The 57,671-nt window shown below is 38.4% G+C and carries 54 protein-coding genes and 1 pseudogene (2 of these 55 cut by a window edge); 8 read left to right on the plus strand and 47 right to left on the minus strand.

Translation table 11 applies throughout. From position 1 onward, the window contains the following. The 26 genes from ACFQIC_RS09800 to gnd form a co-directional block, all read right to left on the minus strand. Positions 1–288, minus strand: the 5' end (the start) of a protein-coding gene (locus ACFQIC_RS09800) for an ABC transporter substrate-binding protein (RefSeq protein WP_204708079.1). 960 nt of this gene lie to the left of the window's left edge; the window shows 288 of its 1,248 coding nt (coding positions 1–288); the start codon lies at positions 286–288; its stop codon lies beyond the left edge, outside the window. A gap of 82 nt (positions 289–370) precedes the next feature. Next, positions 371–1,078 (minus strand): ABC transporter ATP-binding protein, encoded by a 708-nt coding sequence (locus ACFQIC_RS09805; protein ID WP_204708080.1) that lies wholly within the window; start codon positions 1,076–1,078, stop codon positions 371–373. Beyond that, positions 1,071–1,835 (minus strand): ABC transporter ATP-binding protein, encoded by a 765-nt coding sequence (locus tag ACFQIC_RS09810; protein ID WP_204708081.1) that lies wholly within the window; start codon positions 1,833–1,835, stop codon positions 1,071–1,073. The genes ACFQIC_RS09805 and ACFQIC_RS09810 overlap by 8 nt, the downstream gene beginning before the upstream one ends. Before the next feature lie 3 nt (positions 1,836–1,838). Next, positions 1,839–2,870 carry a branched-chain amino acid ABC transporter permease gene (locus tag ACFQIC_RS09815; protein WP_204708082.1) on the minus strand — a complete coding sequence of 344 codons (1,032 nt, stop codon included), beginning with the start codon at positions 2,868–2,870 and terminating at the stop codon, positions 1,839–1,841. After that, positions 2,870–3,733 (minus strand): branched-chain amino acid ABC transporter permease, encoded by an 864-nt coding sequence (locus tag ACFQIC_RS09820; protein ID WP_204708083.1) that lies wholly within the window; start codon positions 3,731–3,733, stop codon positions 2,870–2,872. Before ACFQIC_RS09820 ends, ACFQIC_RS09815 begins: the two co-directional genes overlap by 1 nt. A 118-nt stretch (positions 3,734–3,851) precedes the next feature. Further along, the gene (locus ACFQIC_RS09825) at positions 3,852–5,525 is read right to left on the minus strand and encodes a long-chain-fatty-acid--CoA ligase (RefSeq protein WP_204708084.1); all 1,674 of its coding nucleotides are present in this window, start codon (positions 5,523–5,525) and stop codon (positions 3,852–3,854) included. Positions 5,526–5,660: 135 nt separating this feature from the next. Further along, the gene (locus ACFQIC_RS09830) at positions 5,661–6,443 is read right to left on the minus strand and encodes an SDR family NAD(P)-dependent oxidoreductase (protein ID WP_204708085.1); all 783 of its coding nucleotides are present in this window, start codon (positions 6,441–6,443) and stop codon (positions 5,661–5,663) included. Positions 6,444–6,492: 49 nt separating this feature from the next. Further along, positions 6,493–6,894, minus strand: coding sequence for an acyl-CoA thioesterase (locus ACFQIC_RS09835; protein WP_204708086.1), 402 nt, complete (start codon positions 6,892–6,894; stop codon positions 6,493–6,495). A gap of 56 nt (positions 6,895–6,950) precedes the next feature. Beyond that, a complete protein-coding gene (locus ACFQIC_RS09840; protein ID WP_204708087.1) occupies positions 6,951–7,517 on the minus strand; it encodes a TetR/AcrR family transcriptional regulator in 567 nt (188 codons plus the stop codon). A gap of 238 nt (positions 7,518–7,755) precedes the next feature. Next, positions 7,756–8,925, minus strand: a complete 1,170-nt coding sequence (locus ACFQIC_RS09845; RefSeq protein ID WP_204708088.1) for a thiolase family protein — start codon at positions 8,923–8,925, stop codon at positions 7,756–7,758. Between the two features lie 34 nt (positions 8,926–8,959). Further along, positions 8,960–9,733 (minus strand): SDR family oxidoreductase, encoded by a 774-nt coding sequence (locus ACFQIC_RS09850; RefSeq protein WP_204708089.1) that lies wholly within the window; start codon positions 9,731–9,733, stop codon positions 8,960–8,962. Positions 9,734–9,748: 15 nt separating this feature from the next. Then, a complete protein-coding gene (locus tag ACFQIC_RS09855) occupies positions 9,749–10,954 on the minus strand; it encodes an acyl-CoA dehydrogenase family protein (protein WP_204708090.1) in 1,206 nt (401 codons plus the stop codon). 51 nt (positions 10,955–11,005) lie between these two features. Next, the gene (locus ACFQIC_RS09860) at positions 11,006–11,407 is read right to left on the minus strand and encodes a MaoC/PaaZ C-terminal domain-containing protein (protein ID WP_204708091.1); all 402 of its coding nucleotides are present in this window, start codon (positions 11,405–11,407) and stop codon (positions 11,006–11,008) included. Next, positions 11,404–11,853: a MaoC family dehydratase N-terminal domain-containing protein gene (locus ACFQIC_RS09865; protein ID WP_204708092.1), complete on the minus strand. Its 450-nt coding sequence runs from the start codon at positions 11,851–11,853 to the stop codon at positions 11,404–11,406. The genes ACFQIC_RS09860 and ACFQIC_RS09865 overlap by 4 nt, the downstream gene beginning before the upstream one ends. Positions 11,854–11,882: 29 nt before the next feature. Continuing rightward, a complete protein-coding gene (gene fabG / locus ACFQIC_RS09870) occupies positions 11,883–12,647 on the minus strand; it encodes a 3-oxoacyl-ACP reductase FabG (RefSeq protein WP_204708093.1) in 765 nt (254 codons plus the stop codon). 29 nt (positions 12,648–12,676) lie between these two features. Beyond that, positions 12,677–13,846 carry an acyl-CoA dehydrogenase family protein gene (locus ACFQIC_RS09875; RefSeq protein WP_204708094.1) on the minus strand — a complete coding sequence of 390 codons (1,170 nt, stop codon included), beginning with the start codon at positions 13,844–13,846 and terminating at the stop codon, positions 12,677–12,679. A gap of 496 nt (positions 13,847–14,342) precedes the next feature. After that, positions 14,343–15,491 (minus strand): galactonate dehydratase, encoded by a 1,149-nt coding sequence (gene dgoD / locus ACFQIC_RS09880; RefSeq protein ID WP_204708095.1) that lies wholly within the window; start codon positions 15,489–15,491, stop codon positions 14,343–14,345. Then, positions 15,488–16,504, minus strand: a complete 1,017-nt coding sequence (locus ACFQIC_RS09885) for a 2-dehydro-3-deoxygalactonokinase (protein ID WP_204708096.1) — start codon at positions 16,502–16,504, stop codon at positions 15,488–15,490. Before ACFQIC_RS09885 ends, dgoD begins: the two co-directional genes overlap by 4 nt. Before the next feature lie 19 nt (positions 16,505–16,523). Then, a complete protein-coding gene (locus tag ACFQIC_RS09890; RefSeq protein WP_204708097.1) occupies positions 16,524–17,162 on the minus strand; it encodes a bifunctional 4-hydroxy-2-oxoglutarate aldolase/2-dehydro-3-deoxy-phosphogluconate aldolase in 639 nt (212 codons plus the stop codon). A gap of 45 nt (positions 17,163–17,207) precedes the next feature. After that, positions 17,208–17,963 carry a 2-dehydro-3-deoxy-D-gluconate 5-dehydrogenase KduD gene (gene kduD, locus ACFQIC_RS09895; protein ID WP_204708098.1) on the minus strand — a complete coding sequence of 252 codons (756 nt, stop codon included), beginning with the start codon at positions 17,961–17,963 and terminating at the stop codon, positions 17,208–17,210. Between the two features lie 50 nt (positions 17,964–18,013). Next, positions 18,014–18,283: an HPr family phosphocarrier protein gene (locus ACFQIC_RS09900; protein ID WP_204708099.1), complete on the minus strand. Its 270-nt coding sequence runs from the start codon at positions 18,281–18,283 to the stop codon at positions 18,014–18,016. A 41-nt stretch (positions 18,284–18,324) separates the two neighbouring features. Further along, a complete protein-coding gene (locus tag ACFQIC_RS09905) occupies positions 18,325–19,662 on the minus strand; it encodes an NAD(P)-dependent oxidoreductase (protein WP_204708100.1) in 1,338 nt (445 codons plus the stop codon). Between the two features lie 196 nt (positions 19,663–19,858). Beyond that, positions 19,859–21,139 (minus strand): TRAP transporter large permease, encoded by a 1,281-nt coding sequence (locus ACFQIC_RS09910; protein WP_204708101.1) that lies wholly within the window; start codon positions 21,137–21,139, stop codon positions 19,859–19,861. Then, on the minus strand, positions 21,136–21,675 hold the full coding sequence (locus ACFQIC_RS09915) for a TRAP transporter small permease (RefSeq protein ID WP_204708102.1): 540 nt from the start codon (positions 21,673–21,675) through the stop codon (positions 21,136–21,138). The genes ACFQIC_RS09910 and ACFQIC_RS09915 overlap by 4 nt, the downstream gene beginning before the upstream one ends. Positions 21,676–21,768: 93 nt before the next feature. Beyond that, entirely contained in the window at positions 21,769–22,830 is a 1,062-nt protein-coding gene (locus ACFQIC_RS09920) for a TRAP transporter substrate-binding protein (RefSeq protein WP_204708103.1), read from the minus strand. A 26-nt stretch (positions 22,831–22,856) separates the two neighbouring features. Beyond that, on the minus strand, positions 22,857–23,753 hold the full coding sequence (gnd, locus tag ACFQIC_RS09925; protein WP_204708104.1) for a phosphogluconate dehydrogenase (NAD(+)-dependent, decarboxylating): 897 nt from the start codon (positions 23,751–23,753) through the stop codon (positions 22,857–22,859). A 186-nt stretch (positions 23,754–23,939) separates the two neighbouring features. On the opposite strand from gnd, the gene ACFQIC_RS09930 reads away from it, so the two are divergent. Together ACFQIC_RS09930 and ACFQIC_RS09935 are read left to right on the plus strand one after the other, a co-directional pair. After that, positions 23,940–24,797, plus strand: coding sequence for a MurR/RpiR family transcriptional regulator (locus ACFQIC_RS09930; protein WP_204708105.1), 858 nt, complete (start codon positions 23,940–23,942; stop codon positions 24,795–24,797). A gap of 363 nt (positions 24,798–25,160) precedes the next feature. Next, on the plus strand, positions 25,161–25,745 hold the full coding sequence (locus ACFQIC_RS09935; protein WP_204708106.1) for a phospholipase D-like domain-containing protein: 585 nt from the start codon (positions 25,161–25,163) through the stop codon (positions 25,743–25,745). A gap of 205 nt (positions 25,746–25,950) precedes the next feature. Here ACFQIC_RS09935 and ACFQIC_RS09940 read toward each other — a convergent pair whose 3' ends face one another. After that, positions 25,951–26,397, minus strand: coding sequence for a hypothetical protein (locus tag ACFQIC_RS09940; RefSeq protein ID WP_204708107.1), 447 nt, complete (start codon positions 26,395–26,397; stop codon positions 25,951–25,953). Positions 26,398–26,622: 225 nt separating this feature from the next. Here ACFQIC_RS09940 and ACFQIC_RS09945 point away from each other — a divergent pair, with 225 nt between their 5' ends. Next, positions 26,623–28,017, plus strand: coding sequence for a hypothetical protein (locus tag ACFQIC_RS09945; RefSeq protein WP_204708108.1), 1,395 nt, complete (start codon positions 26,623–26,625; stop codon positions 28,015–28,017). A 70-nt stretch (positions 28,018–28,087) separates the two neighbouring features. Here ACFQIC_RS09945 and ACFQIC_RS09950 read toward each other — a convergent pair whose 3' ends face one another. Then, positions 28,088–28,984: a vanadium-dependent haloperoxidase gene (locus tag ACFQIC_RS09950; protein ID WP_204708109.1), complete on the minus strand. Its 897-nt coding sequence runs from the start codon at positions 28,982–28,984 to the stop codon at positions 28,088–28,090. Positions 28,985–29,192: 208 nt separating this feature from the next. Here ACFQIC_RS09950 and ACFQIC_RS09955 point away from each other — a divergent pair, with 208 nt between their 5' ends. Together ACFQIC_RS09955 and ACFQIC_RS09960 are read left to right on the plus strand one after the other, a co-directional pair. Continuing rightward, positions 29,193–29,663, plus strand: coding sequence for a nucleoside deaminase (locus ACFQIC_RS09955; RefSeq protein ID WP_204708110.1), 471 nt, complete (start codon positions 29,193–29,195; stop codon positions 29,661–29,663). 291 nt (positions 29,664–29,954) lie between these two features. Next, entirely contained in the window at positions 29,955–31,151 is a 1,197-nt protein-coding gene (locus ACFQIC_RS09960; protein WP_390217068.1) for an MFS transporter, read from the plus strand. A gap of 19 nt (positions 31,152–31,170) precedes the next feature. On the opposite strand, the gene ACFQIC_RS09965 is transcribed toward ACFQIC_RS09960, so the two are convergent. The 13 genes from ACFQIC_RS09965 to ACFQIC_RS10025 all read right to left on the minus strand — a co-directional run bounded on the left by ACFQIC_RS09965 (position 31,171) and on the right by ACFQIC_RS10025 (position 44,030). Beyond that, the gene (locus ACFQIC_RS09965; RefSeq protein ID WP_204708112.1) at positions 31,171–33,360 is read right to left on the minus strand and encodes a malate synthase G; all 2,190 of its coding nucleotides are present in this window, start codon (positions 33,358–33,360) and stop codon (positions 31,171–31,173) included. A 31-nt stretch (positions 33,361–33,391) separates the two neighbouring features. Then, complete coding sequence (locus tag ACFQIC_RS09970) at positions 33,392–33,559, minus strand: XapX domain-containing protein (RefSeq protein WP_204708247.1); 168 nt, start codon at positions 33,557–33,559, stop codon at positions 33,392–33,394. A gap of 40 nt (positions 33,560–33,599) precedes the next feature. Continuing rightward, positions 33,600–34,667 (minus strand): S-methyl-5-thioribose-1-phosphate isomerase, encoded by a 1,068-nt coding sequence (mtnA, locus tag ACFQIC_RS09975; RefSeq protein ID WP_204708113.1) that lies wholly within the window; start codon positions 34,665–34,667, stop codon positions 33,600–33,602. A gap of 81 nt (positions 34,668–34,748) precedes the next feature. Then, entirely contained in the window at positions 34,749–35,357 is a 609-nt protein-coding gene (locus ACFQIC_RS09980; RefSeq protein ID WP_204708114.1) for a class II aldolase/adducin family protein, read from the minus strand. 12 nt (positions 35,358–35,369) lie between these two features. Continuing rightward, on the minus strand, positions 35,370–36,815 hold the full coding sequence (locus tag ACFQIC_RS09985; RefSeq protein WP_204708115.1) for an amidohydrolase family protein: 1,446 nt from the start codon (positions 36,813–36,815) through the stop codon (positions 35,370–35,372). An 11-nt stretch (positions 36,816–36,826) separates the two neighbouring features. Continuing rightward, positions 36,827–37,633, minus strand: a complete 807-nt coding sequence (locus ACFQIC_RS09990) for an MTAP family purine nucleoside phosphorylase (protein WP_204708116.1) — start codon at positions 37,631–37,633, stop codon at positions 36,827–36,829. A 52-nt stretch (positions 37,634–37,685) separates the two neighbouring features. After that, positions 37,686–38,537, minus strand: coding sequence for a nucleoside phosphorylase (locus ACFQIC_RS09995; RefSeq protein ID WP_204708117.1), 852 nt, complete (start codon positions 38,535–38,537; stop codon positions 37,686–37,688). Next, positions 38,521–39,369 carry an energy-coupling factor ABC transporter ATP-binding protein gene (locus tag ACFQIC_RS10000; protein ID WP_204708118.1) on the minus strand — a complete coding sequence of 283 codons (849 nt, stop codon included), beginning with the start codon at positions 39,367–39,369 and terminating at the stop codon, positions 38,521–38,523. The genes ACFQIC_RS09995 and ACFQIC_RS10000 overlap by 17 nt, the downstream gene beginning before the upstream one ends. A gap of 26 nt (positions 39,370–39,395) precedes the next feature. Further along, positions 39,396–40,256: an energy-coupling factor ABC transporter ATP-binding protein gene (locus ACFQIC_RS10005; RefSeq protein WP_204708119.1), complete on the minus strand. Its 861-nt coding sequence runs from the start codon at positions 40,254–40,256 to the stop codon at positions 39,396–39,398. Further along, complete coding sequence (locus ACFQIC_RS10010) at positions 40,246–41,145, minus strand: energy-coupling factor transporter transmembrane component T family protein (protein WP_204708120.1); 900 nt, start codon at positions 41,143–41,145, stop codon at positions 40,246–40,248. Before ACFQIC_RS10010 ends, ACFQIC_RS10005 begins: the two co-directional genes overlap by 11 nt. A gap of 43 nt (positions 41,146–41,188) precedes the next feature. Then, entirely contained in the window at positions 41,189–42,214 is a 1,026-nt protein-coding gene (locus ACFQIC_RS10015; RefSeq protein ID WP_204708121.1) for a LacI family DNA-binding transcriptional regulator, read from the minus strand. Between the two features lie 233 nt (positions 42,215–42,447). Next, complete coding sequence (locus ACFQIC_RS10020) at positions 42,448–43,230, minus strand: fumarylacetoacetate hydrolase family protein (RefSeq protein ID WP_204708122.1); 783 nt, start codon at positions 43,228–43,230, stop codon at positions 42,448–42,450. A 188-nt stretch (positions 43,231–43,418) separates the two neighbouring features. Further along, complete coding sequence (locus ACFQIC_RS10025) at positions 43,419–44,030, minus strand: hypothetical protein (RefSeq protein ID WP_204708123.1); 612 nt, start codon at positions 44,028–44,030, stop codon at positions 43,419–43,421. A 403-nt stretch (positions 44,031–44,433) separates the two neighbouring features. On the opposite strand from ACFQIC_RS10025, the gene ACFQIC_RS10030 reads away from it, so the two are divergent. Further along, on the plus strand, positions 44,434–45,846 hold the full coding sequence (locus ACFQIC_RS10030; protein WP_204708124.1) for a glycoside hydrolase family 18 protein: 1,413 nt from the start codon (positions 44,434–44,436) through the stop codon (positions 45,844–45,846). On the opposite strand, the pseudogene ACFQIC_RS10035 reads toward ACFQIC_RS10030, so the two are convergent. Continuing rightward, positions 45,843–46,504: pseudogene (locus tag ACFQIC_RS10035) on the minus strand (class I SAM-dependent methyltransferase); the annotation flags it as partial. The gene ACFQIC_RS10030 and the pseudogene ACFQIC_RS10035 sit on opposite strands and share 4 nt — an antisense overlap. Positions 46,505–46,816: 312 nt before the next feature. Between ACFQIC_RS10035 and ACFQIC_RS10040 the strand changes: the two are divergent. Together ACFQIC_RS10040 and ACFQIC_RS10045 are read left to right on the plus strand one after the other, a co-directional pair. Beyond that, a complete protein-coding gene (locus ACFQIC_RS10040; RefSeq protein WP_204708125.1) occupies positions 46,817–47,272 on the plus strand; it encodes a YusW family protein in 456 nt (151 codons plus the stop codon). Positions 47,273–47,504: 232 nt separating this feature from the next. Beyond that, positions 47,505–48,662, plus strand: coding sequence for an ROK family transcriptional regulator (locus ACFQIC_RS10045; protein ID WP_204708126.1), 1,158 nt, complete (start codon positions 47,505–47,507; stop codon positions 48,660–48,662). Between the two features lie 1,231 nt (positions 48,663–49,893). On the opposite strand, the gene xylE is transcribed toward ACFQIC_RS10045, so the two are convergent. From xylE to araD, 5 genes are all read right to left on the minus strand, one after another. Next, entirely contained in the window at positions 49,894–51,312 is a 1,419-nt protein-coding gene (gene xylE, locus ACFQIC_RS10050) for a D-xylose transporter XylE (protein WP_204708127.1), read from the minus strand. A gap of 292 nt (positions 51,313–51,604) precedes the next feature. Further along, complete coding sequence (locus tag ACFQIC_RS10055) at positions 51,605–53,545, minus strand: fructose-specific PTS transporter subunit EIIC (RefSeq protein ID WP_204708128.1); 1,941 nt, start codon at positions 53,543–53,545, stop codon at positions 51,605–51,607. Positions 53,546–53,640: 95 nt separating this feature from the next. Further along, entirely contained in the window at positions 53,641–55,557 is a 1,917-nt protein-coding gene (locus tag ACFQIC_RS10060; RefSeq protein ID WP_204708129.1) for a BglG family transcription antiterminator, read from the minus strand. 212 nt (positions 55,558–55,769) lie between these two features. Further along, the gene (locus ACFQIC_RS10065; protein WP_204708130.1) at positions 55,770–57,467 is read right to left on the minus strand and encodes a ribulokinase; all 1,698 of its coding nucleotides are present in this window, start codon (positions 57,465–57,467) and stop codon (positions 55,770–55,772) included. Positions 57,468–57,484: 17 nt separating this feature from the next. After that, positions 57,485–57,671, minus strand: the end of a protein-coding gene (araD, locus tag ACFQIC_RS10070; RefSeq protein WP_204708131.1) for an L-ribulose-5-phosphate 4-epimerase. It continues 503 nt past the right edge of the window; the window shows 187 of its 690 coding nt (coding positions 504–690); the start codon falls outside the window, past its right edge; the stop codon is at positions 57,485–57,487.

Raw genomic sequence — 57,671 nt, forward strand, 5'->3', positions numbered from 1 at the left:
AATTTCAAATCCACCACTTTCATTAATTTCTTCTACAGCTAACTTCATTCCATTTAATGAGCGTTCTCCATAGAAAGCAGCTGGTCCACTTAACGGGCCGCTAAATCCGATGTTCACTACCTCGTCTCCTTCTTCAGTTTCAGGAGCTTCAACTTCTGCGTCAGCTTCAGCTTCCGCTTCCGTGTCCTCTTCACTAGAGGTATCATCGGACATTCCCTCCATACACCCAGCCAAAACAAATACAAATGACAACATCATTAGGAAAGCTAATAATCGAAATTTTTTCATTTTTATTTCCTCCCCATTAAATAGTATTTTTTCATCCATTGCCTTCTAGAAACTTGCCCTCCCCTTTCGGCAACATTTATCGTTAGGCACCAATATATGCCTTTCGAACCGCATCATTTGTAAATAATTGCTCGGATGTTCCTTCTACAACAATCGAACCACTTTCAAAAACATAGCCTCTATTTGCAATCTTTAAAGCTGCATTAGCATTTTGCTCTGCTAACAGAACAGTCGTGCCATCCTCATTAATTTTTTGAATAACTTCAAACATTTGTTCAACAATTAAGGGAGCTAATCCAATAGAAGGTTCATCTAACATCATTAACTTCGGTTTTGACATTAAAGCCCTTCCAATCGCAAGCATTTGTTGTTGCCCACCGCTTAGAGATCCAGCAGCATTATCCTTTTTTTCACGTAAAATTGGAAATAAATCATAAACATTTTGTATCGATTTCTTAACTTCCGATTTCTTTTTCCGATGAACATATGCACCCATAATTAAATTTTGATAAACCGACATGCCGTGAAACAATTCTCGTCCTTCAGGACACTGGACAATTCCAGACTTCACTATTCTATCCGGTGACTTGCCTCCAATTGCATTACCTTCAAACAGGATCTCACCTTCACTAGGCTTTTCAAGACCGCTAATTGCTCTAAACGTAGTACTTTTCCCTGCACCATTTGAGCCCAGTAAAACGACTAATTCTCCTTTTTCTACTTCAATATCTAAGGTTTTTATCGCTGTAAAACCACCATATTTTACAGATAACCCTGAAAGATTAAGCACTCGCATCACCTCCTAAATAGGCTTCAATAACAGCTTCGTTGTTCATAATTTCTTCTGATGTCCCCTCGGCAATTTTTTCTCCATAATTTAAAACCATGATTTTATCAGCTAGTTTCATAATCATTTGCATCTTGTGCTCAATTAAGCATACGGTTATTCCTTTTTTCACCATCTTCCTCATTAGATCAGCTAATCCATCCGTTTCACCAGGGTTGATGCCTGCTGCTGGTTCATCAAGGAAAACCACCTCAGGCTCCGTGGCCAAAGCCAACGCAAAAGCTACTCGCTTCTTCTCTTCCTGTGTGATACTTCCAGCCAATTTATCAGTTATACCCGTTAATCCTACAAAATCCAGGACTTCCATGGCTTTATCCCTACACTTTTTTTCTTCTCTCTTATAGCGCTTTGTCCTTAAGATGGCATCAAGTAAATTTGATTCCGTCCGCAGTCGATGACCTACAATCACGTTATCTAGGACTGTTGCTTGCTCAAATAGATTAGTAGTTTGAAAAGTTCTTGCTACACCTAAGTTCGCAATTTTGTGAGAGGGTAGATTAGTTATGTCTTTTCCCTTGAAAATCACCTTTCCGGAACTAGGGGTGTAAGAACCACTAACTAAATTAAAAAAAGTAGATTTCCCCGCACCATTAGGACCTATAATCGCGTTAATCTTTCCTTCCTCTATAGAGAAATCCACACTTTTCACAGCTACAAGTCCACCAAAATTTTTTGTTAGATCTTTTGTTTCTATAAACAAATGTCACCCCTCCTTGATGTTATCTTCGGATTTTTCTTTAGTCGTACCGTATTCACTTCTTGATTTTTTGTACGGCGTTCTTTTCTTCCTAATTAAATACTTCATTCTCATTTCATTAAAAAATCCTACAATTCCTCTTGGATAAAAAATTATGATTAGGGTTAACAGCGGGCCAAAAATGAGCATGCGATAATCTTGTAAAAATTGAAGCGACTGGGAAACCCAAACAACTAGCAATGTTCCAACAATTGGACCTGCTAAAGTCCCGATTCCACCAACTAACAAATACGTAAGAAAGTCAAATATCACCGTAGTGTAACCGATATCTGGACCAATAAATCGAATAAATGAAGCATACAAAGCACCTGCTAAACCGGCAAAAGCCGTTGACAAAACAAAAACGGTCAACTTGTTTTTCATAGTTGAAATCCCAATAGTCTGAGCTAACTCTTCACTATTTCTAATGGCAATAAACGTACGACCTGAGAGAGAGTGAACAATTCGATAGATAACAAGGACAGTCATTAAAAGGAAAAATAAGACGAGATAGTATTGTGAGAGTGGGCTCTGAAATGAGATTGGCCCTATATTGGATGGAGTAGGAATACCAATTAAACCTCGAACCCCTCCTGTTAAACCATCCCATTTATCAATCACAAGATAGATAACATATCCGACACATAGTGTATAAATCGCAAAGAAATGTTCTTTTGTTCTTAAAGCAATTAACCCTATTAAAAAACCAATTCCGCTCGTAATTAAACAAGCTAGTCCTAACGCTACCCAATAGTTCATACCAGCCTTGACTGTTAATAGTCCTAACGCATAAGCCCCAATTGCAAAAAAACCAGCGTGAGCAAGAGATAAATACCCCGTATAACCAGCAAGTAAATTCAAACCATAGACAGCAATCATCCAAATAAACGATAAGGTTACGATGTGAAGCCAATAACCATTTTGAACGACAAACGGAAAGACTGCAGCCATAATTACAAGACCAATGATTACATTCTTCTTCCTAAGAAGTTGTGACATTAGAATCCCTCCTTGGAAAATAATCCTTTAGGCTTAAAGGATAGAATGATAATTAATAGCACAAAAGCAATAATGTCTTTATAGTCATTGGATATATACGTAGCCCCAAGACTCTCCGTAAATCCTAGGATATATCCCCCTAGAATCGCTCCAGGAATACTCCCCATTCCACCTAGTATGATTATGACAAATGCTTTTAAAATAACGAGGTGTCCCATACCAGGAAAAACAAGATTGATGGGTGCTGATAAGGATGCAGCAATAGCAGCTAATCCCCCGGATATCATAAAGGTTAACATCGCAACTTTATTCGTATTAATTCCTACTAGATGAGCGCCTTCACGATTTTGAGCCATTGCAATAATTGTGGAGCCAACAAATGTTTTTTTCAAAAACAGATAGAGTAAAACCATGACAACAATAGCTCCGACATTAATAAATACTCGTTGCATCGTCAGGGTTGTGCCAAAAATATTGATAACCTCTCCGTAGGGAGTTGTCATTGTACGATAATCAGCGCCCCAAACTAACTGCGCTAGAGCTTCTAGAAACAACAAGATGCCGATCGCCGCGATTTTGTCATGAATAGGTGGTGCATGCCTCAACGGGTTAAAAACGAGTCTTTCCATTATGACTCCTATTAAGCCAACGACCACAATGGAGACAGCGATGGCCAGCCAATAATGAAAATTCCATAAAAGCATCGAAGTTAAAGTTACATAAGCACCAAGCATATACAATGCTCCATGGGCAAAGTTAGGAATGTGTAAAATACCATATACAAGAGTTAAACCTAAAGCGACGAGACTATAAACACTTCCTATGGTCAACCCGTTAAAAAGTTGTTGTGTTAAAATATCCATTTAACTACCCCTTTAGCCTCCATTTTAATAACAATTTCATTCATTCCTGAACACCATACCAACTAGTCAGTAAGTACTTCCTATACTATTAAGTAATTTGTGTCAGGATCGTGATGGTCTACGTATTCAACCTTTCGACTTTATCTTTTTCTTGCTCTTGAAGCTTACGCCATAAAATTTTACCGCTAGCTGTTGTTGGAAATTCCTTTCTAAACTCAACGACCCGTGGATATTTATAAGCGGCCATTTGTTGTTTCGACCATTCAATAATTTCTTCCTCTGTTACCTGCCCTTCGAAATTTTCATTTAAAATGACAAATGCTTTAATGTCTTCCCCTTTACGTGGATCAGGAATTCCAACAACACAAGCTTGTTCAATCGCCTCATGGTTATATAAATTGGATTCAATCTCTGTAGGCCATACGTTATAACCGGATGCATTGATCATTCGTTTGACACGATCGACAATAAAAAAGTATCCTTCTTCATCAAATCGACCAATATCCCCTGTTCTAAAAAATGGTTTTCCTTCAATCTCAATAAAAGAGCTTTCATTCTCGTCTGGTCTGTTATAATAACCAACCATCACCTGAGGCCCATTTACGACAATTTCCCCTATTTCACCTATCCCCTTCTCACTTTGTGTTGTCGGATCAATAATTCGTGAGTCGACATCAAACGAAGGGATTCCTAAACACTGCATTTTCGGACGTTCGGGTGGATTAAAATGCGTTTGGGCAATAGTTTCGGAAAGACCATAGCCTTCTGCAAACTCTAATCCTGTTAAATTAAATAGCTTCTCACCAACTGCTTTTGGAACCGCAGCTCCTCCACCGGAAATACCGAGTAAGGAAGTAAGGTCTTCTGCTTTTAGATCAGGGTTCGCAAGGAAGTCAATTAGCATCGTACTAATTGTCACCCAATGGGTACATTGTTGTTCTCTAATCAATTTCTGAGCCGTTTTACGATTCCAACGGGTCATAATCACCATCGTACTTCCACCAAATATCGGCATATGCATGCTGTGTACCATACCTGTTACATGAAATAGTGGCAATGTCATTAAGCTTTTCGAATGAGTAGTTGAACGGGCCCAATAGTACGATCCTACGGTATTCGCCTGAACGGTTCGATTCGTATGCATGCATCCCTTAGGAAGTCCTGTCGTTCCTGAAGTATATGGGAGAACAGCCAGATCATCTGCTCTCTCATTTGTTTCCTCCGGTTGAAATCCAACCTTTAATATGTCGTTCCACAAATAATAGTTATCCTCTTTAAACTCTATTCGTTGAGCGGTTACTTCCTCTGGCAGTTCTTCGAAATCATCACCTTTGTAATCTGAATAGGATGCGATCACAAGGTTTTGAAGCGATGTATCTGCTAGTAAAGGGTGAACATCTCTGATAAGCTCTTGACCAACTATGCCGTTTTTAATGGCACAGTCATTCACATAGAACTCCAATTCATTTGACTTCAGCATAGGGTTAATAGGAACGACTACAGCTCCCGCTCGCAAAATTGCATAGTAACTGATTACAAACTGGGGAGAGTTTTGCATAAATAGCAATACTTTTTCACCACTAGCAACACCTAGCTCCTTCTGCAAGTATCCGGCGACAAAATCAACTTCTTTAGCCAGTTGGCGATACGTAATGGATTTTCCATAGTAATAAATGGCATCATGTTCAGGATACCGAGTAGCTGAAACTTTAAGATTATCGTACAAGGATGTTTCAGGAATCGTTATTGATTTAGTCAATTTGGGCCAGAATTCAAAATGGCTGGTTTGCATAAAGACCTCTCCTTTATGAATAAAGTTATTCCAGTTGAAGACCTAACAAAATCAACCGTTCTCTTAGCTCTTGAATTTTTTGAAAGTTAAAATAGTGCCGATCTTTGTAAGCGCTATCATTTGCAATTAAAAAAACTAAGTAATCATCCATCCACCATCTACTAACAAATCAGTTCCTGTCATATACGATGACTCTTTAGACGCGGCAAAAGAAATGACATGAGCGATCTCCTCTGGTTTACCTACACGTTTTAATGCCGTGTTTCGTTGAATCGCTTCTTCAAATCGTCGATTTTTTAATCCTTCTTCCGTTAGCGGTGTTTCTGCAAATCCTGGCGATACTGAATTAACACGTATTCCATATTGAGCAAACTCAACGGCCAGTGATTTTGTGAAATTAATAACTGCTGCTTTAGATGAGCTGTAATGAGGAATCATAGCTCCTGCTTTATGACCGGATAGGGAAGCTACATTTACAATCGAAAGATCTTTTTTTTCCTCTTCTTGTTCACTGCTTTCTATCATGATCTTACCAAGTATTTTCGATACGAGAAAGACACTTTTTAAATTCGTCTCTTGAATTCGGTCCCATTCACTTGTTTCCATCTCTAATATTGTCGATTTTCCTGAAGCTCCGGCATTATTTACTAAAACATGAAGCTCTCCGTAATTTTGTTGAATGAAGCGTCCTAGGTCTTCGATATCCTGTTCATTTGTTACGTCCGCAGTAAAAATCTCTGCCGTAGGCTCCTTTAAGGAAGCATTGATTTGGTCAGCAACTTTCTCTAGCTTAGAAGACGTACGGCCAACCAAGATCACTCTTGCCCCTTCATGCGCCAGTTGAATGGCTGTCTGTTTACCTATACCGCTACCTGCTCCTGTTACCACTGCTATAGAATCTGCGAATCGATTCAACATTACCACTACCTTTTCTATTCATAGTTTCAGAAACTTGGAAACCTTTATTTTAATTTGGAACAAGTTGATTTTCTAAGATTTGTCTAACCGCTGATGGAATCGGTTCGCTTTTTTGCTCTTCATAGTTAAAGCAAACAATAGCTGCTTCTGCTTCAGCAATTAGCACTCCCGATTCCTGTGCTTTTATGTCATGGTTAAAACGAAAGCTTTTCGTACCTATCTTTGATACCCATGTGGAAATTATTAATTTTTGGTTGAAGTAGGCTTGACTCAAAAAATCACACTTTGTCGAAGCTATAATAAATCTACCGAACGTTTCATAATCACCTAATATGTCTTGAAAGAACTTTCCACGGGCTTCCTCTAAATAAATGAAGTAACTCGTATTGTTTACATGTCCAGCGGCATCTGTTTCACAAAACCTTACATTCGTGTCTATCTCATGTTTCATAATGATTACCCCCTAATTCATTCGACTAATTAGTCTTTCAATCCTTCATTAATGAGTTATTTTTTGTTTATACCGTTTAAAATCATTTCAAGATATATATTGGTAAGTTCTTCATCTGAAACGTCGCCTTCAGGATTGAACCAATAATAACTCCAATTTGCCACACCGAGAATGCCACGGGTGATCATATCAGTATTTAGGTCCTCTTGGAAGCATCCTTTACGTACCCCTTCTTCTACAATTCCTTGTACATTTTTTCGAAAGAGATCCCGCTTTTCCATATTTTGCTCAAGGTACTCAGGAGCAAGGTTGCGCATTTCTCTAAAAAATATCCTAGCACTTTTTCTTCGATTTCTAATGCTGTGAATAAGCATAAACACCGTATCGTGTAGTTTGTTTCTACTATCTCTAGAGGTGTCATTAATAATTTCATCTTGCTGACTTAACAGATAGCCAATATAGTTGAGATGAATATCTCTAAGCAATTCTTGTTTACTTTTGAAGTAATAATAAAATGTACCCTTAGTTACCTTGATCTCTCCGGCTATATCTTGAACGGAAGTTTCCGTAAACCCCTTTTCATCGAATAAATGTATGCTTGCATCAATTAGTTTTTGTTTCATGTTAGATAATCCTCTCACTTAAGTATGGTATATAGTAAAACTTCATTTAGTAGGAATCTTGATTGTTTGCCCACTGCATGTTGTTGTACCAATCGGGCTTTGCCGAGAAGCTTCCTCCTTTCCTTTATCATTAAGAGAACCCTCTCGTTAACCGCGATAAAATTATATCATACCTAAATCACAATCTATTGGTTATCCTGCTTAAAAACTTCTAGTTTCACAAACAAGACTGATAGTTTTAAGCACGTTCAATAATGGTAGCAATCCCTTGGCCACCACCGATGCAAGCCGTGATAAGTGCGTATTTTCCACCGGATCGTTTAAGTTCATAAATAGCTTTCGTTGTTAAAATTGCACCGGTAGCACCGAGCGGGTGACCATGAGCGATGGCACCACCATTCACGTTTACCTTCTCCATATTCATTTCTAGTTCTCTGTTACAGGCAAGCACTTGCCCCGCAAAAGCCTCATTAATTTCTATAATGTCCATATCATCTAGCGTCAATCCTGCTTTTTCTAGTGCCTTTCTTGTCGCAGGTACGGGTCCAATTCCCATAATATTCGGATCAACCCCTGCCACGGCACTAGCGCGAACCGTCGCTAAAGGGGAAACGCCAAGTTCTTCTGATTTCTCTCGAGACATCAAAAGCAGGGCTGAGGCTGCATCATTTAAACCTGAACTATTTCCTGCTGTTACTGTCCCATCCTCAAGAAAAGCTGCCCGTAATTTAGATAAGGCTTCCATCGTAGTTTGTGGACGAGGATGCTCATCCGTTTTAAATTTCATCGGATCGCTTCTTCGAACGGGCACACTCACAGGTACAATTTGCTCTTCAAACCGCCCTTCTTCCATGGCAGTTGCCATCCTTTGCTGGCTTTGGTAAGCAAATTCATCTTGTTCCTGTCTAGCAATCTGGTACTTTTCCGATAGATTTTCAGCAGTAATTCCCATTGGCGGATCACCTATTTCATCAGGTGATAGTTGAGACTTTCTAAATTTAGGAGGCATAGGACTATAGGCTTTTTCAGGGCGATCCATTAAGTACGGAGCTCGACTCATACTTTCCGTACCACCTGCTACATAGACATCCCCGCCCCCTGACTGAATCGCCTGGGTTGCTAGATTTACAGCATTTAATCCTGATCCACATTGACGATCGATAGTTAAACCAGGCAGATTAATAGAAAGTCCTGTTTGAAGGGCTGATAATCGAGCAATATTCCCTCCACCGCTAAGAACATTTCCGAAAATAACATCTTCAATCAAGTCTGGTGAAATTTGGGCGCGTTTTACTGATTCTTTTATAACTTCTGCTCCTAAAACATGGGCAGGTATTGTTGCTAATGTTCCACCTTGTCGGCCAATTGCTGTACGTACGGCAGATACGATCACTGCATCTCTTTTCATTTATAATTCACTCCTTACTATGAATAATCGGTAATTACATAGCATGTGAACCACCATCCACAACCATCACATCACCTGTAATATAATCAGACGCCGGTGATGCCAAAAACACTGCAGCACCTTTTAAGTCATTCTCAGTCCCAAACTTTCTTAACGGAGTACCTTTAAGAAAAGCTTCTTCACCTTTTTCAATTAATGCTTTTGACATTTTAGTAGGGAAGAATCCTGGAGCAATGGCATTCACATAAATACCTCTTGGTCCCCATTTAACGGCTAAATCTTTTGTAAAAGTAATCACCGCCCCTTTACTTGAATTGTAGCCAATCGTGTCCATGTACTCTGGATTAGAACCTTTAAGCCCTGCCACGGAAGCAATATTTATGATCTTCCCTGACTCTTGCTTAAGCATGACTTTTCCTACGGCTTGGGACATCAAAAAGGTACCTGTCACGTTGACATTCATAACCTTCTGCCACGCTTCTAGCGGCATATCCTCTACAGGAGCTCCCCAAGTTGCTCCACTATTATTTACTAGAATATCAATACTGCCGAATCGTTCCACGGTCTTATCAACCACATGTTGAATATCATCTGGATTTGTAATGTCACATTTAAAGGCAATTGACTCCACGCCGAGCTTGGTCAAACTTTCGCTTACTTCCTGACATGCTTCTTCTTTCCTTGAGCAAACGACAACGTTTGCTCCTGACTCGGCATATCCTTCAGCAATCTGTTTACCTAACCCTCTGCCTCCACCAGTTACTATTGCAGTTTTCCCCGAAAGATCAAACAGTTTCTGAATATGCATGAACATTCCCTCCCATTACTGGTGTTTCCTTAACTCATATTTCGCGACCGCTCTACGATGAACTTCATCTGGTCCATCAGCTAGCCTAAGTGTTCGTATATTTGCCCATTTGGCTGCTAGTGAGAAATCATTACTGACGCCAGCAGCTCCAAACGCTTGAATTGCACGATCGATTACTTTCAATGCCATGTTTGGTGCAACCACCTTAATCATGGCAATTTCCGCTTTTGCTTCTTTATTACCAACGGTATCCATCATATAAGCAGCTTTAAGTGTTAGTAATCTCGCTTGATCGATCTCAATTCTGGAATCTGCAATCCATTCTCTAATAACACCCTGTTCTGCAAGTTTCTTACCAAAAGCTTCTCTTTCACTTACACGCTTGCACATATCTTCTAAAGCTTGTTCGGCTGCACCAATTGTTCTCATGCAATGATGAATTCTCCCTGGTCCTAGCCTTCCTTGTGCAATAGCAAAGCCTTTTCCTTCCCCCCATAAGAGGTTTTCTGCAGGAACACGAACATTGTTATATTCAATTTCGGCATGGCCATGAGGCGCATGATCATAACCAAAAACCGGAAGAGTCCGCTTCATATGGACCCCTTCTGTATCAAGAGGAACAAGAATCATCGATTGCTGCTCATGTTTCGGTGCATTTGGATCACTTTTCCCCATAACGATGGCAATTTCACAGCGAGGGTCTCCTGCTCCTGACGACCACCATTTTGTTCCATTGATGACATAGTCATTGCCGTCTCTTACAATGCTCGTATTAATATTCGTCGCATCTGATGAAGCAACATCAGGTTCTGTCATCGAAAAACAAGAACGGATTTTGCCATTCAGTAGCGGGTCCAGCCATTTCTCTTTTTGCTCCTTTGAACCGTAACGCACTAGCACCTCCATGTTCCCTGTATCAGGGGCAGCACAATTAAATACTTCAGGAGCAATACTTGATCGCCCCATAATTTCACATAATGGCGCGTATTCTATGTTAGTCAATCCAGCTCCGTACTCACTTTCTGGTAAAAATAAATTCCATAAACCCTTCTCTTTCGCTTTTTCTTTTAACTCTTCTATAATGGGCGGGACATAAGTGAATCGTTCTGCCTTACTGAGCTGTTCTTCATATAACGACTCATTAGGATAAATGAATTCATCCATAAAATCATTCAGCTTCTTCTGCAACTCTTGGACTTTCTCCGTATACTCAAAGTTCATACAGCAAGGACCTCCTATAATGGACCAATCATTTATGGTATGTAGAATGCTTTAAACTTTACAAAGCACCACATTGCCTTTGATAACTTCTCTTCCCTCTTGATTCGTCGCATTTACTTTGAATTTCATTTTTTCTTCCGTATGGTCATCTACGCTCGCATTTAGTGTAATTACATCATTCAAAAAGACCATCCCCTTGAACCTAATCGCATAATCCTCAATAAAACCTTCTTCATAATAGGGGGTGAATAATTTAGCAAGATTCCCCATCGTCCACATTCCATGAGCAATCACTCCTGGTAACCCAGCCTTTTCAGCTTCCTCATCAATCGTATGAATAGGATTATAATCACCGGATGCCCCGGCATATTTAATTAGTTCAAGCCTTGACACTGGGGGGAGAGTCACGTCTTCTAGAGACTCACCAATTTGTAAGTCATTTAGCTGTTTCAAACCATCATCTCCTTTCGAACGGCCTCTGTGATAATCACAACCTGTTCCTCTGAAAAAATGAGATTTCCCTCAAGGTCTTCTCCATATCTTTTTAATAATAAAAATCCCATATCCCCACTTTTTCCACTTCTTTCATAGTAATTCTTCACTTCAGAGAAACAGAAGATCTCTTCCCCAACAAGAAGAGGTCTCTCATAATGATAGATTTGCTCCCCGTGAATCAAACCTTTTGCGGGTAAATTAAGCTCCTCAATGGTTCCATAATCAAATACTCTTGGAAAAGTAGGAGGAGCAATATTCTCGTTATACCTTGATTTCCTCCCGGTTTCTTCACAAACAAAAATAGGATGCGAATCACCGATGGCTTCTGCAAACTTTTTCACTGCGCCTCTTTCCACAGTATTCTTCACTTTAGTAGACCGTTTACCTATGCTAGGTTTTAACACAAAAGTCACCTCCCTTTAATTATCTGACCTTAATCTTTTGGACCTCCAGCTACATACAACACTTGGCCACTCACAAAAGATGAATTCTCATCGGCATAAAAGGCCACCGCATTAGCAATATCTTCAGGTTTACCGCTCCTGCCTACAGGAATTCTGTCTACGCTTGCTTTCACTAAATCTTCGAAAGAAATCCCAATACGGGCTGCTGTTTGTTTCGTCATTTCTGTTTCTATAAATCCTGGTGCCACGGCATTAACAGTAACTCCATACCTTCCCAGTTCAATTGAAAGCGTTTTCGTAAAGCCTTGTAAACCAGCTTTTGCCGTCGCATAATTTGCTTGTCCTCGATTACCAAGAGCTGAAGTTGAAGAAATGTTGATAATGCGGCCATACTTATTTTCTACCATATATCTTTGAACCGCTCGTGCTGCATTAAAAGATCCTTTTAAGTGAACGTTCATTACCGTATCCCAGTCCGAGTCGGTCATTTTATATAACATGTTATCCCTAATAACTCCAGCGTTATTAACAAGTATATCGATTGAACCGAACTCTTCATAAGCCTCATTTACTGCAGCCTCGACTTGTTCCGCTTCTACAACATTCGCTACCTTAGTAAAAACCTCAAAACCTTTTTCTGCAAAGTCGCTTTCAGCTTCTTTTAGTGCCTCTTCATCGACATCTATAATGGCTACTTTTGCTCCTTCTTCAGCAAACCGCTGAACAATCCCCTTTCCAATCCCACGACTTCCTCCAGTGACAAATGCAACTTTACCATCAAATTTACCTGCCATATATTAGGCCTCCAATATCTATAATAAAATCAACCAATCTTTACGTGTCCCTTTAATAGATTTCTAGATATGATTAAACGTTGAATTTCATCCGTACCATCGTAAATTCTCCATAACCTTGCTTCACGATACCAGCGTTCAATTGGCAATTCCCTTGTATATCCCATCCCACCATGAATTTGTAGGACACGGTCTACCACTCGGTTTCCCATATTTGAACCATACAATTTTGCCATTGATGCAGCATGACGATTGTCTTCTCCTTGATCTAACGTAAATGCTGCATTAAGTACGAGCCATTTGGCAGCCTCAATTTCTACGGCTGAATCTGCTATTTGCCATTGAATAGCCTGTCTAGTAGAAATAGGTTTGCCAAACGTTTCTCGCTCATTCGCATAATCTACAGCCATTTTTAGTAGCCTTTCTGCAGCTCCTACAGCACGTGCACCTACAATCCACCTTGCAAAGCCGATCCATTCAAGTCCAAGGTCATATCCACCATTTACTTTACCTAAAATGTTTCTTTCGGGAACGCTTACATTATCAAAAACGAGTGCGGCAGGTCCCCATTCACCCATTGTATGGATATATTCAGACTTCCATCCCATTGATCGGTCAACAATGAAGCATGTCACCCCTTCGCGACCTGCCGAAGATTCATGTAGTTCTTTATCTGTGATGGCAACGACCATAACAAAGTCAGCTTCGTTTCCACCCGTGATAAAGGTTTTCTCTCCATTTAAAACCCATTCATCACCATCTTTCACAGCCGTCATTTTAATGTTTCTCGTATCAGATCCTGCTCCAGGCTCCGTCATCGCAAAGCATGACTTTTTCTCACCATTAATTGTAGGTAACAGATAGTTTTTCTTTTGTTCCTCATTTCCATAATACAAGATATTATCAGCTGAACCACCGAACTGAAACGGTACAAATGTCTTGGCCACTTCGATTTGAACGATTGCTAACATCATTTGACCTAAATCAGCCCCACCATATTCTTCTGGCGTGTTAATTCCCCAGAAACCTGCTTCCTTCGCTTTTAACTGTAGTTCTTTCAATTTACCTTCAGGAAGACTTGGCTTTCCTTCTCTTTCATTTCTTAATACTTCATTTTCTAATGGAACTAATTCTTTTTCTACAAATTTTCGGATGGTTTTCTGAACCATTTGTTGTTCATCAGTTAGACGTAAATGCATACAACTATCTCCATTCTTTTTAAGATTTTCCCAGATAGCTTTCTTGTCGATCAATTGACTCCAACAACATACCAACTGGTTAGTATGTATATTACCATAATATTTCAAAATTTCAGAAAAAACAACCATTATTTTTCTCTGATTTTGTCGTTTACTGGCAGAGAACGCTTCTATTAAAGAGTCAATTATCTATAGTGAATTTGAGAAACAACATCTGGTTCCGTCGTTTGCATCATCAATGAATATAGGGAATTGTTTGCTGAAATGTTTGAATTAGCAACAAATATGGTTGAAATACTTATCAAAATGAAGGAATTATTCATAAATCCGGACGAATTCATTAGTTAATCCGTCGCCAGACACCGGTATTACTCCCATACAATGAAAGAGATCCAGTTCTTAAGGCAGTGAAGACAACAAAAACCACCGGCAGAGTACTACCCTAAGCCGGTGGTTTTTGTTGTACATATGTTAAAGATCTTATATAGTTCTTTTATTACCATTCAGCAATACTTTGGTCTTTATGTCTCCATACTGGATTTTTCCAATTATGACCTTCTTTAGCTCGTTTGCGAACATACTCTTCGTCGATTTCTATGCCTAGACCCGGGCCTTCTGGGAATTTCACATGTCCATCTTCGTAATCAAACACACTTCTATCTTTCACATAATCAAGTAGATCATTTTCTTTATTATAGTGGATACCTAAACTTTGTTCTTGAATGATTGCATTGTGTGATGTCGCATCAACGTGCAAGCAAGAGGCCAAGGCTATTGGACCTAAAGGACAATGAGGTGCAACAGCTACATCATAGGCTTCAGCCATAGTAGCAATTTTTTTAGTCTCCGTAATACCTCCCGCATGGGAAAGATCAGGTTGAATAATATCAACATATCCATCTGACAATAGAGATTTAAAATCCCATCTTGAGTACATTCTTTCGCCCGTTGCTATCGGAATATGTGTGTGATTTGCAATTTCTCTTAACGCCTCATTATTTTCTGATAGGACGGGTTCCTCGATAAACATTGGACGATAAGGCTCTAATTCTTTAGCGAGAACTTTAGCCATTGGTTTATGTACTCTTCCATGAAAATCAATTCCAATCCCGATATCAGGTCCGACACTCTCTCTTACACTAGCTACACGTTCAACGGCTTGATCAATTTTTCCATAAGAATCTATATATTGAAGCTCTTCAGTTCCGTTCATCTTAATAGCAGAAAACCCTGTAGAAACAGCTTCTTCCGCTGCTTTCCCTACGTCCGATGGTCTGTCGCCGCCTATCCATGAATAAACTTTAATAGAATCACGACACGCCCCGCCTAGAAGTTGATAAATTGGAGCATTAAAATATTTACCTTTAATATCCCATAAAGCCTGGTCTATACCAGCTAAGGCACTCATTAGAATAGGACCGCCTCTGTAAAAGCCAGACCGATACATCGTATTCCAATGATCTTCTATGCGCATAGGATCTTTCCCAACTAAATACTCCATAAGTTCTTCGACTGCAGCTTTGACCGTATGGGCTCGCCCTTCTATAACTGGTTCCCCCCACCCAGTAATTCCTTCACTTGTTTCTATTTTTAAAAATAGCCATCTAGGTGGTACTTGAAATAGTTCATAACTAATTATTTTCATTTTGAGTCAACTCCTTCCACAAAATAGGTTTCGCCTATCTCTTGCGCTCCATAAACCGTAGCCAGTTCTACTTGTTCATCCGTAGAGTTTATAATTTTCCAGGATTGATTAAAATGAGTGATAAGATGGTAAAATGCCCCTCTTAATGGATCAGATCCGCCTATAACGATCCATTCCACCTGTTCTTCTTTTAACATTTGCATAAGTGCTTCTATGTCATAATATAGAACAGATCCAGCATAATAATTGGCTCTTTCGTTAGCACTTAATTCTGAGAAAAGTTGAAGGAGCCTTATATGATATAAGCTTCTCGTTACGCCTACTTCGCGAGCAGCATTATATCCCTTTACTAAATAACTTGGATCAACACTTTCAATGAGTCCTTCATCTAATGAATCTGAAATAATCGTCTGATCTCTTACTGCTTTTAGCATTTCTCCACCAAGCGTTGACCGACAACTTAATAGTTCTTTATTTTCTCCTACTAAAACAAACTTTGTATGAGAGCCTGGTAAAACCATTAAACCTTTTCCTATTGGCTTTAACTGTTTTAATAATCCATAAGTTTCAACTTCTTCACCTCTCATTACATCGTATTGATTAATCACACTTAGTTCATCCTCTAGTGAATCAGTGACTTTGTTCTTCATCCCTGGTACATAAAGGCAAGGAATATTAAAGAATTCTTTAGTTTCTACTCGTTGGACCGATTCTACGAAACTATCTAAACTAGCCGGAGCTTCTACATGAGGTACTTCATATATTCCTAGATTAGATGTAATCATTCCTGTAGCCACTATGTACTTTATTTGATGAGAGGATAACGAGTTATTATCAAGCAAATCATTTATACCGTTGGCTATTTCTTGTTTTAACCTATTATTACTCCCTTCTATTGCTGTATTTCTCACACCAATCTCTAGCTTGATAACATCTAAAACTTTTATATGTTTTTCATCAACTAATCGTATACGGGAGTTGGTAGTTCCCGAATCAATTAAAATTATTGCCATGTATTCACCACATTTCTCTTCATCGATTGATTACTTTGTTTCTTACTTCAATAAATTGTTTAGCTCTATTCGTTAATTCTTGATAGTTTTTATCTTTTACTAATTGGTTATTCACAAGAGAACCGCCAAGACCTATAGAATTCCAGCCCTTTTCTAAATATGACTCTACATTATCTAAAGAAACTCCTCCTACGGCCATGACTTCTAAAAATGGCATCGGTCCTTTTAAATCTTTAGCAAAATTCGGACCGAGAGAACTTACTGGAAATACTTTAATCATTTTAGCGCCATACTCGTAGGCAGCTAATGCTTCTGTAGGAGTCATTACACCAGGAATAACTGGAACACCGTAACGATTTCCCATCCTAATGGTTTCTTCACTTAACGTTGGAGCTAATAAAAAGTCTGCTCCTGCCAAAATAGCTGAGCGAGCACTTTCAGCATCAAGAACGGTACCAGCACCAATAACCAAATCCTCATAGAGATGCTTAATCTCTTTTATGCTATCCAAAGCACCTGGAGTATTTAGTGTAACTTCGATGATGCGAATACCACCTTCATACAAACTTCTCGCGATTTCCTTCACATGTTCAGTACTATCTAATCGGACAATGGCTACAATCTTCTCATCTTTTATGCGAGTCAGCGTATTACTCACGAAACCCGTCCTTTCCGCTTCTTATTAGAAATGAACAAGTCGAATTTATCTTCCCATCCATCCACCATCTACTGTAATCGTTTCACCATTTACATAATCAGAAGCATTGGAAGCTAAGAAAACAACCGCCCCAACCATGTCTTCTGGATTTCCCCAACGCCCTGCAGGAATTCTTTCTAAGATTTGACGACTTCGCTTTTCATCATTGATAAGTGCCGTATTCATCTCAGTTGCCATATAGCCTGGGGCGATAGCGTTTACATTTACATTTTTAGATGCCCATTCGTTAGATAAGGACTTCGTGAACTGGGCAACTCCCCCTTTTGAAGCTGCATATTCAGGCACAGTAAAACCGCCTTGGTAAGATAATAGTGAAGCTAAATTGATAATTTTACCTTTCCCTTGTTGCAACATTTTTCGTCCGACCGTTTGGCAAAGGAAAAATACCGCCTTCGAGTTCACCTGCATCACTAAGTCCCAATCTTCTTCGGAAAATTCTTCAGATGGAGAACGACGTTGAACCCCAGCATTGTTGACTAGAATATCTATTTTTCCTAGTTGCTTTATTACAGAATCCACAAGCTCTGGAAGATCTTTTGTTTCTGATAAATCAAATGAAAAAGTTTCACATTTCCTACCAAGATCACGAATACTCTTTGCAACTTCAGTTTCTTCTTTTGACCTTTGCACAATTGCAATGTCTGCTCCTGCCTGTGCTAGTCCATAAGCCATTGCCCCACCTAAACCACGGTTTCCTCCTGTAACTAAAGCTACTTTACCTTCCAAGTTAAATAAATTCATACTATCTCTCCTTTACCTATTTATTACAAATGCATGCACATTATATTGAATTAATCATCTGGTTGCATGAACTTTTCAACTTCTTTTAGGGCGTCGGCGGCATCATCTCCTATGCATTCAACTTGTACTTCATCACCATCATGAAGACGCAGGTTGATTAGACCAAGAAAGCTTTTCAAATTTGCCTCAATAATGCTGCCGTTCACGTTTTTCTTTAAGAGGATTTCTGAATCGTATTGCTGAATGATTTGGCTCAATTCTATAATTGTTTGTGATTCTTTAATATAAACTTTAATGGTTTTTGATACTTTTTGCTCCACTATGATCATCCTTTCAAAATTTTTTAATAAAGTCGAGCTAACTAGTCAAGAGGATTCACAAGGTAGGCTGGTCTTTCTCCAGAAAGTACTGAAGCAACATTTTTGGCTGCCTTCGTCTTCAAATCTAGCTCTGCTTCTTGAGAATACCAGGCGACATGTGGTGTGATAATCACTTGATCCATGTTACGTAATGGATGGTTATCTTCAGGAGGTTCAACAGTCATAACGTCAAGAGCAGCTCCTGAAATTTCCTTTTTATTCAATGCATCAATTAAATCGTCTTCTTCAATTAAAGGACCCCGAGCTGTATTTATAACCATGGCGTTAGGCTTCATTTTTTTAAAAGCGTCAACGTTCATCATACCTTCTGTCTGTTTATTTAATGGAGCATGAACAGAAACATAGTCAGAAACCTTCAGCAGTTCGTCAAAAGATACTAGTTTAACGCCATTGGCTTCTTTAACAAAAGGATCATAGACAACGATATCCAACCCGAACACAGCAGCCTTCGCAGCTACTTTTCTCGGAATATTACCAAAACCGACTAACCCAAGTGTTTGTTTATTTAACCGGGTAATCGGTTTTCCTTGATTAAAATCCCACTCCCCTTCTTTCACTTTTGACGAAAGAAATGGTGCTTTTCTAGATAAGGATAGTAATAGTGCCATGGTATGATCAGATACTTCATCCAGACAATAATCAGTAACATTACATACGGATATTCCTCGTTCGCTGGCGGCTTCCACATCTACCGAATCATAGCCAATTCCATACCTGGCAATTACCTGACATTGTTGCAATTCATTAATTACTCTCTTTGTAATTTGTGCGTATTGAGAAATAATTCCATCTGCGTATCTGCAGGCTTCGATGACTTCTTCTTCTGTTTTACATTGGTGAGCAACTAACTCAATCCCATGTTCTTTCATTACCTTTTCCTCAGGTTGGAGCGTATCATATTCATAATCTGTTACTATAACTCTCATGAGAAATCTCTCCTTAATTTTTTCACTTCTAAATATACATTCATTAATACCAAATGCAAACAATATAATAGGCGCACCATAATTACCTGAATTCATAAATGCGGTAGATAAAATCAAACCACTTTCTGTCGAAGAATCATAGTTTCGAACTTTCGACACTATTTTATTAATGACTAGAATGCTTATGAGCAACAAGATTGAAAATACGAGCATCATTAAATACTCACCATTAAGTTCCGCCTCATAAAACGTTTTGAAAACTAGACAAGGAAGCATAACGTATAAAGCAATTGTCGATACGGACTTAATATCAAGTTTGGCTAGTTTTTGTATAAGATACCCCGCTGCGAAGATGAGTAGCACAGGCAGTACCACTTGGATAAATACTGTCATAATTCTTTACCTTTCTGTGCAAGTTTGCTTTTTCATTTAATGTTCGTCTTCAATAGATAGTCGCTCACTTATTTAATAAACTCAAAAAGTACTAGTGAGTAGTCCAAAACCCTTCAATCACCCCCGTCTAATAATTAAACCAAAAACCCCTTGCATAAAAAGCAAGGGATTTAAGGGAGAGGGTCATTACTCATGACTAGTCACCAAAGCTGATTAGCCAAAGTGATAGTTCTGGTATAAAGGTTACCATTAGTAGCGAGAAGATCATCGCAAGGAAGTATGGAATAATCGCTTTTGATAATTGTTCAATAGATAATCCCGATATCCCCGAGGCGACAAAAAGGTTAACCCCAAGTGGCGGTGTGATAAATCCAATGGCAAGGTTAACGACCATTATGATACCAAAATGAATAGGATCATAACCAAGATTCACTGCAATTGGTAATAGAATTGGGGTCAATATTATAATTGCAGCTAACGTATCCATAAAGCAACCTACTAATAAAAGTAGAATGGTAATCAACATGATAATTACAATCTCATTCTCTGAGATAGATAATAAGAAGTTGGCAACCTGTGTTGGAATTTGTTCAATTGTCAGCAGTCGACCAAACGCCGTTGCAGAGCCAACAATAATTAAAACTGTTGCTGTTGTTAATGATGAATCTGCCAATAGTTTCGGCAGGTCTTTAATTTTAAGTTCACGATACAGGAATAGTCCTGCAATAATTCCGTAAACAACAGCAATAACCGCTGCTTCAGTCGGTGTGAAAATACCACCGTAAATACCACCGAGAATAATAATAGGAATAACCAGAGCCCATTTAGCTTCCCATAAAGTTTCCCAAATATATGATAAAGAAGTTTTGCGATCAGTACCGCGATACCCGTGCTTTTTAGAATAAACATAAGCCCAAGTCATCAATGCCAAACCGACAATTAAACCTGGGATGATTCCAGCAATAAACATGTCGCCAATGGAGGCACCACCAACAACTCCGTATATAACCATTGGAATACTTGGCGGAATAATAACACCAATGGAACCAGCAGCTGCCACGGTAGCTGTAGCAAATTTCTTGTCATACCCTTGTCTAACCATCGCTGGGATCATTATTCCACCAATAGCGGCAACAGTTGCCGGGCCTGAACCTGAAATAGCAGCGAAAAACATACAAGTCACAATAGTTGCCATCGCAAAGCCACCAGTTTTATTCCCAACGAGGGCATTTGCGAAATTGAAGAGCCTTTCAGATATGCCGCCTTTTCCCATAATTTCACCGGCAAGGATAAAGAAAGGTACGGCCATTAATGGAAACGAGTCAACAGCTGTAACTAATTCTTTCATTAGAAACGGAATCGGAATTGTTCCTGAATAAAAGATTGTAGCAAGTGTTGAAATACCGAGCGCAATACCGATCGGAACACTTAAAAGTAGGAGTAAGGCAAAGGAGCCAAATAATACTGCAGTTGTCATGTCTCATCCTCCTCTTCCTGATTCAGCAACCGGTCACGCTCGTCAGCAACATCGAGTTCTCGCTTTCCGATAAGCATTTTAAACTGTACATAAAGATTTTGTATTAAACGAATGGCAGCAAGTCCGAACCCTATCGGTGTCGCCATATAAACAGCTCCCATTGGAATGTGGAGTGCTGGAGAGTCCTGACCGAACCCGAGTAGTTGGTTAGCAATATCATATCCGTAGATTACTACGAATATCGAAAAAGCTAAGAATAATAAATTAGCTATCATGGCGAGTATAAGCTTTCCTCTGCCTTTTAATAACAGAAGCATCACGTCCACTTTAATGTGACGCTGCTTCTTAACACCGTAGCTAATGCCTATGTACACCAACCATATAAAAGCATAGCGTCCAAGTTCTTCAGACCACGACAAAGAATTCCCAGATACTCGCATAACAACTTGAAGGAATATAACACTTACCATAGTTATTGATAAGATCACGAGCAGAACTTCCTCTAACTTGCGGTCTATCGCTCTAATGATGTTCATAATAATTTCACCTCAACTGACCCTCATTTTAACTCTTTCACTCTGTAAAAATGAGAGAGGGTAGCTATGTACCCTCTCATATTCTATGAAAAATTACTCCTGTGCATCTTCGATGGCTTGGTAAACTTTTTCAACTGTTTCTTCACCAATCTTACTCTTATATTCATCGACAACTGGCTGAACAGCTTCTACCATTTCTTCACGAGCTTCTGGAGTGATTTCAGTGTAAGTCATGCCTTCATCTTGAAGTGACTGCAAGTACTTTTCATTTGCTTCACGGTTTAATTCTCGCTGATACTTACCTGCTTCTACAGCTGCATCTTTAACGATTGTTTGTTGTTCTTCACTCAAACCATCATAGAAAGATTTACTCATAAGAAATACAAATGGGCTGTAGATGTGGTGCGTGTTTGATACGTGATCTTGAGCTTCATAGAATTTTTGCAAGTAGATTGTTGCATATGGATTTTCTTGACCATCAACTGTACCTTGCTGCATAGCTGTAAATAGTTCAGTAAATGCCATTGGTGTAGGGTTTGCGCCTAATGCTTTAAAAGCATCTAAGTGTAGGTCATTTTCCATTGTACGAATTTTAAGTCCTTCAAAGTCTTCTTTAGTTGCAACAGCTCTCTCGCTATTCGTTAAATCACGGAATCCATTTTCCCAGTATGATAGACCAACCAAATCCTGACTTTCTAGCTTTTTAAGAAGATCTTGTCCAACTTCACCATCAAGTACTTGGTCTGCTACTTGCTCATTTGGAAATAAGAACGGAATATCAAATACGCTAAATTCAGGAACAAAGTTTGCTAGTGGTGCAGTAGATGGAATAGTAACTTCTTGTGTACCAAGCTGAAGTGCTTCAGTCATGGAACGGTCGTCACCTAGTTGACCACTGTGATACGTTTCAACTTTAATTGCACTATCTGTTTCTTCTTCAACAATCTCTTTAAACTTAAGTAAACCTTTATATTGTGGGTGGTCATCGTTAAGTCCAATACCAGCTTTAATTACTTTTTCTTCACCTGAAGCGCTTTCACTGTCACCATCACTAGAGTCAGAATCACTACTACTGGATTCAGAATCACCATTTCCACAAGCTGCAAGTGCTCCGATTAATAATACAAAACATAATAGCATAAATAATTTCTTCATTTGTAATTCCCCTTTTTTTAAAAAATTTATTTTTGAACGACCGCATGGCCGCCAAATTCATTCCTAAGTGCTGCAACTACTTTTCCAGAAAACGTGTCATTTTCTTGAGAACGACTACGCATCATAAGAGACATCGTAATAATAGGTGCTGCCATTTCCAGTTCTAAAGCTGTTTCAACTGTCCATTTCCCTTCACCTGATGTATTCATAACACCACGGATGTCTTCAAGTTTAGCGTCTTTAGAGAAAGCATTCTCCATTAACTCAATTAACCATGAACGAATGACAGAACCGTTATTCCATACTTTCGAAACGGCTTCATAATCAAAATCAAATGAACTCTTCTCTAAAATTTCATACCCTTCAGCGATCGATTGCATCATGCCGTATTCGATACCGTTATGAACCATTTTTAAAAAATGTCCACTACCAACGCGACCAGCATAATGGTAACCGTTTTCAACAGAAGTATCAGCAAAGAGTGATTCAATCACTTTAAATTGATCAGCGTCTCCGCCAATCATATAACATGCTCCCTGACGAGCTCCCTCTGTACCTCCGCTTGTGCCAACATCAAAGAAGAAAATATTTTTCTTCTGTAGCATTTCAGCACGCTGTAGACTTTCCTTATAATTGGAGTTACCGCCATCAATCACACGGTCACCGTCTTCAAGTAATTGGGAAAGTTCCTCAACAACTGCTTCGGTAACTTCACCAGCTGGAACCATCATCCATACAGTTCGCGGTCTCTCCAAACGATTAACGAGTGCTTTAAGATCTTCTGCAGGAATCGCTCCCTCGTTAGACATTTTTGAAATTTGTTCGGAGTTCACATCGTTCACGACGACTTGATGGTTATTATCTATGAGATTCAACCCTAGATTATAACCCATTTTTCCTAATCCAACTAACCCAACCTGCATATATCCAACCTCTCTCTCTAAGTTATATCTCGCTGAAATATTTTTTCTATAATTACGATTATACAATAATTTTTTTTTAATACAACCGCTTTCACGAAAAAAATTTTATTTCTTAAATTTCTTTGCCTTCGTTATGTTATCGTTTACAATTAAACATAATCGTATCGAATTATAGGAGGAAAAAAAATGACCGTGGCTCCAACTAAGCATGTCATGAATCGGATTCGTTCTTCGTACAATCTATTGAGTGACAAAGAAAAATTAATAGCCGATTATATACTAGAAAATAAAGAGAACATCATTCATTCAACAATTAATCAAGTAGCTGATAATCTTATGGTCGCTGACGCAACCGTTTTCAGATTTTGTAAAAGATTAGGTTTTAAAGGATACCAGGCAATGAAGATTGCCTTAGCATCTGAAACGGTCACCGCCATTAATGATATTCATGAAACAATTAACGAGACAGATACAGACCTCGAAATTACAGAAAAAGTTTTCCAAGCGAATATTCGAGCACTCGAATCAACTCGGGAAATTCAAAGTGAAGAAACATTAGCTGAGGCAACTAGGTTCTTATTAGAAGCGGAACGTGTTTTCTTTTATGGAAGTGGTGGATCTGGAATTGTTGCGCTAGATGCGCAACACAAATTTATTCGTACCGGAATGTCAGTACATGCCTATACAGATACCCACCTGCAGTTAATGTCTGCATCTCAGCTAACTGAAAATGATTTAGCGGTAGTAATCTCCCATACAGGTTCGAACAAGGACACACTCGATGTTGTTGAAGTAGCCAAGGAAAATGGAGCGAGAACTCTTGCGGTTACCAATTTCGCTAAATCACCATTAACAAAACTTGTCGATCTTTCATTATATACTGTGGCTCAAGAAACAGAATTTCGATCAGAGGCATTGGCCTCAAGAATTGCCGGACTTACCATAATGGATTCTTTATTAGTCAATTTCAGTAAAAGCACTAAAGGTAAATCTCAACAGTCTACACAAAGAATGCGTGATGCTATTTCGAGAAGACGAATGTAACGGAGAAAAAAATTGTAGAGTTGGTGGAATTCTTATCTTTTTGGTGAAATAAATCCGAAATTTGGTTGATTTACCGAAAAAGTTGTTGGAATTAACAAGACGATAACCATTCCCCAGGGTTATTAATTAAAATTAAGAGAGGCGTCCCACTGGATGTCTCTTTTTTGCTTTGCAGGAGTGATTCTTATTCTTGCCTGGGTTAGTTGTATCGAACTGATTCTTGCTTAATTAAGCCAATTTTTCCATAATTGAGCCGTTTTTCAATTTAATCAGTCTAAAGCATTGAATATTAAGACAAAAGGGGAAAACGAATAAGACAACCTTAATACAGCATATCCTTTTATAAAAGGAGAGGGTATCTTTATGGAGTGGTTAACGATTGCAGGGACGACCATCATAGTTAGCTCAGTTACCTACGGGTACTATATGCTCAACCAGAAAGATAAACCAGTCATTATGGAGCTGGATAAAATAGAATCTATTTTTTCAAAGTCTGATCAATCACCTAAACAAAAAATAACTAAAATTATCGATGAAACAGAGAAAACACTAGACATTGGAATCTTCTTGTTAACGGAAAATGATTTTGTCACTCATATTTGCAAGGCAACTAAGCGTGGGGTGAATGTCAGAATGATCACTGATAGAAAACAAACCTCTGAACTTTCCAAACAGACAGCTAATGTTCAAAAGTTAATTGAATCAGGGGTTCCTGTAAAAGTGAATCAACATGATGGTAATATGCATCTTAAAGTTATGATTAGTGATAAAAAGCTCACAACCTCAGGTTCTTATAACTTTACTTATTCAGCTGAAGAGAAAAATGATGAAGTTCTTGTTGTGATTAAAAGCAAAAAGATGGGGGAAGAGTGGACTGATAAATTTAATCAGATGTGGAAGGACAGTTCGGAATATAACCCAAGTCGAGCTGATGAAAAATTAGCGTAAAGTTTTTTAAGTTGTACTTGATAGGAGTAAGCAGGTACCTACTTTTAAACTCACGTCTCTGAGGTTTCGCTCAGAACGTGAGTTTTATTAAGATACAGAAACTCAATATCATCAACTTAAAAGCGACTCTCTATTTAAGTTGTGTTTCGATATGACCATCTATTAACAAAAGAAAAGTAGGAAGAGTTTACCGATCCAATTAGGATTAACTCTCTTTCATTAGTGTGGTAACACAATGATCAAATGCTAATTCCAGATATTGATTTAGTAATTCCTCAGATAAAGGAGCCCCTATCTTCGTACTAATAAATTGACGCCCTTGTATTACAAGCTCGTCCCTTTGAACATATCCTTGACTGCAATATTCAACAGTTAATATCTCTGGAACATCGTCAAAAAGAGATAGTTTTGGAACGACTAAATAATTATTATCAAGTATTAATAGTTCATATGATTTTGTACGAGCCCTTACCCTTGCTTCAATATCAGGATTCGCTTTCACTATGTCTGTCAAATGACTAAATAAATCCTTGAAATATAAATTTATTATAATTTCTGCGCTTTCTTTGGCTTGGGATTTTTCTTTTTCTTTAGTGATATTTTCTCGATTAAGGGCGTTTAACTCTTGTATGAAAGTTCGCTTATAACTCATATAATCCATCCTTCGCTAGGTGTTTTTTTAAAATTTATATGACATGAACATAGTTTCCACTTAATTTTTTTGGTAAACGTCCGATTCTCCTATATCCTTCGCTTCTACCTAGAGTAGAGTACGACACCATACATAAAAACTTACAATTAAGCAAGGATAATAGTCCCCAGTTTCTTTAAAATCCAATAACGTGGTATGCTAGAGACAAAGATAGGAGGTTGATTTATGTCAATTTCAACAGTTACGATAAAAGATAAGCAGGAATCTCGCCAGTTAGAAATTAAACGTATGGCTATTTATAAACAAAGTAAAATTGTCGAAGCCTCGGACGAACAGGGTAAAAATTACTATATTTTCTTCTATAATGAACAATATTTAAATTATGTATCATCTGAGAAGATTACCAAGCGGTCCCACGTCTCTGATTCGTTTCAAAAAGGTGTAACCATTACACCTCCCCACCCTATTATTGAAACGGTCCTATCCCATCAGCCTCATTTTAAAAAACAGAGTTTTAATGATCTTTTCAAGAAACTCCAACAGCAATACACACTTCAAGAAACAGCTTTAATCGCTAGCTACTTTGAATCTTTCATAAAAAAAGATAAACTACTTGCTTTAATCAAAACTCTTTTTTACAAGGAACGGCGTGATGGAAAATTATTATCCTGTTACCGGATTCTCCAGGTCCTCAAAGATTTTGCTCCCAATCACAATTTAGTTGATGCGTTCTCAGGTGACATACAATTCACCAAGTACGATGAACGTTACAAACATGGAGATGAGGCAATTCTTGCTAAAGATCCTATTTATGTAGAAAAAAAATTGTATTCATCTAAACATCATGATCACTCATTTCACAAGCTAGAAGCCATTTATAACAGGCAATCCCGACATCTCGATTTAATCGCCATTTATATACCTCGAGTGGTTCATACGCAAAATATCGATGATTACCGCACACTTCTTTCTTTAATTAGTGAACAGTTTGGCGATGTCAATACGTTGCCTATTCTAGAAGATTTGTATAAACGTGGCCTTGAACTAGAAACTCTCCACCATGATTTGCTAGATGCTTATATGGAATTCGGAAAACTTGAAGACGTTTTAACTTTGATCAGTGAAAAAGAGCTTGCGTTAGAGCCCTCCCAGTATCAAGAGTTAGTAACTATTGTGAAGCAGAAGGAAATTTCAGCTGATTCTATTCCTCCTGAAGAGTTACGAAAATTAATTTTAACTTTATGTGAGTCTAAAGATGACCAAGCTTCTGACATTTTACACCAAGCGGTAACGTCCTTACTTCAAGGTCACACTCTTTCGTACATACTAGAATGGGCTAAACCACTAAGAGGTATTCCTACTGCTGAACCAATTTTACAAAATGTCGATGAGATGAACGATATTTCTGAGGATCCTAACCAACAACGAAGACTTGGTGAACTCTATCACTTCTTTCAACACCATCACCAAGCCATTGAGTGTATGAGTTGGGATATGGAATTGAGCAAAGAAGATCCCCAACCTGTCCAATGGTTAGCAAAACTTTATCACGAGTTGGGCATGGAGGAAGAACACAAAGCTTATCAGCAGCTTTATATTGATATGGTGAAGCGAGCTTAAAACCATTAAAAAGTGCCAGAACACGGATGATTGTGTTTGGCACTTTTGCTTTATCTATGACGAATAACCGTTATAAATATAATATTGGCTTCGGTACCTTGATGGTATCTTTTTCAATCGAACAATTATCCTGCTTATCTTTTACAAGGGAAGTACAAGCTTCGGGAAAATCATAAGGGATAAACTGCTCATAGTTCTTCGGAAATATTTCCGCATCTCGATAGTCATTTACTGGGTGATCAATAGATCTTGAGCGGCTATTCCGTTCTGCTTTTAGGTGGCTAACAACAAGAGATCCAATATACCTCCCTAATTTCAATGCTTCATCATTATCTGAGGGAAAATGAACTCCGGCATACAAACGACTAATTGAATCGTCTTCTGCTATTTTTTTTAGTCTTTTGGATTCCCGAGGGAAAAAGTAACTCAGTACAACCTGTGCACATCCTGACATCGTGGCATGCCCTGATGGATAGGTGGGGAATCGCGGTGTACATAGAATTGTTTTCATTTCTTGATCATATTGGTCAGGTCTTGCTACATCCCATTTGTATTTTAAATCCCATACTATGATCATTGTGTCATTGATTGCACCCTGCACAGCTGCCAATATTCTTGCTGCCTCAGTGGGACCAATACTATAAGTATCAATGAGGCGATCAATAACCGGCGTCCACTGTTTTGTGGGGGCTCCTGTTCCATAATATACCGCAATTTCTTTTTGCTCTTCGGTAAGATACTTTAATGTTTTTTGAACCGTACGTAACTCCCTTTCAAAATCAATGCGATCAGGGTGTACGATTGGCAGACGCATTCTTCCTCCTTTAGGATCTAAAAATTCCCCGCTTCTGTCTCGCTTTAAAAAACTTAATGGCCATGATCCAGCCAGAGGAGTAACCGGGTCAGTAGGTGGGGTCCGTTCACCAGCATAAGGGATTTCTGACCAACGTAAATATGTGTTACTCAATTTCATCATCTCCAATCCTTCATCCTTTATTTTATGAAGAAGAATTAGAAATGAATGGACTCTTCAGGAATTTTTTATAATAGTATGTGAGTTCTCGGATAATTAATGTAGTTTAAATAATAGCTTTTTCGACTATTCAGATGTACAATAGTATTTATACAAAAACAGAAAATTCTAAATAAACTAATTAATTTCCTAGGGGGTTATTATGGATAACAGAAAATATTTAAAGAAAACCATACAATTAGCAGTGGAAAACGCTCGGAATGCTGATGGTCCATTTGGTGCGATTGTCGTTGATAAATTTGGTGATATTATCGGAACGGGACAAAACAAAGTCACCGCCTCAAATGATCCAACAGCTCACGCAGAAGTTCAGGCGATCAGGCAAGCTTGTGAAAATTTAGATACTTTCCAACTAACAGAGTGTACTTTATATACCAGTTGTGAACCTTGTCCTATGTGTCTAGGAGCTATTTATTGGGCTCGAGTGGAAAAAGTATTCTATGCTGCTGATCAAAAACTTGCAGCGGCCGGAGGATTCGACGATCAATTTATCTACGAAGAGATTAATAAAGACTATGATAAAAGAAAAATCCCTTTTTATTCGATCGATTTAAAAGAAAAAAATGCACCGTTTGAAGAGTGGCATAAGCAAGAACAAAAAGTGGAATATTAGAAAAGGAGTTCCAGTCTCTAGAGTAGACTGGAACTCTTTTATTTAAAATGCAAATTTCTCTGATAACATTGCAAAATTACATTTATTTCCTCAGAATTGTTCCCGATTACAAAATCACTTAGAGTGTTTATTCAGGCATTATAAACTTTACATAATAGTTCCTGGCCAACGTTTATCTTCTATCTATAGAATATAGAATTAACATTAATCGTTAGAATATTCTGACGATTAATGTTATAATATATAGATCTTATAACACAAATGCAGGTGAAGACAATGGGAGAGACTCTGTTGAAAGAAAAATTATGGACATTAAAATTTATTACATTAATCCTTTCTACATTTATGCTTTTCCTAGGCTTCCAAATGCTATTACCTACATTACCTGTCTACGTAAAAGATCATGGGGGCGATAGCACATCCGTTGGTCTAGTTATTGGTATGTTTACGATTACTGCTTTAATAATACGCCCATTTGCTGGCTCAGCAGCTGATCGGATGGGGAGAAAACCCATATTATTAATCGGCTTACTGATTACAGTCATTTCCATTTTCAGTTACATAATAGTAACAACAGTTCTTCTTCTTTTATTGCTAAGGCTTGTTCATGGATTAGGGTGGGGAATGTCAACTACTATATATGGAACGATTGCTTCAGATATTGTCCCCTCTGATCGCCGGGGTGAAGGAATGGGTTACTTTGGTTTATCGATTAGTATAGCAATGATGGTTGGGCCATTACTAGGAATTTGGATAATGAATGTATTTGGTTTTTTTATATTATTTCTTCTATCAGCTCTTTTCTCAATAGGTTCATTACTCCTCTCAAATTTTAAAATATACGATTCCAAAGGTAACAATCCAAGGCCAGCAAATACAAGACCTTTCTTGGAAACCCTTTTTGATGTAAAGGCTCTATTCCCTTCACTCCTTATGTTAATCATCGCCATTACCTACGGTGGTATTGTCAGCTTCATCACACTTTTTGCGGAAGAAAAACAATTAGATAATGTAGGGTGGTTTTTCTTTGCTAATGCTTTATGTCTTATTATAATCAGACCCATTGCAGGGAAAATATTTGATCGTAAAGGGCATTTTCTTGTTTTATTTCCTGGGGGAATTCTTGGAATCACCGCTCTTTTCTACATATCCTATACCAATTCACCCATCGACTTAATTGTTTCTGCAATCTTATATGGGTTTAGTTTTGGATTAATTCAGCCATCTCTGCAGGCGTGGACGATCAACCGATCTTCCCCAGAAAAACGAGGAGCAGCAAATGGCACATTTTTCTCAGCATTTGACTTAGGGATTGGGATAGGCGCGATATTACTCGGGGCGTATGCTAACTTTACCAGTTATTCTTCTATGTACAAACTTTCCGCTTTTATCTTCGTTATTTATTTGCTCGTGTATGGGGTATATATATGGGTATCGAAAAATAAAAAAACCTCTAATAAATCAGTTAAAAGGACCATTTCCTCTTAAAGGGAAATGGTCCTTTTGGTTAATTTTTATCATTGTAAACTAAATCTTTAGCTTTTGCTTCTGCTCGTCGGCGATGTAAGATAGGTTCCGTATAACCGCTTGGCTGTTCTGCCCCTTTGAAAACGAGTTCACACGCAGCTTGAAAAGCTATCGAATTTTCATAGTCTACCGACATTGGACGATATTCTGTGTCACCAGCATTCTGTTTATCTACTATTTTTGCCATGTTCTTCATTGCATCTAGCACCTGCTCCTTTGTTACAATTCCATGATGAATCCAATTTGCCAAATGCTGACTAGAAATACGAAGAGTCGCACGATCTTCCATTAAGCCAATATTATTAATATCTGGAACTTTAGAACAACCAATTCCAAAGTCTATCCAACGTACTACATAACCTAAGATTCCTTGGGCGTTGTTTTCGATTTCATTTTGTATGTCGCTAGGACTCCATTCAGAATTATTAGCTAATGGGATTTCTAATATATTAGCACGAAAATCTTGAGGTTGTTGAACTAATTTATTTTGCACAGAATGTACATCTATATGGTGATAGTGAAGGACATGCAGCGTGGCTGCAGTAGGAGAAGGAACCCAGGCTGTATTTGCTCCTGCTTCCAATTGACTTCCCTTTTGCTCCATCATCGCGTTCATCAGTTCAGGCATAGCCCACATTCCTTTGCCGATTTGAGCATGACCTTGAAGACCTGTTTCAAGTCCGATAGTTACATTTGATGTTTCATAGGATCGAAGCCAATTAGAGCCTTTCATATCTTTTTTCCGAATCATTGGACCCGCTTCCATTGATGTATGAATTTCATCACCCGTTCGATCTAAGAAACCTGTATTAATAAAAGCAATTCTTTCTTTTACTTCATGAATACAGTTTTTTAAATTCAACGTAGTTCGACGTTCTTCATCCATTACTCCAATTTTTATTGTATATCGTGCTAAACCAAGCATGTCTTCGATTCGATTGAAAAGTGTATTAGCAAAGGCCACCTCTTCTGAACCATGCATTTTCGGTTTTACAATGTAAATTGATCCTTTTGTGGAATTTTTTTGTTGTGAATTTTTTATTACGTCATGTTTGGCAATAAGGCTCGTTATAACTCCATCCATAATGCCCTCTGGAATCTCTTGATTATCTTTGTCTAAAATAGCATCTGTTGTCATTAGATGACCAACATTACGCATGAACATAAGTGAACGACCACGCAAGGTGATGTCTTCCCCTGAAGAGGAACTATAGACGCGGTCTTCATTCAAAGTACGGGTTACTGTTGTACCATTCTTCTCAAAAGACGTAGACAATTCACCTTTCATTAAACCTAACAAATTGCCATAAAGTAACACTTTATCCTCAGCATCAACGGCAGCTACTGAGTCTTCGCAGTCCATAATGGTGGTTGTAGCAGACTCCATTAAAAGGTCTTTAACCCCTGCGTCATCTGTTTGACCAATTGGATGATTTCGGTCGATTTGGATTTCTACATGTAATCCGTTATTTTGTAATAGGATAGCGGAAGGCTCTTCAGGAAATCCTTGATACCCTTCAAATTTTGTAGGCTCTAGAAGACCAACTACTGTTCCGTTGTTTAGGGTTACTGATAATCCCTTGTTTATGATGGTATATTTTATAGCTTCTTTATGGGAGTAATTTTCCAATGGTGCCACTTGATCAAGAAAATCTTTTGCATAGGCAATTACTTTTTCTCCCCGAAGAGGATTATAAGATCCTCCAGGTTCGGCACCACCTTCATTATTAATCACATCTGTACCATAAAGAGAATCATAAAGACTTCCCCAGCGTGCATTGGCTGCATTAAGAGCATAACGAGCATTATCTGCCGGAACAACTAATTGCGGACCAGACTGAGTAACCACTTCATCATCAACATTTTGGGTAGATACGTTAAAATCTTTTACTTCCGGTTCTAGATAACCGATACCTTGCAAGAATGCTTGATAAGATGCAGAATCCTCGACCTTTTGATTCTCCTTGTGCCACGTATCCACTTTCTTTTGGATATCTTCCCTTTTAGCTAGCAAAGACTGATTTTCTGGGGATAGATCGGTTATTAATGACTCAAAATCCCTCCAGAAACAGTCACTACTTACCCCACTTTCTGGAAGGGCTTTCAAATTAATGAACTCATAAAGGTTAGATGCGATTTGAAGGTTGCCTATGTTTACATAGTCTTTCATCTGCTACTCCTCCTTAAAAAATACTCTTTTTTCATTGCACTCTTAAAAATAAAATCTCGATGATTTTCCCACCAATATATACTCCCGCCACTCCGAGAACCCCGGCTAAAACCGGAGGAGCAGGTAAAGGCAGTTTAATTAATTTAAACACTACTCCTATCACTATTCCCGCTAGCATCGCCATGAGAGCTTCTTTCACCATCCCAATGCCTCCCTTACCAAACCTTTTCTAATTAAAACTACACTTCCACCTTTTCGATCACTTTTTTCAAATTGGTTTCGTAAGGTGCTGAAATGACGCCTTTTTCAGTTATTATTCCGCTAATTAAATGATTTGGTGTTATATCAAATGAAGGATAAAGTGCGTTTGTACCTTCTGGAGCAATGGGCATTCCTTTAAATTGAGTCACTTCACTAGGATTGCGCATCTCAACTTCAATAGATTTTCCGCTTGGTGTATTAAAGTCTATTGTGTGACTTGATGTTGCTGTGTAAAAAGGAATTTGATGTTCTTTAGCTGCTAAAGCATGCATATAGGTTCCTACCTTATTAGCCAAGTCGCCATTCGCAGACACTCTATCTGAACCGACAACAATTTTATCGATTTTTCCCTCACTCATACAAAAACCTGACATATTGTCTGTAATTAATGTATGAGGAATACCAAATTTCTTCAGTTCTAGGGCAGTAATTCTTGCTCCTTGTAAGTAAGGTCGTGTTTCACAAGTGTATACATGAATATTTTTCCCTTGTTCATGTGCTGTTCTAATTACGGAGAGAGCTCTCCCTCCATAACCGGCACCACCATAAGCACCAGAGTGGCAATGGGTCATAATTGTATCACCATCTTCGATTAATGCAGCACCATGCTCTCCTAATTTATACTCAAATTCTAATTGGCGTTTAAGAATAATAACAGCTTTCTTTTCTACCTCCGAAATAAGGTCTTCACCGCTTCCCTTGGCTACTGACACCATTTCATCAACAGTTTTCATCAAGTTTACTGCTGTAGGGCGTGTACTTTTCAACAAGTCTCCCGCTTCTTTGACAGCTTGGGCATTACCATTTGACTTTAAAGCTGTTAGGAAAATCCCGTAAGCTCCACAAATACCAATCGCTCCAGACCCACGGATCATCATAGAACGAATTGCTTCCCCTAACTGTTCCACCTCAGTAAAAGTATGAATTTCTTCATCAAACGGCAGTTTCCTTTGATCCAACACTTTTAGTGAATCATTTTCAAACCATATGGGAAGAGCAAGTTCTTTATCTTTAAAATTGTTTACAAGTTCTTCAATTAGTCTCATAAAAAACCTCTCCCTGTTCACTGTTTTTAATTTTAATAGTCTGCTCAATCGTCAGGCTAAGTTAAATTTGATAACATATGATTAATTAGTTACAGCATTTTTTTCACCCACGCGCAGTTGTGAAAGAATATAGGCCTGTTTTGCTGTCGCTTCAGCAAGGTCTACAACATTATAGGCGGCTTCTAATGTAGGCCCGACAGAGCACACACCATGGTTCTTCATTAAAGTAATTTTAATATCAGGATACTTCACATATACGTCCGTTACATGCTGAGCTAAATCTGTAGATCCAGAAGGGGCTACATCAGCAATAGGCACATGTCCTAGTAGTTTCTGAGCTGTAACAGTAGGAAGGGGAAGTTCCACTCCTAAGCATGCATATCCGATGGAATAATTAGGATGACAGTGAACAACTGCATTAACGTCAGGACGAACTTTAAGAATTCCTAGATGAAAACCAATTTCCTTCGAAGGTTTTCCTAGACCTTCGATAACTTCCCCGTCCATATTTACAACCAGTGCATCTTCACGGCTTACTTCTCCTAGGCTAATTCCACTTCTTTTAATTAATACATGGTCAGTTCCTGGGATCCGCACACTAATATTTCCGCCCGTAGCCTGTGTATACCCCTTTTGATAAACTTTATGGGAAACATATTGTAATTCTTTTTTTAATAAATCTAAACTCATAATTAAACCCTCCTATTTGTAAAAATCCTGATAAAACTTATCGAAATATGGTTCTAACTCCTCAGCCATCTTAAGTGCCTGACGAGAATTTTCCATTATATCTTTAGAGCGTTGCTGTACACGCTCAATTATCTTTTGTTCATCAAATGCAAGGATTCTCTTATTTCGAAGTACCCACTTGCCTTTTATCATCACCGAGTCTACCGATTGACCATTTTCATGAAAGACAAGTTGTGAGATAAGATCATTGGCCTCTGCCAACTTGGTTGTATTTCTGTTTAAAAGGACAAGATCCGCATCATAACCTCTTGAAATCTTCCCGCGATAGTTGTCATATGCCATCATATTTGCACCAGAAACTGTTGCCATTTCAAGAACATCTAGTGCCTGTAGCCAATCGCGATACTCCAAGTTACTCACACGCGACACCATTGCAGCTAACCTCATCGTTTCAAAATGATTATGGGTTGTCCCACAGTTTGTTGCATCTGTTCCTATACCTACACGCATACTATTCTTAACATAGGTTGAAATAGGGGCTATTCCGCTCCCTAAAATCATATTGCTTGCGGGGTTATGAATGATAGAAACCTGCTTATCTCTTAATTTTTCAATTTCTGAATCATTTAACCAAACGGCGTGGGCGACAGATAGTTTATCGTTAAGTAAATCTTGATCATTCAGTCGTCCAATCAATCCATTAAAATATTTATCGCGTCCTACTTCTTCTTGAATCTTTGTCTCTAAAAGATGGGTATGAACTTTCAAATCAAATTCAACGCTTAACTCTTTACATAAACTGAGAGTATCATTGCTACACCTCTGGGGAGCGTTTGGGCCAAGCATCATATGAATTTTTCCGTTTTTTTTATGCCACTTTTTAATAATATTTTTATAAAACGCTCTTATTTCATTTATAGACTTAGGTTCTTTTGTCTCGCGCTTTTCTAGGATATAATCAGGTAATGGAATATCTAGAAATTGTTCGTCAGAGATGTCTTGCATCATAGGGGCCAATGATACTTGCATTCCTGATTCCTCATAGGCTTTTAAAGCAGCATCAATTCTGTCTATATGCGGAAAATGATCAATGCATCCTGTTACACCGCTCCGAATCATTTCCGCAGCCCCTAATAATACAGCGAGATAAATGTCTTCATCCGTTAATGAATGACCATAGGCGACAGTGTACAATGACCAGATTTCCAATGGAAGATTATTCTCCGTTCCTTTCAAGAGGTTGGAATAGGAATGATAATGAGCATTTGTCATTCCAGGCATTACGATGTCCCAATTTGCATCAATCACTTCCGTAGCATCTACATTTGGACAAGCTTGTCCTTTTTCGTGTGGAAAAATGTTAGATATTTTTCCATCTTTTATAAAAATGCTACCTTTTACGATTCCCTTATCAACTTCCATGGTAATGATTTCTGCATTTTTAATTAAAGTTGACATAGTAGCACTCTCTACACATTTGCTTCACTAGTTTCTGATTTCTCCAGTTTCTCTTTACGTGCAGATAGCGCTCTTTCATAAGCTTCATGGGCGATAGATGGTTTATCATCTGAAATACGTTCGATAGTTTTCAAAAATAAGTCTTTAATTTTTTGTTGATTATCAATCACTACATTTTTATGTGTATCTAGATCAGGCGGAACATCGGTTGTACCTGCTGCTAAATCTGTTGAAATAGTCACTACTGCATAAGCAATTCCTAGTTCTCTTGCAAGGATTGCTTCAGTAGCATTCGTCATCCCTACAACATCCATGCCCCACTGTTTATAAATGTTAATTTCTAATGCAGTCTCATAGCGAGGACCATCGACACAAATATAATTAGCTTTTGGAGTAACCTCATAACCTAGTTCGTCTGCAGCGTTCAAGAAGCTCTGGTTAAGATCAGGACAATATGGCTGGGTAATTTCTACAGAGTATTTTCCGTATGTGGTCACACGTTTCGTTGTGACATCCATAAATTGATCCAACAACGCGAATGCCCCTACTGGAATATCTGGGTTTAGTGACCCTACAGCACACATAGCTATTACGTGGTTTACCCCTAGCTCTTTTAATGCCATCATATTTGCACGGTAATTGATTTCATGGGCGAGAGAATCATGCGACTGTCCATGCCTAGGTAGGAAAAAAATCTCCTTCCCTGAATGCTTTCCTTCATAAACAATTACTTCACCATATTCCGTGGATACTGTAGTTTCCTTCATTCCATCTACTAAATTATAAAAACCTGTTCCGCCAACAATTCCTATTTTCATTAGTCTTTTCCTCCTTGTTTTTTGAAATTAATTATATTTTTGGTTTAAGAGTTTAAGAGTTTAATAGTGAAGGATAAAAGTAAGATTTTCCTGATCGTTCTTTCAACTCGTCCCAGTGTTTTAAAATTTGGGTAGCCTCCGTAGCGACTGCGATAGATTGTTCCACACCTTCTCCTTTATAGGCAAACTCATCTTTTACACGATTTGCAACAGCAGTGAAAATTGCTCCAGCTCTTAAGTTAAATAAACTACTAAGGGTGAAGACAGTAGCTGCCTCCATTTCAAAATTTAAAACTCCTGCTTTTTGCATATCATTCATAATAGTATCCATAAAACTTTGATTGTAATTGTTGTAACCAGGGCGTCCCTGACCACAGAAGAAGGAAGCAGATGTGTAGCCAATTCCCACATGATACTTAACACCTAAACGCTCGGCAGCCTCAATCAATGACATAACTACTTCCTGGTTGGCAATAGCCGGATATTTGGCATCTACGTACTGATCACTTGTCCCATCATAACGAACCGCCCCTGCGCAAATAATTAAATCACCTGGTTCAATATGTTCTTGCATTGCCCCACAAGTTCCTACGCGTATAAAGGTTTCAGCTCCAATTTCAGCTAATTCCTCAAGGGCACTGGCTGTAGATGGACCTCCAGCCCCTGTAGAACACGCAGAGATATCTACACCACCGACTTTTCCAGTGTATGTTACGTGTTCTCTGTAAGTAGCAATATGTTTCTTTTCATCCCACTGTTCCGCCATTTGTCCTACTCTTTCGGGGTCTCCTGGTAAAAGTACATACTTTGCTACATCTCCAGGACGACAACGGATATGATATTGCGACTGATCCTCTAATTCTGGTCGATTTGCTTTTGATTTCCATTTAAGATCTTGAGCCAATTTTAATGCCCTCCTCGTTTTTTTCTTTCATCAATTTTAAAACGGAATGAATAGTTAAATAGGTTTTGTTTTCTTCTACATAAGACAGGCCATTTGCTAATGATGTGATTTGTGGGGGTTGAAGTCCTGCTTCTGCCATTATTCCTCTATCTGCAAAAACCGTGTCTGCTTGATCATCCGCAATTTTTTCACTTTGATGCATAACCACTGTGCGGCAATTTAATTCCCCTATTAAATGCATGTCATGAGTAATTAATATGACAATATGGCCATGTCTTTGGAACATGCGAACGAGTTCTAGTACGCGTATACACCCCTTATGGTCCTGTCCTGTAGTAGGTTCATCTAATACAATAACTTGTGGTGAAATTGCCATAATAGAGGCCATAGCCACTTCTTTACGCTGGCTTGAGTTTAGATCAAAGGGATTCTCGTCCAAAATGTCCTGAAGCTGGAATAATTCTATCGCTTTCCTTACCCGCTCTTCTGTTTCCTCTTCAGACATCTTTAAGTTTTTACACCCATATGCGAGTTCCTGGCTAACCTTAGGTAAGAAGGTCTGGTGATTCGGATTTTGGAAAACATATCCAACAAGACTAGATAATTTTGCTATCCTTTCTTTTCTTGTGTTTAAATCTCCTACTATAACCTCACCCTTAGTTGGCATTAATAACCCGTTAAAATGTTTAACTAGAGTAGTTTTGCCTGAGCCATTACTTCCTAAAATCGCAACTACTTCATTCTCAAAGATGTCTAAATCAATATCTTTAATAGCTGTAACTCCATTGGGATAAACATGAGACACATTTCTTACCGAGATATATGGCTCCATTTTATTGGCACCTTCCTTTTAAATAATCAGACACCCTTGTAAGCGCTTTCTAAGATTTTTATTGATTCTTCTAATTTTGTTGATAATTTTAGCTCTTGATCAAATTCTCGATTATATTGGTAAAGAAACTCAGTTACCTGCGGAGCATGAAGCGTTAGTTCATGTAACTTTTCAATTTCCGTGAATACCTCGCTCGATGTCCCAAGCATTTGAATTTCTCCTTCACTTAGAACTAGGACCCTATCACAGTATTCAGCAATTCTTTCTACTTCATGATCAATAATAATCCCTGTCATGCCATAATCCTTAAGGTTTCTCAACACACTATATACTTCATTTTTCCCTTTTGGATCAAGCATGGAAGTAGGTTCATCCATGATCAGTATCGTAGGACGCATAGCTAGTACAGCAGCGATGGCCAAACGTTGTTGTTGTCCTCCTGATAAAGCTAATGGGCTGCGTTTTTCAAAACCGGATAGTCCTACCTGTTGGAGGGCATCTTTTATTCGAGGTTCCATCTCTTTTCTTGGAACTCCTAAATTCCCCATTCCGAATGCTACTTCCTCTTCAATCGTCATCTGACTTAATTGATTTTCTGGTTCTTGAAATACAAAACCTACGTGTTCAGACATTTTTGCCACATTACCTTGATGGACATCCATTCCTTTAACGTATACCTTCCCTTCCAATTCACCACTAATGACTTGGGGGACTAGTCCGTTAATACACATGGCTAGAGTTGATTTCCCTACACCAGTTGGTCCTATAATTCCCAAAATTTCTCCATGATCTACTGAAAAATTAATGTTCTTCAATACTTTTTCATCTGTATCAGGGTATTGAAAAGATAAACCTGAAACTTCAATTGCCTTTTTACTATCTGGCATCGGCTAAACCTCCCACATACAGCTGAATTCGTTTAAATACAAACTTAACGATCATAAAGCCAAATACCACCCATGTTCCGAATAGAGAGTAGGTGAGTAAAGCATCTGTTGTTAAATTGAGTGATCCGCTCATATAAAGCCTTAAGTAAATCTCAAAGGCTAAAAACAATGTAATTCCGAAGAGAAATGCATAGTCTCTTGAACCAATTTTCGTATCACGCAAACTCGTTTTATTGCCTTCTCTACTAAATGCTCTACATTCAAGTACATAAGATAGTTGGTGAACTTTCATAAAGGTAATGATAAAAAGAGGAGCAAAAATGGGAACTAAATTTTTAACTCTTTGAATTAAATTCCCCTTCACATCTAAACACCTAGCTTGCTGTGCCTCCATAACAATTTTCGCCTCTCGAGCGATGATTGGTATAATTTGAAAGGTGGACAACAAAATAAAGGCAAAGGAATGCGGAACTTTCCATTTCACTAACGCGGCGGCCATATCTGACGGGTGAGTTGACATGACAAACAGTACGGCTGCTGTACCAATAACAAGTATTCTAAAAGACATCACGCTAGCATAAACCATAGATTCATATTTAAAAGTAAGTCCTCCAATCTCAAAGACTGGTGTGACTCCAATCGGATTATAAATTCCATGAACTGTCATAATGAGTACAGCAAATAGGAGAAGAAACTGAATAGAAATTAAGTAAGGCTTCACCAATTTCGAGATGACTACTAACGGAAATAATGCCACTAGAAATAACAATTGCAGTGCTGGATCATTCAATATAAATGAACTAAGAACAACAAAAGCAACAAATATCATTTTTGTTCGAGGATCCAAACTATGAATAAAGCTGTCTTTTGGCATGTATAAACTGTTCACGCACTTTTCCTCCCTTTTCAACCCTCAAATGGGCTTTTTGATTTTAGGATGGGTCTTTTTGTTCCGCTACTTGACTTGTAGATTCCCTCTCTATTAAAGAAGGCTGGAAAGTAATTGTTTCCTTGAAGTTTTTACCCTTTCCAGAAGTTTGAATAGCCAATTCCACTGTCTTTTCAGCCATTTCTGTAATAGGAGTCCTAATTGTAGTAAGCGGTGGAAATACAATTTCAGCAAACTGTGAATCATCAAAACCAATAACCGAAAGTTCTTCAGGAATTAGTATATTAAGTTCTCTTGCTGCCTTATAAACACCAACTGCAATAGCATCATTTGCAGCAAAAATGGCAGTGGGCCTATCGGACAAGGACAACAATTCTTTTCCTTTGTTGTATCCGCTCGGAATCTTAAATTCATCTAGTCTGATATGATTTTCGTAAGACTCTAATCCACTGTCCTTTAACGCTGATTCATATCCCTTCAGCCGTTCCATAGTTGAGTAGCTGTTGTGTTGGCCTCCAATAAAACCAATTTTTTTGTGGCCTAATTCCAAAAGATGATTTGTAGCCTGGTACGAACCTTCAAAGTTATCTACTAATACCTCATCAAGTTGAACATCGGTGACTTTACTACCTAAAATAATAAAAGGAAAATCTGATCTAGTTTTTATAATCTCTTTGATGTTTCTATCATTCATTTCAGGAGTAGAAAAAATAATCCCGTCTACTCCTTTTCTAAGCAAGAAGTTAATATAATCTGCTTCTTTATCTAAATCATTATCTGTATTGCAAAGAATGACATTAAATCCGAATTGGTTTGCTTGATCTTCAATTGCTCGGGTTAATTCCCCATAAAAAATGTTTCTTATATCCGGGATGATTAACCCGAGGGTTGATGTCTGTTTCTTTATCATCGCAGTAGCAACCATATTTTTCTGAAACTTCAGATCTTCTACTGCTTGCGTTACTTTTTCTTTTGTTCCCGTGCTTGTGTATCCGCTATTATTTAAAACCCTAGAAACAGTTGAAATAGATACATTGGCTACTTTCGCTACATCCTTGATCGTGACCATCTTTCTCACTTCCAATCCTTTTGTGGAAACGTTTTCCTACAAGGATAAAAATATATTTACTATAAGAAAATATCCTTGGGATGAAAACGTTCTCTGAGTTGTTTTTATTATACTGTTAATCACGGTTAAATTGCAACAATTTTCTGATAATTAACGTTTAACTTTAATTCAACATGAGCACTTAGTGGAAACGTTTCCCTAAGTCAAAAAGTGTGAAACACATTCTCATAGAATTAGACAGGTGTACTATTTTTCATTTTAATGACTGAATTTTTAAGAGATCCTATTCCTTCAATTCTACACTCAATTTCGTCACTATCTTTTAGAAACTCTGCACCAATAGGACTTCCAGTTAGAATGACATCCCCTGGCATCAGTGTCATTACATTACTTAGATAAGAAATCATCTTTTTAATGGAAACGATCATTAAATCCGTTTTGCTATCTTGTTTTTTTGTACCATTATGAATGGCTACGATACTAGCTGTTGATGGGTCAAAGTCAGTTTCAATAACAGGGCCAAGTGGGGTGAAAGTATTAAAAGATTTACCAATTGTCCAATGGCCATCTTCATGAAAATATTGTGGGGCCGTTACATCGTTCCCAACCGTATAACCAAATATATAATCATTTACATTTTCTTCTTTTATTTTAGCTGCCTCTTTTCCAATAACTACAGCAATTTCAGATTCGAATTTTACTTCTTCGATAGAATCTGGAATCTTTATTTCAGATTCTGGACCTGTAACAGAAGAAAGAGATTTAAAGAAAAATACAGGCATTTCAGGCGTATTCTCCGGAAGGTCTTTCTTATCCGCCACAAAATTTGCTCCAATTCCAATAATTTGATTCGGTTTGATAGGTGATAATAGCTGAACTTGATCTTCAAGATAGGTCTCGCCTGTATATTTCCAAGTATTAAAAATATCTCCGCTAATTTCATTTATGCCTACTGATGTAAGTAACCCTTGCCTTATGCCACAAACATCCTTCATTTCAAACCTTACAAACTTCATAATTCTACCTCCTGTTTTCACTTTTATAATTATGGAAATAGCCAAAGGGCTCAGTAAACTCTGGCCATTTCCATAAGGGATAATAAATGTTTATGATTGATTTCTATAACTTTCTTTTATAAAATAATGGTAAGTACCTAACGCATCAAAACAACAAGTCTCCGAAAATTTGTTGTTTTGATGTTTTTTTATGCTGAAATTTTCTTATCTTTATCTTTAGTAACGCCAATCTTGTTTCTGATCTCCTTTGCGTTTGGCAAGAATCGCACGGGAAAAGTTTTTAAAATCATCCACACAATCCAAAAAGTTAGAACCTTATCTGCCACCGTGCCTGGGATATTTGCAATAAAGGCAGCATTAAAAATTTCTGTGCCCGATGCAATTAATCCAGCCGTTAATATATCAACAGTATGTCCAGAAAAACCACCGAAAACGTAAACGGAAATGACTGTTGATAAAACTGAAGCCAACAAACCTACAATCGTACCACTTACAATAACTTTCCAAGTCTTCTGGAACCAACCTTTCTTAAAGAAGAAGTAAGCTAAAAAAGCAACGAATATTCCCACAGCAGCGAATGGAAGATATGTCCACCGAACAATCAGCGCAAGGATTACATTCGTCATTAAAGCAGTAACAGCTCCCCAAAGGGGTCCAAGTACTATAGCATTTAATACAGTTCCTATATTATTTAAGAATAATGGTAGCTTTAACATTTCAACAATAGAGTTTGCTACCCAGTTTAAAGCAATCCCAGCAGGAATCATCGCAACGATAAAACTTGAGTTCTTTTTCATCATCTTTAGATTTCCCTCCTTAATGGTTGACTAGATTGATAGTCTTGTCCAATAACCTCCCCTCTTTCACCTTTTTAAAAATTTCCATTACCGTCTTCAACCACCTAACAAATGTAAAAACGTTTCCACAAACAACAAAAATTTTAGTGGTAGTCTGTTAAAACGATTTCTTATTTGTTTATTATACATGAAACCATTTTAATTTCAACAATATTTAGAAAATTAAAACTATTACGATTCAAAAGTCCTTCTTTCTCTAACTTATCAATAAAGTTTTGATATCTAAAGACCCATAATAGAGGAACAAAAATCCTTAAAGTGACAATGAGTCCGTCTTTCTTAAAATAGGACAAGTACTTTATGAATAGTATCGTATATAAGATGACTTTAAATAAGGAGAGAAACTATGCGAATACATGTAGTTCAGCAAGGAGACTCGATATGGCGAATAGCACAGATTTATGGTTCGAGTATTAACCAAATCATTTTAGTTAATCAACTGGATAACCCTAACAGATTAGTGATAGGTCAAGCGCTTGTTATCCCTGAAACTAGTCGTGAGTATGTCGTCCAGCCAGGGGATAGTTTATGGTCGATTGCTCAATCCTACGGTGTTTCCATTAATGAGTTGGTGGAAATTAACAACATCGCCAATCCCTCACTAATATATATAGGTAAATTGCTCGAATTACCCTACTTTCCACATATCATTCAGTCCGGTGAAACGCTATGGAGCATTGCCCAGAGTTATGGAATAACTGTCAGTGAAATCGTCCGAGCGAACAATATTTCGGACCCTTCCCTTCTTTATTCAGGAGATACTTTACGAATTCCAGCTCCTCTTCAACCTGTTACAGAAGTTAATGCCTATATTAGCCAAGTAGGTGAGCAAGGCAGACAGGAAGTATTAGCTTTAGGAGGAGATTTAACTTATCTCTCCCCGTTTACTTATTCAATGCGAGCAGATGGAAGTATTACAGAATTAGAGGAACTCCCAGTTTTAGAAGCTGCAGATGCGAATAACATTGCTCCGCTTCTAGTTCTGACTAACTTTTCCCAGGGGGAATTCAGTTCAGACCTAGCAGCCACTATTTTACGAAGTACTGAACTAAAAGAGTCACTGATTACAAACCTGCTGCAAACAGTTAATAGGAAAGGATATGCGGGTATAAATATTGACCTTGAGTATGTGTATCCTGAAGATCGTGAAAACTATAACGATTTTCTTCGGCGAATTGTCGACCGTTTCCATCCTGAAGGTTTGATCGTTTCAACAGCTCTTGCACCTAAGGACAGTGGCGATCAATCAGGACTTCTTTACGAAGCTCATGATTATCAAGCCCATGGTGAAATTGTCGACTTTGTAGTTCTGATGACATATGAATGGGGATATGCCGGAGGAGAACCATGGGCAATTGCGCCGATCAATGAAGTCCGTGAAGTTCTTGATTATGCTGTGACTGTTATTCCTCGCGACAAAATTATTATGGGGATCCCCCTATACGCCAGAGAATGGGAGGTCCCCTGGATAGAAGGAACAACAGCTCGTACCTTCAGCCCGAAAGACGCGGTCCAGCTAGCTGCGGAGCACGGGGTTGATATACAATATGATGAGCAATATCAGTCACCATTTTTCACCTATATAGACGATAACGGACAGCGGCATGAAGTATGGTTTGAGGATGCGCGTAGCGTTCAAGTTAAATTTGACACGATTAAAAATTACGGTCTTAGAGGAGCTGGTTATTGGGCGCTCGGTATTCCTTTCCCACAAAATTGGGCGATCCTCCAAAATAACTTTCGAATAAGGAAATTATAATATAAATAATCTCTTGTCATTGGCAATTTATTATTAGGTCCTTTAGTAACTAAAAATTGGTGCAAATCTGAAATTCCACAAGTGAAATTTGCGGCGCAAGCCTTCAAATATAATTTCCACATTCTTATAAAACGCTCATCAAAACTTTTCCGAACTACGTCAAGGTTCCCTTCAAAATTATGCGCCCAATGCTGCAACGTTAGATTATAATGACGGCGCAAAAAGTATCATCTGGATTTTTGAAGTAAGCACAAGAATAACTCATCGTTTCATCAAGCCACAATCTATAAAAGTTATTACCTAGATCATAGTGGTGAGAAACATTACCCTTTGATTCCTTCTTATTCGTTGACTTGAACTTTGCTAACGCTTTTAATGCTTTCGGTTGATTCAACATACTCTCTTTTTGATTAAACATGCTCTCAATCACTTATTCAAGATCACCTTCAAGTTCAATGTCTTTATCCATATAACCTTCAGCAAACGTAAGCATAGGGTCTTCTGATAGTTTTTTCGTATTTAATGATCGATTAAAGATAATATTGAATTCAGGGTTCCCTCGTTATACTGAGTGGTTGTACCATCCCAAAAGGTCACTGAATGGTTTAGTAGACAAGTTTTCTAACACTTTTTTATAGATGGATTTTTTTACAGGGATAGCCAAAATTCTTTCCTTCTCTTCTAAGTAAAGTAATATTTTTTCTCCAACATTGCTTATCCTTAATAAAGTAGTAGTATGGAGTCTTGGTTTATATACTCGTTGGATAGAAAAGGGTTATTCAGCCATTAAATAGACATACCTCCATCATATCCTCTTTTTAATCCTATGTGTTTAATATGTATTATGGTATCAGTTTAAGAAATTCGATTCAATTTGCCTTGTTTTTTGGCATTATGAAACTGTTCCGCAGATATAAAAAATCACTCTTTTGGAAAACCTATACATATGACTAAAAATGGAGGGATTTTTATGAAGTGGAAATTAATGCACTTGATATTACTTATGAGCAGTTTCATGATTCTCACAGCTTGTGCCAACCAGAACAATCAGCAGGAAGCTCTGGATCTAGAACCAATGGATACAACACCTACAGAAATAGATTACACTGAAAATGAAGAGAACAACCTTAACTTTACAAGTTTTGACTTAGAGGTTGATTATGTGGACCGTTTATCTTATGAAGTGGAATATGATTTGAACAGAAACCTTGCATCGATTGAGGATTTAGATAATCAGAAGTTTACAGATAGTGAAGCTTTCAATCAATTATCAACGAATTTTCATAAGTTCTCTTTTGATGAGAATACACCGGAAGATGAAGTAATTGACGAGGTAATTCAAACGTTTGAACTTAATCCAACTTACAAGGAATTTGAGTTAGATATTGAATTTATTGATGGAACGACAAAAGAATATGAAGATTAATAGCCAACCCTCTGAATCTCTTCAGAGGGTTTTTTAAATAGGTATGATTGTACGTCTTAAAAAGGTCGAAGGATAATGAGTTGCGTTATGGTTGAATTAGTAAGAAAGTATGGCGGAAAATCTGAAATTAACTTTCCATTGGTACGGCTAAATATACCGACAGCAATAAGACCCCTTATGATACAATTGACCAATAAAGAATTGGACAGGTAGTTGAGAGGATGGATGACTCATGTCTTGGTATCAGCAGTCAATTAAATCAGAAAACAAACAAAAAGTTTTGCAACTCATTATAAACCACGCTCCCTTATCCCGTGCATCTATCGCTAAAGAACTCGGTTTAACCAAAGGGACAGTATCTTCGCTAGTGAGCGAGTTAATCAATGAAAATATTATTTATGAATATGGGCCAGGATCTTCAAGTGGCGGAAGAAGACCTGTTATGCTTTTGTTTAACGAAAAAGCAGGATACTCTATTGGCATCAATCTAGGCGTTAATTATATTTTAGGGATATTAACGAATTTAAAAGGAGAAATTGTATCCGAACAAAAACAAAGCATTTCAATGCATGACTTTGAACACATGCTTCCTATTATTACGAAGACGATACATAGTTTGATAGAAGACGCTCCATCTTCTCCCTATGAAGTCATCGGAATTGGTGTTGGTGTTCCAGGCATTATTAATCATCAAGGTACGATTCTATTCGCGCCAAATTTGAAATGGGAAAATATTAACCTTAAAGAAGAGTTAGAAAAAACATTTAAAGTTCCCGTATCGATTGACAATGAGGCAAATGCAGGTGCCTATGGAGAAAAGAGAAATAGAGATTCCACCTCAGACCCTAATAATATTGTCTATGTCAGTGCTGGTATTGGCATAGGCGTTGGACTGATTATAGATGGTAAGATCTATCGAGGCGAAGAGGGTTACTCAGGTGAATTAGGACATATGATGATAGATATAAACGGTCGTAATTGTTCCTGTGGTAGTCAGGGATGCTGGGAAATGTATGCTTCTGAAAAAGCTTTACAACTTGAAGCACAAACGGTTTTAAGTTCACCAGAAGATCTAAGTTTGGATTACCTCATCAAAAAAGCACAAACAAACTCTGAGATCTCCTCGGTTTTCGAGAAAGTTGGTTACTATCTCGGAATAGGGATAAGCAACATATTGAATACCTTTAATCCAAAGAAGGTCGTAATTGGGAATCGTCTTGCGATGGCGGAAGATCTTCTAAATCAATCAGTTTTAGATGCCATAAACCGTCACACCTTGAACTTTCATAAGGATAAGGCAGAAGTAACATTTTCTTCCATGACCCCTTATTCTACCTCTTTAGGAGCTTCACACTTTATGATTGAACGTTTTATAACAACTGGTTTTTAAATCTATTAAAGCCCAGTTGTTTAGTTCATGTTAAAATAAGGTAACAAAGTTTGTGAAATAATGCACTTAAACTAACCCAGCAGGATTGTTTAAGAATCGATTCCTAGATGATTGTTTGGAGAATCATGCTGTTCTCAGTTTTTGCTAAAGTATGAGATATCTGTTACATCTATTGAGCCACTTAGATAAGTTGTTAATAAATGGGTATGATGGTCTATTTAAATAAAGCCCGCCTATTAAGGGCCTTGTTGACATAAAGCCACCGTGGTAATAATTTCAGTCCATAAACAGCAGCTAGGAGCTTCCTTGCGTCCTTGTAAAGACCGGTTCCAAATTACATTACAGGTCAATTTGATTTCCTAATTGGCGGGTTTCAATGGCAATAATTACACAGCCCCACGATTTTCACTATGAGTATTCTGCTCACGTGAAGATGTTTCCGTTCTCCTCACGAAAGCAAGAAGGTCCGGGAAATCGCAAGACTCCTGTGGGATGAACATGATCGGTGAGATCCCGCAAGGCGTAGCCTGAGGAAGCTCACCACATGCCCACGGAAAGCGAGTGATTTCCCGGACCTTCTAACGCCATCCTTCGTAACGGAAACCACCAGAATATCTGAAGTTGAGTCTTTCATAACCTGGGGCTATAGCTGCACTGTTGCTATCGCTTGTACTAGCGGGTAGTTGGAAGGAAGGCTCATTCCGAAATCATGGTGGTTCATTACCGGTATAGGGATAGGGGTGGAAATGAACGCCCCCCCGGCATAGGAGAATGTGTCTTACCTATGCTATAGAATAGAGCATCACCCCCCCACACGATTCTCACGTATGAAGCTTCTGCTCACGTGAAGATGTTTTCCGTTCTCCTTACGAAAGCAAGAAGGTCCGGGAAATTGCGAGTCTCCTGTGGGATGAACATGTTCGGTGAGATCCCGCAAGGCGTAGCCTGAGGAAGCTCACCACATGCCCACGGAAAGCGAGTGATTTCCCGGACCTTCTAACGCCATCCTTTGTAACGGAAACCACTGGAATTTCTGAAGATGAGTCTTCCACAATCTGGGGCTTTAGTTGAACAAGAAGATACATAAAAACAAGGCTAAGAGGTGAAATTTCTCTAAGCCTTGTTAAGAATGTAAATCGTATTGCGACAATCATGTCACTAGTTCTGTAAATTAGCTTTTTGTACTTCACAAGTGAACCGTTACTACTTTTCAGTGTAGGGTTCTTTAGTATCACCTAGCAGATGATTCTTCGACTTTTTCCTCAGGTCTATCTCTTCTTAATCTCATTTCTAGTTGCTCTAATGATTTTCCTTTTGTTTCAGGTACAAACTTCCAGACAAAAATGGCCGAGAGAATACTCATAACCCCATAAAATCCATAAGTTAATCCACCACTAAACTCCATCATCATTGGGTATGTAGAAGAAATAAAATAGTTAGCTGCCCATTGAGCCGCAACGGCTATAGCAACAGCTTGTCCTCTAATTTTGTTAGGGAAAATCTCAGATATTAACACCCAGACTATTGGCCCCCACGACATCATAAATGAAGCTGTATAAATAATGATAAAGATAAGTGTTGCAATTCCAATAGTATTAGAAAATGCCAGTCCAGCAACGCCGAACATCCCAACAGTCATTCCGATCGAACCAATAATTAATAATGGTTTCCGACCAAATTTATCTACCGTTAAAATAGCAATTATGGTGAATATCACATTAACTAATCCCATGATAATCGTTTGGAACATCGAAGCGTCACGAGCCGCTCCCATACTTTCAAAAATTCGCGGGGCATAATATAAAGCAACGTTAATACCAACGAATTGTTGAAAAACTGATAACAGAATTCCAACGACTACTACAGTAGCACCGAAGGAAAACAGTTTCCCTTTTTTACTGTCAAAAGAATTATTTATTTCATATAAAGTAGCTTTCGCCATCGTTTTATCATAGATTTTCGATAAAATATTTAATGCCTCATCGTTTTTATTTTGTGAGACTAAATATCTTGGTGTCTCTGGAACCGTAAATAATAGAAGAAGAAATAAAATAGCTGGTATGGCTTCAGATGCAAACATAAATCTCCAACCAATTTCATTTACCCATTCAATGGTTTGACCTCTAGCAATCCCCCAATTCACAAAGTAAACAACTAACATACCAAAAATAATAGCAAATTGATTGAGAGAAACTAACCGTCCTCTTAAATGAGATGGCGCAATTTCCCCAATGTACATCGGAGCGACTGCTGAAGCAAGGCCTACCCCAATTCCACCAATAATTCGATAGATATTAAACACGATGAGTAGTGCATAACTAGGTTCACCTGCAGTAAAGAATAGTAGCTCTGGATAAGCGGATCCTATCGCTGAAAATAAAAATAGTACAGCCGCTAAGATTAGTGAATATTTACGTCCAAACTTTGTCGAAAAATACCCCGACAATAATCCACCAATAATACAACCAATTAATGCACTTGAAACTGTCAAACCGTGAGCAAGTGAACTTAAATCTAGATTATCAGCAAAGTAAGTCTGCAAGGATCCCTCTGCCCCAGAAATCACAGCCGTATCATAACCAAACAATAACCCACCTAATGTCGCAACCAACGTGATTAGCACGATATAAAGACTCTTATGTTTTTTCATATTCTCATGGAGTAGATCAAGTCTACTCCTCCCTCCCCTCTAAAGTAATCGCTTTCAACAAATTTATTGTATCATTTAATTTTGACTTTGTATATTGGGTAAACAAAGTTTAATTTATAGGATTATAGGGGGAGGGATTTTAAAGTGGAAGGGGTGTTCTATAATGAGTGATAAAATTAATTATATTAATTGAGCCGATATTCTTATTAATTAAGCCAAAAACAGTAGGAATTTATCCAAATCTCCATAAAAAAATACCTGATCCCATTAATAGAGTCAGGTACTTTTCATCCTACTTAATTGTTTCTAGTAACTTATAAGCTTCTTCTTTCGTTTCTACATTCAACAAATCTTCTCTAAACTTCTCATCCATTAACTGACGAGATAGCATCTGTAAGATCTTTAAATGATCATCACCTTGTCGTTCTTTTGGTACGGCAATCATGAAGATTAACTTTGCATCAGTTCCGTCCATGCTACTCCAATCCACTCCGTCACGTTTAATACCAAAGACGACTGCTGGTTTCTTTACAGCGTCTGATTTTCCATGTGGAATCGCGATGCTCATGCCAAGTCCTGTTGTACTTTCTTTTTCTCTATTGATAATCGCTTCTTTAAAGTCTGCTTGTGAATTTAGTACATTGTTAGCATCTAGTGTTTGAATTAATTCATCAATCACGTCGTCACGAGTATTTCCTGCTAGATCAATATTGATCAACTCTGGTGTTGTAATGTTAGTTAGTTTAGTTATTTCTTTTGTCTCTGTTACGCGTTCTTCCTGGTTTGGTTCAGTAGATGGAGTTGCTTCATTAACAATTTCACCTGTGGACATACTAGCTACCTCTACATCTTTTTTCAAAAGGTTGACCATAAATGCGGTAACAACTATACCTACAGCAGCAGCAATAAAGAACATGAAGACATTATCCACCGCCCCTAACACAGCCACGATTGGACCACCATGAGCTACCCGGTCCCCAACGCTGCTCAACATTGCAACAACAGCTCCGGTCATTGAACCGACGACAATACTTGGAATTACTCGAAGCGGATCTTGAGCAGCAAAGGGAATAGCACCTTCAGTAATACCAAATAAGCCCATTGTAAAGGATGCTTTTCCTGTTTCACGTTCTGCTTGTTGATACTTTTTCTTGTTAATAAACGTTGCAAATCCCATACCAATTGGTGGAATACAAATGGCTACAGCAATGGCACCCATTATTTCATAGTTTCCTTCAGCAATCATGGCCGCTCCAAACAAGAATGCCACCTTGTTGAACGGTCCCCCCATATCAACTGCAATCATACCACCTAATATTAGAGCCAATAAAACTGCACTTGTTCCTTGCATACCTTCTAACCATGCTGTTAACCCTTCAAAAATTCCTGCAACTGGTGCACCAATCAATAATATAAAGACTAGGCCGACGATTAGTGAACCTACGATCGGAATGAAGATAATCGGCATAACTGGCTGGATGGCTTTTGGTACTTTGAGTTTCTTAATACCTAGCACTACATACCCCGCTAAGAAACCTGCAATAATTCCGCCGATAAATCCAGCTCCCGCATCACTTCCGTAAAAACTTCCATCGGCAGCAATATAGCCTCCAATAATTCCTGGCGCTAACCCTGGGCGATCAGCAATACTATAAGCAATAAATCCAGCTAAAATCGGAACCATGAAACTAAACGATGCAGCTCCTAAACTTTCAATTTGTTTCCAAAACGAATCTTCTGGTATCACAATTCCGTCTGCAGTCTGATTACCTCCAAGGGCTAGCGAAATCGCAATCAACAATCCCCCAACAACGATGAACGGAATCATGTAGGATACCCCATTCATCAAGTGGCGATAAATCGGATTTTCCTTATCCTTTTTATTTTGCTTTACCGTTTCAGCGGATGGCATATCTCCCTTGTAAACGGATACATCTTTGTCAATGATTTTCTGAATTAACTTTTGCGGCTCACGAATACCTTCCTGTACTCCAACGATTAGCAGTGGTTTCCCACCAAATCTCTCTTTGGATACATCTTTGTCACTCGCAATAATGATACCGTCAGCTTCTGCAATTTCCTTTTCAGTTAGTCCATTTTCCACACCAATTGAGCCTTGCGTTTCGACTTTTATGTTTACGCCCATATCGTCGCCTGCTTTTTGTAAATTCTCTGCAGCCATATAAGTGTGGGCAATGCCTACTGGGCAAGCGGTTACAGCTAATATTTTCATAACGTTTCCCCCTCACGTTTAATCTAACTAAAGCATACGCTATTTTTTCTCATAAAAAATAATTCATTTTTACCGCAACTACGGTAATAAATGAATTATTGGGATATAGCTTGTTTAATTTCAGAAAAGTTCTTCGACTGAATCAACTGTCTCACGAGGTGAGGTTGTTCACTAACTCTCGATATTGCCTTCATGAGAGGGCGTGTCAATTTCTGATCTTCCGCAGCAATCGCCAGTAAAAACACGACAGAAACCTCTTCCTGTCCCCACTTGAGCGGCTTATCTAAGATGGCAAATGCGATGGTCGTTTGCTTTACTTCCTCAGGACGAGCGTGAGGAATAGCGATACCTCCACCTATCACTGTTGCGGAAGAACGTTCCCTAAGTAAAACGCGATGTCCAAAAGTTGGTTTGACCTTACCTTTTTCCGTTAATTCGTTAGCGAGTCTTTCGATCAACTTATACCGATGGTCAAGTTGAACACTTGTGAAAGTAAATTGTTCATTAAGGTAATCGTTTAGAGAACTCGTGTCCATACTCTCGTTGTCTGTACGTTCCATCGACTGTAAAAATTGATCCAATTGTTTTTTATCTTTAGATTCAAGGAGAGGAGAGATCACGATATACGGAATATCAGTTATCTCTAACGATTTCGTGGAAATGATAAAATCAACCGATTCTATATGAACTTTATGTCTAACTTCCCGCTCACCTACACAGCATATAATGTTCATACCTTTATATGCTTGCTCAAGCTTTGCCTGCAGTAAGTGTGACATTCCTACTCCTAATTCACATACGATTAATACTCGTTTGGCTGTATCTCTGCGCTTCTCCAATCGTTCCACTGCTGCTTGGAAGTGCAACACTAAATATGCCGCTTCATCCTCTGGAATATTAAGTTCATACTTATGATTTACTTCCTCTAATGCCAAAACGACCATGCTAAACATATATGGATACATCTTTTTGATCTGGTCCAACATCGGGTTGTGAATAGTGAGGCCATAACGTACACGATGAATTGTCGACTCTAAGTGAATATGAAGCCCATCCATGAGTAATCGATCATTTCGGAAATCCATCATCGTCATAATTTGCATTTGAAATGTCAATTGGTCAATCACATCATTCAGCAAAAGATTGGAAACTGAACTTGATGTTCTCTCCTGACGCTTACAGCTAATTAAGTGCCATGTGAAATAAACCTGCTCTTCTTTAGGAAGTTTAAGGCGAAAAGCTTCTCCTAATTGCTGGAAGAACCAATCCGCTATCTCGTACTCCTCAGATTGTAGTACTAAAGTTTGTTCAGTATCCTTCATCGTAATTGAGAATTTTTGTCTCGTACGTTTAATCATCACCAATGCATGAATGAGGAGACTTTCCAATTCTCCGTCCGCAAACGTAAAAGAAAAATGCTGTTGGAGCTGGGTTAATGTTTGGTTAACAATATTTACTTCATAAGAAGGAAATAACTGAAGTACGTAATCTTTCGAGTTCACTGTTGAAGGTACAATTTCTGACAAGTGAGCCAGCGCGTTCCGCTTATCCAGCTCGTTACCAATAACTTTACTACCTAATCTTTGCTTAGAAATGAGTTGCAGACCATAGGACTCCAGCCAACGACTAATAACGTCTAAATCATTTCTGATTGTTGGCTTAGTAGTAAAATAACCCTTTGCCAATTCGTTCATTGTGAGTGCCTTTTCCTCCACAAGCATCCGATAGGTTAGTTCTAAAATCCGATCTTGATCCGACTTCATCTCTGGTTGATAAAGAAGATGAAAGAGCCTGGACTTTTCCTCACCTTCAGCAGAAAGAAAAATACCTTTCCCCGGTTTGCGAACAAGTTGGGCCGTCGACTCCTTCTGTAAAAACTGCTCGATAATTTCCAGGTCGTTTCGCAATGTTTTTTCAGAGCAGTTTAGATCATCGGCTAACGTTTGCACCCGAAAAACACCATTCTTATGGACTAATAATTTTTGTAATAATTCTGTTTGTCTTTCGTTCATTAAAGCTATCATCTCCTACTCACCTAAGTCTATTTTACCGAAGATAACCTTAGGTATACAACATTAGTAAGTTAATTAGTCCCGTAGCCTAACTACCTCTAGCCTAATGTGAGCAGCTTACATAAACTTAAAAAGAAAAAAGCCTTATAGAGCATTCTCTCCACAAGACTTTCATGCTTATTCATTACGGAGCAACAGAAAAAATTTCAGCACTAATAAACTTTTTCTTCATCGTAAACGTTTGAATTATTTCTAATCGATTTCAGTGTCTTCATAACATTATTATGGCCACGTCCGAAATAGTCGTGCAATCTGCTATACTCCTGATATAGTTTCTCATAGACTTCAACGTTTTCTGAAATAGGTTTTATCTTTTCTTCTTTAATTCTAGCCATCTCGTTCGTCGCTTCCACTATGGTATCATATCCGCCTTTTTTAGCTCCTGCTGCTACAGCTCCGAACATAGCAGCACCGACCGCAGGGGTGTGTTTGGAATCAGCAATGGTAATCGGGCGGTTTGTTACATCTGCATAAATTTGAAGTAAAAGTTTATTCTTTTGCGGTAACCCGCCACATACATAAAGTTCTTCGACGTCGATTCCATTAAACTGGAAGGCATCTACAATTTTGCGTGTTCCAAATGCAGTAGATTCCAGCAATGCGCGGTAAATCTCTTCAGGTTTTGTTTGCAGTGTGGATCCTATAATTAAGCCACTTAATTCCGTATCTACTAAAACAGAGCGATTACCGTTCCACCAATCCAAAGCGAGAAGACCTATCTCGCCAGGTCGATACTGACTTGCCTTTTCTTCAAGCCACTGATGGACGTCTATTCCTTCCTTTTCAGCTGCCTCATTTACATAGGAAGGAACAGCCTCATTTACATACCATCCAAATATATCCCCTACTGCCGATTGTCCTGCTTCATATCCATAATACCCAGGAATGATCCCGTCTTCTACAACCCCACACATTCCTTCAATTTCTACTTCCTTATTACCAAGAATCATATGACAGATGGACGTTCCCATCGCCATAACTAATTTACCTGGACTTACCACTCCCATACCAGGAACAGATGCATGGGCATCTACATTACCAACCGCCACCGCTACTCCTTCTGAGAGCCCCATAAGTTCAGCCATCTCTTTTGATAATTCGCCAGCTTTCGTACCAAGAGAAACAACATCTCCTGTTAATTTTTGCTCCACAACATCTTCTAAACGTGGATCGAGATCTCTGAAAAATTCTTTACTTGGAAAACTTTCTTTTTTATGCCATATACTCTTATATCCTGCGGTACAGCTGTTTCTGACAAATTGATTTGTTAATTGTGAAACTACCCAGTCTGTTGCTTCTACAAAACGATCGGCTGCTTGATAGATCTCAGGGGATTCATTCAAAACTTGCCAAATCTTTGGGATCATCCATTCTGAAGATATTTTCCCGCCGTATCGTGATAAAAACTCCTCACCTCTTTGCTCAGCGACCTCATTTAATTGATTCGCTTCACTTTGTGCTGCGTGATGTTTCCATAATTTCACCCAACTATGTGGGTCTTCTTTAAAGTTTTCTTGGAAAGACAGAGGTTCCCCCCGATCATCAATAGGCAGTATAGTACAAGCAGTAAAATCAATACCAATACCAATTATATCCTTTGGATCAACATTCGCTTCTTTAATAATGGATGGTACAGAAACTCTTAAAACTTCTATATAATCTCCCGGATGTTGCAGTGCCCATTCAAATCCTAATTTCACCCCAGAATAAGGTAGTTCGTTGCTTATAACACCGTGCGGATAAGGGGTCACATGATCAGTTATTTCCTCTCCATTCTCTAAAGAGACAAGAACTGCTCTCCCTGACTCCGTTCCGTAGTCGATTCCAATCACAAATCTCCCTTTTCTCATCTTGTTATCCTCCTTTATTATGATTGTCCGTAATAAGCTTTTGATCCGTGTTTTCGCAAGTAATGTTTATTTAGGAGACTTGAGTTTATCGGTCGAACCAAGTCATTTATCTGATACGTATGCAAGGCCATGTTAGCAACTTCTTCAAGTACAACTGCATGATGAATAGCATTCATTGGGTCTTTTCCCCAAGTGAAGGGTGCA

It is taken from the genome of Halobacillus seohaensis, from assembly GCF_042663045.1.
GTDB lineage: Bacteria > Bacillota > Bacilli > Bacillales > Halobacillaceae > Halobacillus_A > Halobacillus_A seohaensis.

What these genes read in the sequence shown, in the direction of transcription:
- ACFQIC_RS09815 (WP_204708082.1), bottom strand. Translation starts at nt 2,870, where the DNA reads ATGTCACAACTTCTTAGGAAGAAGAATGTAATCATTGGTCTTGTAATT.
- ACFQIC_RS09820 (WP_204708083.1), bottom strand. Translation starts at nt 3,733, where the DNA reads ATGGATATTTTAACACAACAACTTTTTAACGGGTTGACCATAGGAAGT.
- ACFQIC_RS09825 (WP_204708084.1), bottom strand. Translation starts at nt 5,525, where the DNA reads ATGCAAACCAGCCATTTTGAATTCTGGCCCAAATTGACTAAATCAATA.
- ACFQIC_RS09830 (WP_204708085.1), bottom strand. Translation starts at nt 6,443, where the DNA reads ATGTTGAATCGATTCGCAGATTCTATAGCAGTGGTAACAGGAGCAGGT.
- ACFQIC_RS09835 (WP_204708086.1), bottom strand. Translation starts at nt 6,894, where the DNA reads ATGAAACATGAGATAGACACGAATGTAAGGTTTTGTGAAACAGATGCC.
- ACFQIC_RS09840 (WP_204708087.1), bottom strand. Translation starts at nt 7,517, where the DNA reads ATGAAACAAAAACTAATTGATGCAAGCATACATTTATTCGATGAAAAG.
- ACFQIC_RS09845 (WP_204708088.1), bottom strand. Translation starts at nt 8,925, where the DNA reads ATGAAAAGAGATGCAGTGATCGTATCTGCCGTACGTACAGCAATTGGC.
- ACFQIC_RS09850 (WP_204708089.1), bottom strand. Translation starts at nt 9,733, where the DNA reads ATGCATATTCAGAAACTGTTTGATCTTTCGGGGAAAACTGCAATAGTA.
- ACFQIC_RS09855 (WP_204708090.1), bottom strand. Translation starts at nt 10,954, where the DNA reads ATGAACTTTGAGTATACGGAGAAAGTCCAAGAGTTGCAGAAGAAGCTG.
- fabG (WP_204708093.1), bottom strand. Translation starts at nt 12,647, where the DNA reads ATGGCAGGTAAATTTGATGGTAAAGTTGCATTTGTCACTGGAGGAAGT.
- ACFQIC_RS09875 (WP_204708094.1), bottom strand. Translation starts at nt 13,846, where the DNA reads ATGCATTTACGTCTAACTGATGAACAACAAATGGTTCAGAAAACCATC.
- dgoD (WP_204708095.1), bottom strand. Translation starts at nt 15,491, where the DNA reads ATGAAAATAATTAGTTATGAACTATTTCAAGTACCACCTAGATGGCTA.
- ACFQIC_RS09885 (WP_204708096.1), bottom strand. Translation starts at nt 16,504, where the DNA reads ATGGCAATAATTTTAATTGATTCGGGAACTACCAACTCCCGTATACGA.
- kduD (WP_204708098.1), bottom strand. Translation starts at nt 17,963, where the DNA reads ATGAATTTATTTAACTTGGAAGGTAAAGTAGCTTTAGTTACAGGAGGA.
- ACFQIC_RS09905 (WP_204708100.1), bottom strand. Translation starts at nt 19,662, where the DNA reads ATGACAGTATTTATCCAAGTGGTACTGCCTGTGCTACTCATCTTCGCA.
- ACFQIC_RS09910 (WP_204708101.1), bottom strand. Translation starts at nt 21,139, where the DNA reads ATGACAACTGCAGTATTATTTGGCTCCTTTGCCTTACTCCTACTTTTA.
- ACFQIC_RS09915 (WP_204708102.1), bottom strand. Translation starts at nt 21,675, where the DNA reads ATGAACATCATTAGAGCGATAGACCGCAAGTTAGAGGAAGTTCTGCTC.
- ACFQIC_RS09920 (WP_204708103.1), bottom strand. Translation starts at nt 22,830, where the DNA reads ATGAAGAAATTATTTATGCTATTATGTTTTGTATTATTAATCGGAGCA.
- gnd (WP_204708104.1), bottom strand. Translation starts at nt 23,753, where the DNA reads ATGCAGGTTGGGTTAGTTGGATTAGGAAAAATGGGTTATAATCTAGGG.
- ACFQIC_RS09930 (WP_204708105.1), top strand. Translation starts at nt 23,940, where the DNA reads ATGACCGTGGCTCCAACTAAGCATGTCATGAATCGGATTCGTTCTTCG.
- ACFQIC_RS09935 (WP_204708106.1), top strand. Translation starts at nt 25,161, where the DNA reads ATGGAGTGGTTAACGATTGCAGGGACGACCATCATAGTTAGCTCAGTT.
- ACFQIC_RS09940 (WP_204708107.1), bottom strand. Translation starts at nt 26,397, where the DNA reads ATGAGTTATAAGCGAACTTTCATACAAGAGTTAAACGCCCTTAATCGA.
- ACFQIC_RS09945 (WP_204708108.1), top strand. Translation starts at nt 26,623, where the DNA reads ATGTCAATTTCAACAGTTACGATAAAAGATAAGCAGGAATCTCGCCAG.
- ACFQIC_RS09955 (WP_204708110.1), top strand. Translation starts at nt 29,193, where the DNA reads ATGGATAACAGAAAATATTTAAAGAAAACCATACAATTAGCAGTGGAA.
- ACFQIC_RS09965 (WP_204708112.1), bottom strand. Translation starts at nt 33,360, where the DNA reads ATGAAAGACTATGTAAACATAGGCAACCTTCAAATCGCATCTAACCTT.
- mtnA (WP_204708113.1), bottom strand. Translation starts at nt 34,667, where the DNA reads ATGAGACTAATTGAAGAACTTGTAAACAATTTTAAAGATAAAGAACTT.
- ACFQIC_RS09980 (WP_204708114.1), bottom strand. Translation starts at nt 35,357, where the DNA reads ATGAGTTTAGATTTATTAAAAAAAGAATTACAATATGTTTCCCATAAA.
- ACFQIC_RS09985 (WP_204708115.1), bottom strand. Translation starts at nt 36,815, where the DNA reads ATGTCAACTTTAATTAAAAATGCAGAAATCATTACCATGGAAGTTGAT.
- ACFQIC_RS09990 (WP_204708116.1), bottom strand. Translation starts at nt 37,633, where the DNA reads ATGAAAATAGGAATTGTTGGCGGAACAGGTTTTTATAATTTAGTAGAT.
- ACFQIC_RS10000 (WP_204708118.1), bottom strand. Translation starts at nt 39,369, where the DNA reads ATGGAGCCATATATCTCGGTAAGAAATGTGTCTCATGTTTATCCCAAT.
- ACFQIC_RS10005 (WP_204708119.1), bottom strand. Translation starts at nt 40,256, where the DNA reads ATGCCAGATAGTAAAAAGGCAATTGAAGTTTCAGGTTTATCTTTTCAA.
- ACFQIC_RS10015 (WP_204708121.1), bottom strand. Translation starts at nt 42,214, where the DNA reads ATGGTCACGATCAAGGATGTAGCGAAAGTAGCCAATGTATCTATTTCA.
- ACFQIC_RS10020 (WP_204708122.1), bottom strand. Translation starts at nt 43,230, where the DNA reads ATGAAGTTTGTAAGGTTTGAAATGAAGGATGTTTGTGGCATAAGGCAA.
- ACFQIC_RS10025 (WP_204708123.1), bottom strand. Translation starts at nt 44,030, where the DNA reads ATGATGAAAAAGAACTCAAGTTTTATCGTTGCGATGATTCCTGCTGGG.
- ACFQIC_RS10030 (WP_204708124.1), top strand. Translation starts at nt 44,434, where the DNA reads ATGCGAATACATGTAGTTCAGCAAGGAGACTCGATATGGCGAATAGCA.
- ACFQIC_RS10040 (WP_204708125.1), top strand. Translation starts at nt 46,817, where the DNA reads ATGAAGTGGAAATTAATGCACTTGATATTACTTATGAGCAGTTTCATG.
- ACFQIC_RS10045 (WP_204708126.1), top strand. Translation starts at nt 47,505, where the DNA reads ATGTCTTGGTATCAGCAGTCAATTAAATCAGAAAACAAACAAAAAGTT.
- xylE (WP_204708127.1), bottom strand. Translation starts at nt 51,312, where the DNA reads ATGAAAAAACATAAGAGTCTTTATATCGTGCTAATCACGTTGGTTGCG.
- ACFQIC_RS10055 (WP_204708128.1), bottom strand. Translation starts at nt 53,545, where the DNA reads ATGAAAATATTAGCTGTAACCGCTTGCCCAGTAGGCATTGCCCACACT.
- ACFQIC_RS10060 (WP_204708129.1), bottom strand. Translation starts at nt 55,557, where the DNA reads ATGAACGAAAGACAAACAGAATTATTACAAAAATTATTAGTCCATAAG.
- ACFQIC_RS10065 (WP_204708130.1), bottom strand. Translation starts at nt 57,467, where the DNA reads ATGAGAAAAGGGAGATTTGTGATTGGAATCGACTACGGAACGGAGTCA.